The following is a 57065-nucleotide window of genomic DNA, read 5'->3' on the forward strand; positions in this document are numbered from 1 at the left end:
GATTCCGATGCATGTCAAGTCGCATGTAAAATCACCTCATGGCCACCGAACCGAACGATCCCGCCGAAGCCATCGCGCAGGCGCTGTCCCGTCTGCGCGGACGGCGTCCCGGTGAGCGCGGCCCGGGGGGAAGAGGCGGTCGCGGTCACGGCAGCCCCCACGCGTGGCAGGACGGCCCGCACGGCGGCCCCGGCGAGGGGCACGGTGGCGACGATCCGCACGACCACTTCGCGCATCACCGGGGTCATCCCGGGATGCCGCCCTGGATGTCCGACCCTTCGGGGCGTCTCGGCGGCCCCGCCCGCATGCGTATGTTGGAGGCGCTCGCCTCCGCCTCCACCCCGCTCAGCGTCAGTGACCTCGGCGCGGCGATCGGTGTCGACCAGCCCCGCGCGTCACGGCTGGTTCAGCAGGGAGTCGAACGCGGATTCGTGCGCCGCGAGGCCGACCCCGACGACGCACGGCGCACCCGCATCGCGCTGACCGACGAAGGACGCCGCCTCGCCCGCGGCATGCGCGGCGAGCGTCGCGAGATGCTGACGACCGCGCTGACCTCGTTCACCGAGGAGGAACGCGTCGAGCTCGCCAGACTGCTCAACAAGCTCGCCGACAACTGGCAGCGCTGAGGGGAGCCTCGAAGCGGCGGAGTTAGCGGCTGAGTTAGCGGCTGAGCTAGCGGCGGAGGCCCGCGACGTCGGCGGCGACGTCGATGACGGAATCCACCGGGATCGCCGTGTCGGCTGATGCCGAGAGCAGCATGCCGGTGGCCACGATCGTCACCGTGCCGCGAGGGGAGAGCAGCTGAACCGAACCCACCTCGCCGAGAGTTTCGCCGTCGCCCAGCAGCAGCACCCGTCCATCGAGAGCTGCAGCGCGCGGATCGTCGATCGCCCCCTGGAGCGTGCTCAGCTCGTCCGTGCTCCAGGTCGTCTCATCGATGCCTACCGCGAGGGAGGCGTAGTCCTCGAGAGCGGTGGACGCGGAGGCCACCGCGTCGTTGATCCAGACACAGGTGGTGCCGGAGGCGTCTTCCGAGGAGTCGTCGGGCGAGAAAGCGAAGCCCGCGGTGATCGGCGCTGCGAGCGGCTCGATATCCGCGCAGGTGATGACGGGGTCCGCCGAGTCCGCAGGTGCCGCCGTCGGCGCGCCGGCATCGTCGGCCGGTGCGGAGCTCTGGTCGGCGGGGGCGGAGGAGCAGCCGGCGAGCAGCAGCGTGGCGGTCACGGCGATAAGGCTCAGGAGCGGGGGAGTCGTCGGGCGCACAGCCCCGATCCTGCCACACCTCGCTTCGCCGGTTCTCGCGGTCGCACGGCCGGCGCAGGCTCAGGCCGACGCGAATCCCACCGACGGCTCGTCGTCTACCGATAGGGACAGCACAGCGGTCTCGACCGCGTCGTGCTGCTCGATCCGCTGCTCCAGGTCTCGCAGCTGCCGCGCCACGTCGTGCTCGCGCGCATCGCCGGCGAGGTCGACCTCCGCCACGATGAAGAGTCGATTCGGACCGACGTACTCGATGTGCAGGTAGGTCACCCGCTCGACCTGCGGCAGGCCCAGCAGGGCGCTCCCCACCCGCGCGCGCAGTTCCGGTGCGGCGGTCGCGCCCACGAGGAAGGCGATGTTCCGCCGGATCAGGATGATCGCCACCACCCCGAGCAGGACGCCGACGAGGATCGAGCCGATGGCATCCCAGGCGGCGACGCCCGTGATCTGGTGGAGGAGGATCGCGCCGCCGGCGAGCACGAGTCCGATGAGTGCGGCGGAGTCCTCGAAGAACACGGCGCGCAGTGTGGTGTCGCTCGTCTCCAGCACGAAGTCCCAGGTCGACGAGCCGCGCTCCTTCGCGAGGCGGTGGGATTTCACCATCGCCTGCGTGAACGATGCGCCCTCGAGCACGAACGAGACACCCAGCACGATGTACGCCACGGTCGGGCTCTCGACAGGGCCGGTGTCGGACAGTTCCTGAATGCCGTGCATGATCGACACGATCGAACCGGCGGTGAAGATCCCGAATGCAGCGATCAGCGACCACACGAAGGCGTTGCGACCGTAGCCGAGCGGATGCCGCGCATCCTTGGCCTTCGCCCCGCGGCGGTCGGCGATGAGGAGGAACACCTCGTTCCCCGCGTCCGCCCACGAGTGCGCCGCCTCGGCCACCATCGACGCCGACGAGGTGATGATCGCGGCGACGGTCTTCGCGATCGCGACGAGGATGTTGGCCAGGAAGGCGAGGATCACAGTCACGCGGTCAGGCTACTCCCGCCCCGTGGCTCACAGTCTCCGCAGGACTCTCTCAGCGTGGAGCCTTGACGGGGAGCAGGAGCAGGAAGCCGGCGATCAGCACGACCACGATGCCCAGGATTCCGTAGGCGGTCTGGCTCGTCAGCACGATCAGCACGGTCCAGGCGCCTGACGCCATCCAGCTCGCCGCGCGCCCGGTCGTGGCGTAGAGACCAAAGATCTCGCCCTCGCGTCCGGCCGGCGTCACTCTGGCGAGGAAGGATCGGGCGGCAGCCTGGGCGGGGCCCACGAAGGCGCACAGGATCAGACCGCCGACCCAGAACACCATCACGCCGGCGTCACGGAGGAAGAACACGGCGAGACCCGCGACGATCATCGACCCGATCGAGGCGAGGATGATCCGCTTCGGTCCGAGCCGGTCGTCCAGCCGGCCGGCGGCGATGGTCGAGATGCCGGCGATCAGGTTCGCGGCGATGCCGAAGATGATGATGTCCTGCGCGCCGAACTTGAACACCGCGGTGCCGATGATGGCGCCGAACGCGAAGACGCCTCCCAGCCCGTCACGGAAGACCGCGCTCGCCAGCAGATACCAGAAGGTGGGCCGCGTCTCCTCGTTGCGGTAGAGACCTGCGACGTCCTTCACCAGCAGCGGATACGAGGCGAAGAAGCCGACCTTGCGCTCCGGACGGCCGAGTGACGGCTCCGGCACGTTCAGGAAGATCGGGATGCTGAAGATGATCGCCCAGACGGCGCATCCGACGGCGATCAGCCGGTAGGCCAGCCCGTTGTCGGTCGACATGCCGAACCAGTCGAAGGTGTCGAGCACGACCACGATCACGAGCGCGATGATGCCGCCGAGGTAGCCGAAGCCCCAGCCGAGGCCGGAGATGCGACCGACGTTCTTCGGGTTCGCGATGCCGATGAGCATCGCATTGGAGTTCACCGCCGCGATCTCCTGGAACACCGTCGCGGCCGAGATCAGGGCGACGCCCAGCCAGAACAGGCTCGGCATCGGCTCGACGAACCAGAGGCCGAGCATGCACAGGATCAGCGCGCCGGTGCCGATCCCGAGCCAGAGCTTCTGACGCCCCGCCGCATCCGCGCGTTGGCCGAGGACGGGCGCGAGCAGCAGGATGCCGAAGGCCGCGATCGTCGAGCCCAGACCGAGACCGGACGCGAGGTCTGCCTCCGCGGCGAGCCGGACCGGATCGTCCACGTCGAGCGACGCGACCTCGGGCGGGAGGAAGCCCTCGCCCACGAGATAGAGCGCCGTGAACACGAACGTGAGGATGACGGTGTTGAACGGCTGCGTCGCCCAGTCCCACAGCGCCCACGAGTAGACCTGCTTCTTCGGGGCGGGCGTCTCGCCGCGCAGGTCCAGGCCGACGACGGCCACGGCGCCGCTGTTCGCAGTCGCCACGGGCTCGGGCACGGCGCTGTGCCCCTCGGTTTCGCTCATTCTCGAAGTCTGGCGGTGCCGGGTGAACGCCTGGTGACGGCGCGCCGCGCGGTGCGGCGCGGAAACGTGGTGGTGGGGCTCGTCAGAGGGCCGGCCCGCGGCGGATGCGGACCGGACCACGGGCCTCGTCGATCCGGACGGCCTCCCCCTTCTGCGTCACGACGATCTCTCCGCTCTCCGCCAGGGCCGCGGCCACGCGTCGGACGTCGGGCATCCGTGAACGCCAGGACTCCCCGCCGATGGCGCGGGCCACGTCGCTCGGACAGATCGATGACTCCGAGCGCTTGCGGGTGAGGGTTCGGATGGTGGCGGCGATCCGATCGTCCGCGGCTTCCGGCTCTGGGTCCTCCCACCATGGGGCTCCGCGCTCGCCGAGTGCGGTCTTGGCGTCGTGCACCCGGCGACGGGCATCGTCGTCCGAGGTCTTCACCGCTCGCCGCGCGGCCATGAGCTCATCCACCAGTTCCTGTCGCAGCGTGTCGGGGATCGACGGATCGCTCGCACGCCAGCGTCGCCCGTTCACGACGATGTGGTGCCCGTCCGCTGTGCGCTCGGGACCGGACTCCGTCGCGGAAGACTCCTCGCTGCTCATGCGGGCAGCCTGCCCCTGTCGGGCCGCGTCCTCCATCCCCTTGACGCAGGGGCCGCGCCTCAGTCCGTCCGCAGTGGACGCAGCGTGCGGGCGTAGTCCTCCTTCAGCACGGCGAGGTGCAGCCAGGCCTCGATGCGCGTCACTCCGGGCAGCGCACGCAGGCGTTCCAGGCTGGCGTAGAGCGCGCCGGCCGAAGGCTCGACCAGAGTGGCGACCGCGTCGAAGCGGCCGAGCGTGCGCGCGGCGAAGTCCACCCCACGGCCGCGACGCAGCTCGTCGATCACGGCGTCGTCGTCGTCTCCGAGGGTCATGCCCACCCCCATCGACAACTGCCGGTGCGCGAGTCCGCGCGCCTCGACCGCGCTGATCTTGATCACGCCGGCATCGATCAGCCGCTGCACCCTGGTCGCGACGGCCGAGGGGGAGAGGCGCACCTCTTCGCCGAGCGCGCGGAAGCTCTTGCGCCCGTCGGCCTGCAGCTGCTCGATCAGCGCCTCGTCGATCGCGTCGAGGGTGACGCCGCCGTGATACTCCGACACGAAGAAGCCCTTGATCACGGTCGAATAGATGATCGTGCTGATGTCGAGCACCCCGTCGATCGCTCGGATCAGGGCCAGCAGGTCGTGCAGCTCCGACATCGACCCCACGCGCACTTCGGTGACCACGTCGTGCGCGCCGCCGACCGCCGACACCAGCACGGTCTCGCTCATGTCGCGCAGGTGCTCCGCCACGAGCTCGACCGATCCATCGGTGCGGATCGAGACGTGGGCGAGGACGTGCTGGCCGAGGAACACGGGGTCGACGGCGGCGACGACACGCACGGTGCGGTCGGCGAGCATCGTGCGCAGTCGCGCGGCGACAGCGGCTCTGGACTGCCCGAGCCGCTCGGCGAGGGAGAGGATGCTCGCCCGGCCGTCTTCCTGCAGCGCGCGGATGAGTTCGGCGTCGAAATCCATGGTTCCGCCCATTTCGTCAGTTTCCTGCGATCGCACGCTTCGCCGTGCGTAAGTTCAGTGTAGGAGAGGTGATCGCCGTCGGGAAGGCGCGCATTGCACAGATGCGCGATCATATATCCAGTGAATCCCCGTTATCGCTGGAGTTCTGCCCTTGCTGACGGGCCCGCACCTCCGTAGCATCCTTCGCTATCCGACATCTTCCGCAAAGGAGCGGGCACCCCCATGACCACTACCCCCACCAGCGGCACCCACAGCCGGGCGCGCCGCGCCGGCATCGCCGCCTTCGTCGGTACCACCATCGAGTGGTACGACTTCTACGTCTACGCCACCGCCGCGGCGCTCGTCTTCGGTCCACTGTTCTTCCCGAGCGGAGACCGGCTGGCCGAGACCGCAGCCGCCTTCGCGACCTTCGCGGTCGCCTTCCTCGTCCGGCCCCTCGGTGGCATCATCTTCGGTCACATCGGCGACAAGCTCGGCCGACGCACGTCGCTTGTCATCACGCTGCTGATGATGGGCGCGGCCACGGTGCTCGTGGGCTGCCTGCCCACCTACGAGAACATCGGCATCCTCGCCCCGATCCTCCTGATCCTGCTCCGTGCGGTGCAGGGCCTCGCGGTCGGCGGCGAGTGGGGTGGCGCGGTGCTCATGAGCGTCGAGCACGCCCCCGAGAAGTCGAAGACCTTCTACGGCGGCTTCACGCAGCTCGGCAACCCGGCCGGCGCGCTGCTGGCATCGGGCATCTTCGCGATCATGACCCGGATGGGCGACGACTTCATCATCAACGGTGGCTGGCGCATCCCGTTCCTGCTGTCGATCGTGCTGGTCGGCGTCGGCTTCTGGGTCCGTTATCGCGTCGAGGAGACCCCGGTCTTCGAGGCGAAGGTCGAGGGCCGCAAGCAGTCGATGCCGCTGGCCTTCGCGCTGCGCACCAACTGGCGCCCGATCCTGCTCGGCATCGGCATCCTGCCCATCTCGACCGGCGGTTACTACCTGGCCACCACCTTCGCCACGGCCTATGCCACCGGCGACACGGTCGCGATCAGCGAGCAGGTCATCCTCGATGCCATGACGATCGCCTCCTTCGTGGAGTTCGTCGTGACCCTCCCTGTCGCCTGGCTGGGCGACAAGTGGGGGCGGAAGAACGTCATGTACATCGGTCTGATCACCTCGGTGCTCACCTTCGTGCCGTTCCTGCTGATCCTGCCCGGACGCATCGAACCGCTCATCTTCCTGTTCGCCTCGCTGGTGCGCATCGCGATGAGCGCCACCTACGCACCGATCGCCGCCCTGCTCTCGCAGATGTTCCGCCCGCAGGCCCGCTACACCTCGATCGCCCTCTCCTACGGTGTCGGCGCAGCGGTCTGGGCCGGATTCTCGCCGTGGTTCGCGACGCAGCTGATCGCCTGGACGGGCAGCATCTGGTCGGTGATCGCGATGTTCATCGGCATGGCCCTCATCGCCGGAATCTGCACCCGCCTCGCGCCGCAGCACTCCGACGAGGCTCCCGTCACCGCCTCCTTCACCGCGCGTACGGACACCACGGCGAACCGGCTGCCCTGACCGGCGCCGCCACCTCCGCCTCCCGTACGCCACGACCGCGAACAGGTTCCCCATGAGAAAGCTCACCCCCTTCGACCGCTCGGCTCAGACGGCTCCCCTCCTCCTGACCGCGCACGCCATCCATACCGCGGATGACGACGCCACCACGGCGACGGCGATGTTGACCGATCGCGGGCGCATCCTCGCGATCGGTACCCCCGCCGAGTGCGAGGCGGCGGCGGAGGGGGTGGGCCTCTCGCCCGAGCGCATCGATCTCGGCGACGCCGTGATCGTCCCCGGCTTCGTCGACGCGCACGCGCATCCGCTCATGTTCGGGCAGATGATGAGCTGGGTCGACTGCGGCCCCGAGAAGGCGGGCAGCATCCCCGAGATCGCGGCGCTGCTGAAGGCGGCGGCCGCCGAGCTTCCCGAGGGGCGCCCGGTGCGCGGCTACGGCTACGAGCAGCGCAACCTCGCCGAGAAGCGCCACCCCACCCGGTTCGAGCTCGACGAGGTCGCCGCCGACCGCGAGGTCTACCTCATGAACGCCTCGGGTCACGGCGGTGTGGTGAACTCGTACACGCTCGCCATCAACGATGTCGACAGGGACACCCCGAACCCCGACGGCGGAGAGTTCTTCCGCGACGCGGACGGCGAGCTCACCGGGGAGCTGTCGGATGCGGCCTGCAACATCCTCACCGGCGTCCACGGGGTGAAGATCGGCCACCACGGTCCGAACTTCCACCTGGCGGACGAGCCGGAGGAGCACCTGCGCCAACTCGACGCGGCGACGCAGCGGTTCCTGGCCGGGGGAGTGACCTCGATCGGCGACGCCCAGGTCACCCGTCGCGAGTTCGACATGTACCTGCGCCTCGCCGAGGCCGGGCGCCTGGAACTGCGCGTGTCGATGTACCTGCTGTCGCACCTGCTCGACGAGGCGCTCGAGATGGGTCTCGTCGGACAGTTCGGCAACGCGCACCTCAGCTTCGCCGGCATCAAGTTCTACGCCGACGGCACGCTGGGCGGCTGGACCGCATACTTCCCTGACGGCTACGTGGGCGATCCCTGCCGCACTGGCCAGCTGTACCACGAGCCCGCCGAGTACGAGGGGCTCATCCGCAAAGCGCACGCCGCGGGGTTGCAGACCGCGACACACGCGCAGTCGCCCACCGCGATCGAGATGGTCGTGTCCGCGATCGAGGCCGCGCTCGCCGAGCACCCCGATCCCGACGCCCGTCACCGCATCGAGCACTGCGGCCTGCCGACTCCCGAGCAGATCGACCGGATGGCCGCCTCCGGCATCCGTCCGGTCAACCAGACCCAGCACTACTTCAACTGGGGCGAAGGTGTGGAGGAGGCCATCGGCACTCCGGGCGAGCGCTTCAACCCGCTGGGCGAGTTCGAGCGCGCGGGCGTGCCGTTCACGATCTCGTCCGATGCCCCGGTCGCCGAGCCCATCCCGCTCGAAGCCATCCAGACGGCCGTGACCCGAGTCACGCGCCGGGGGCACAAGCTCGGGCCGGACGACCTGCGCGTCTCGGCGCTCGCAGCTCTGCGCGCACACACGATCGAAGGTGCCGTGTCGATCGGCCGCGAAGACGATCTGGGGTCGCTCGAAGTCGGCAAGTACGCCGACTTCGCGGTGCTCTCCGGCGATCCGCTGGCCGTTCCCGCCGAGGAGATCTCGGCGATCACGGTGCGCGAGACGTGGGTCGACGGCGTCCGTCGTCACCGAGTGTGAGGATGATCCGATGAGCAGCGACACCACAGCGGCAGAGCAGTACGCCGACACCGCCGGGCGGGCCGTGCTGGAGACGATCCGCGCGTACGGGGTCACCGCGATCTTCGGCATCCCCGGCACCCACAACCTCGAGCTCTACCGCCCGCTCGCCGACCTCGGCATCCGCGCGGTGACGAACCGTCACGAGCAGGGCTCCGGCTACGGTGCCGACGGGTGGGCCCAGCAGACCGGCCTCCCCGGAGTGGTCATCACGACTTCAGGCCCCGGTCTGCAGAACGCCATGAGCGCGATCGGCACGGCGTTCTGCGAGTCCCGTCCGCTCATCGTCCTCTCGCCGGGGGTGCCCCTCGGGGCGGAGTTCGCCGACGTGGGCACCCTGCACGAGACGAAGGATGCCACGGCCATGGTCGGCGCGATCGCAGAGTGGTCGCGCCGCGTGACGAGCGCCGCCGAAGCGGTCGAGGCCGTGCACGACGCGTTCACCCTGTTCCGCACCGGGCGTCCTCGTCCGGTGCACATCGAGATCCCGCTCGATGTGCTGGAGGCTCCGGCCGACGTCCCCGCCGAGGCGCGGCGGCCGCGTCCGGTCCCTGCGCGGGTCTCGGGTGAGTCGGCTGCGCTCGCCGAAGCGGCCCGGCTGTTGGCGGAGGCGAAGACCCCGGTGATCGTCGCCGGTGGGGGAGCCGTGGATGCCGCGCACGAGGTCACCCTCCTGGCCGAGCGTCTCGGAGCCCCGGTGCTGACCACGCTGAACGGCAAGGGCGTGGTCGACGAGCGGCATCCGCTCTCGCTCGGGTCGAACCTGCGACTCGCCGCCGCCCGTGCTGTCGCGGAGGCCGCCGACGTGCTGCTCGTGGTCGGCTCGAAGCTCGGTGAGGCCGAGCTGTGGGCGCCGCGGCTCGAAGCCCGCGGGGCCGTGATCCGCATCGACATCTCGCTCGCGCAGCGCGACAAGAACCTCGCCGCGACGGTCGGGATCACGGGGGATGCAGCTGCCGTTCTGGACGCGCTGTCGACTGCCCTCCCCGCCGGTGTGCGCCCGGCGCGTGACCTCACCGCCGAGCGCACCGCGATCGCCGCCGAGATGCGCGCGACCGCCCCCGACACGGTGGCACTGGCCGAGATCATCGTCGAGGCCCTGCCCGCCGATGCCATCGTCGCGGGCGACTCGTCGCAGATCGTCTACATGGCGCTCGGCAGCGTGCTGTCGTCGGCGCATCCGCACTCCCTGCTCTACACCCCGACCTACGCCACCCTCGGCTACGGTCTTCCGGCAGCGATCGGTGCCGGAGTCGCGCAGACCGAGCACCCGGTCGTGGCCGTGATCGGCGACGGCGCCCTGATGTTCTGCGTGAACGAGCTGGTGACGGCGGTCGAACAGCGCCTCGACATCACGATCGTGTGCGTCGACAACGGCGGGTATGCCGAGATCCGTCAGAACGAGGTCGACCGCGGCATGGAGCCGATCGGCGTCGACCTGGTACAGCCCGACTGGGCAGCGCTCGCCTCGGCCTTCGGCGCGACCGGGCGGCGGGTGGAACGCCGTGACGACATCGCATCGAGCATCCGCGCCGCGATCACCGACGGGGGAGTGCAGCTGGTGCACATCCCGCAGAGTGCGCTCTGAATCCCTCGACATCCCCGACGAACAGGAACGAGCAATGACCGACAACAGCGGCCCCATCGACGCCTCCGTGAACCCGCGGTACTCCGGCATCGCGACCTTCGCCCGGCTGCCGCGTATCGAAGACGTGCCGCGTGCGGACATCGCCGTCGTCGGCATCCCCTTCGACTCCGGTGTGAGCTACCGACCGGGCACGCGCTTCGGCCCGTCGCACGTGCGGGAGTCCTCGCGGCTGCTGCGCCCCTACAACCCCGCCCAGGACGTGTCGCCGTTCGCGATCGCGCAGGTGGTGGACGCCGGTGACATCCCGGTCAACCCGTTCGACCTCACCGAGGCCGTGGCCGAGGTCGAGCGCGCGGCGCTGGCGCTCGGCGAGCAGGTGCAGCGCATCGTCACGATCGGCGGCGACCACACGGTCGCTCTGCCACTGCTGCGTGCGGTGGCGGCGAAGCACGGGCCCGTGGCTGTGCTGCACTTCGATGCGCACCTCGACACCTGGGACACCTACTTCGGGGCCCCCATCACGCACGGCACTCCCTTCCGACGCGCGAGCGAGGAGGGACTGATCGACCTCACCGCGAGCTGCCATGTCGGCACCCGTGGCCCCCTGTACTCCAAGCAGGACCTGGAGGACGACGAGCGCCTCGGCTTCTCGATCGTGTCGAGCGAATACATCGAGGAGCACGGGGTCGAGGCCGCCATCGCCCGCATCCTGCAGCGCATCGGCGACAAGCCGCTGTACGTGTCGATCGACATCGACGTGCTCGACCCCGCCCACGCGCCCGGCACCGGCACCCCCGAGGCCGGCGGGCTGACGAGCCGCGAGCTGCTGCGGATCTTGCGGGCCCTGGCCTCGCAGAACATCGTCGGGGCGGATGTGGTCGAGGTGTCGCCCGCCTACGACCACGCGCAGATGACCGGCATCGCCGCGAGCCACGTGGTCTACGAGCTCGTGACCCTGCTGGCCGCCCGCCTCGCTGCCTGAGCCCCCCCGGACCCCCGACCTCCCCGGCCCGCCGCCGGGCCGCCCCCGCCTCCTGAGTCGCCCCGCCTCTCGATTCAGCCCCCGGAACAGGGCGGGCGGGGGGCGTGTCAGGTGTACGAGGCGGCGAGCAGCTCGGCGAACAGCTCCTCGGGGTCGCAGTCGACGCGTCGCCGGGTGAACCACTCGCAGATGTTCATGCAGTCGCGGTGCAGCAGGTCGAGGCCCTGTGGGTTGGCGATGATGTCGACGATCTGCGGCAGGTCGATCACGCGCACCCGCCCTTCGTGCACGAGCAGGTTGTATGCCGACAGGTCGCCGTGCGCGAAGCCGGCTGCGGCGAAGGTCCGCATCAGGTCGACCGTCTGCGCGTAGAAGTCCTGCAGCTCGGCGCGATCGCTGCGCACCTGGGCGAGGCGGGGCGCGGCCGTGCCGTCGGAGGTGCCGAGGAACTCCATCAGTACCTCGGTTCCGTTCACCTGCACCGGGTACGGCACGGGTGCGCCGAGCTCCCACATCCGGCAGAGCGCCTCGAACTCGGCGAACGACCACTGCGCTGCGGCCACCTCCCGGCCGTGGACCGACTTCCGTGCGAGCGCGCGCGTATCGCGGGTGTTCCGGGTGCTGCGGCCCTCCGTGTAGATCGACGAGCGGTGGAAGCTGCTGTGCTCGGCGCTGCGGTATCGCTTGGCGGCGAGCAGGCTGTGCTGCGTCGGGTCGCCAGGCACCGCGCGTTCGAGCAGGAACACGTCGGCTTCCTTGCCGGTCTTGAGGATGCCTCGCTCCGTGTCGAGCGCCCCGGCCGAGGTCACGACCCATGCGGGCCGGGGTTCAGGACCTCGCTCGGAAGGGGTGACCGCCGGCCACGTGGTCCAGCGCTGCCCCTCGCCGGGAACGACGTCGGCGAAGGTTAGTTCGGTCTCGAGGGCGTCGAAGGAAGAGGCGTCGAAAGAAGAGGATGGTGCGTCGAAGGACGCGGCTTCCGAGGAAGCGAAGAGATCAGACACGATGTGGCTCCGGGAGCAGGAGGCCACACCAGGATCAGGAGCGGGTGGCCTCGAGGGGAAGGTGGTCGGCGGAGAGCGCGACAAAGACGGTGTTCATGTCTTCGGCTCCTTCCGCTCGGGCTTCCCGGGATCCTCCCGGTGCGTCGTCGAGCCTAGGGTGTCGACGACACCGTGTCCAGAGGCGCGTGTCTAGAGGCGCGTGTCCAGAGGGGGCCTGAGCCGGACGAGTACTCCATCGCCTTCGCCGCCGGTTGCGACCACCCAGGAGTCGCCCGCCCAGACGGCGGCATTCGCGCCACAGAGGAACGGCAGCGGATGCTCTCCGGAGGCGTTGCCCAGACGGAGGGCGTCACCGGAGCGGAGTGTGCCGTCGCTCGGGATGTCGGTGCACCTCATCCGACGCTCGATCGCCGCTCGCGCGTCGGATGAGCCGCCGACGATCACGCCCTGCGCGTCGCTCGGTTGCGGTCGTCCGCCCCACCACAGGGCTGTGCCGTCCGGTGCGACCGCGACGAGCGGACGATCGGCGACCTGCGCCTCCCTGCTCAGCTCCGTACCGTCGGCGGCGAGCACGATCCGCGCGGACGGAGTGGCGAGGTACATGTGTCCGGCGTCGTCGACATCAAGGCTGATCGGCGGGACGCCGGGGCGAGCGCCCGGTGCGTCGTCGAGGTCGATCGGACCGCCGTGCAGCAGCGTCCGAGCGCCGCTGTCGACGTCGACGCGCAGCACCTCGTAGTCGAGGTAACCGTCGGATGGGCGCGGCTGGTACCGCACGACCAAGGCGTCTCCCTCGTGCACGGCGACATCCCCGAACTCGAAGTCCCCGAAGTCGAAGTCGCCTTCGTCGCCGACGGCATCTCCCGGCAGATCACGCACCGCCATGGTGGTGGTATCGAGCACCGAGAGCATCGGCATCACATGCAGCCGGTCGCCCTGCAGTAGGACCAGTTCGGTGGGCGAGAGCGCGGCGATCGCCCCGACATGCGAGAGCGGGTCTTCGGGCTCGGTGTTGAACCGGGTGAGCGTCTGGCCATTGGCCCCGACGTGCAGCCATGATCCGGACGAGACGGTCCAGAAGCCGCCGGCCCCGTCGTCGGACAACACACGCATCCCGTAGGCCAGATCGATCGGCTCGCCGGCCGGTGTGGCCTCCGGGCCCGCGCCGACGGAGGAGCTCTGGAACGGGATCGCCTCGAGTGTCCAGTCCTCAGGCCCGACCGCCTGCTGCGGGGTGCATCCGGCGGTGAGCATGATCGCCGCGATGACCGAGGCGCCGTGCAGCATCCGCTGCCGTGCCCCTCCGCGCTCCTGCATATCGATACTCTGCACGCTCCGGCTGGGAACTCCCCGCCTCTCCGCTGGCCCGCCGGAACCGGACCGGACGAATGGTCGGATGCGGCGGACGCCTGATCGGGCGTCGGCCTCCGCGGACTGCGAGTGTGGAGAACATGACCACGACTGCCCCCGTCCCCACCCTGCCGCCGTCCGCGGCTGTCCGCATCCGCTACGGCGGACTGATCGTCCTGATGCTGATGGGGTTCCTGCTGGTCACGGCCGAGTTCCTTCCCAACGGCGTCCTCACCGAGATGGCCGACGGGCTCGGGGTCACCCCGGGGCAGGCAGGGCAGACCGTCACCGTCACCGCGCTGGTGGGGCTCGTGGTCGCTCCGACCGTCGGACTCATGTTCCCGCGGCTCGACCGGCGGTCGCTGCTCGTATGGATGGCGCTCGCGGCCGCCGTGTCGAACCTCATCGTCGCGATCGCCCCGAACCTGATCATCGTGCTGCTGGCGCGCTTCCTGCTGGGCGCGGCGATCAGCGCGTTCTGGGCGATGTCGATCACGGTCGCGGCACGGCTCGCGGGACCGGAGAATCTCGGTCGCGGTGTCATGTTCACCTCGGCGGGGGTGTCGCTGGCGACGGTGGCGGGTGTGCCGCTGGGTGTCATGCTGAGCGAGCTCGTCGACTGGAGGATGGTCTTCGCCATCGCCGGTGTGCTGATGGTCGTCCTCGCCGTCGTCCTGCGTTTCGCGCTGCCCTCGGTTCCGGCCGAGAGGGCGTCGAGCCTGCGTCTGCTCGTGGACACGCTGCGCCGCCCGGGGATCGGTCTCGGCATGGTGGGCCACGTCCTGGTCGTGCTCGGACACTTCCTCGCCTACACCTATGTGCGTCTCGCGTTGGAGCGCATCCCCGAGGTGGACGCCTCGACCATCGTGGTGCTGCTGGCGCTGTTCGGCGTCGGCGGGCTCCTCGGCAACATCACGATCGGGCTCGTCATCGACCGCACCTTCGCGTTCTTCGCGGTGTTCGCACCGCTGGTGATCGCCGTGTCCGTGATCTCGATGATCCTGTTCTCCGGGTCGATCATCGGCGTCGGCATCGTCGTGCTGGTGTGGGGCTTCTTCTTCTCGTCCTGGTTGATCGTCGCCAACACCTGGGTCGGTCACCGCATGCCGGATCGTCTCGAAGCGGGAGGCAGCCTGGTGGTCGTCGGGTTCCAGGGAGCGATCACGCTGGCGGCGGGCATCGGCGGTCTCCTCGTCGACACCCTGAACGTCGAGCTCGTCTACGTGATCGGCGCGATCGCGCTGCTCGCCGGTGCGGTGCTCTTCGGCGTCTCCAACCGGGTCAGCAGCAGGGACTGAGCCGCGCGCGGCCTCAGGCCGAGACGGGGAGGCGGTGGGCGAGCCGCCACGACGAGGGGGTCAAGCCGGTGCGGCGTCGGAACGCACGGCTGAACCCCTCGTCGGAGGCGTATCCCAGCTCGCGCGAGATGTCGGAGACACTGCGTCCTGCCTCGAGCATGCGCTTCGCCGCGTCGACACGCACCTCGGTCACATAGTCCGCCGGTGAGCGGCCGACCGCGCTGCGGAACCTCTCCGCGAAGGTCGACCGCGACATGGCGCCGATGCCGGCCAGGCGCTCGACCGTCCAGTCGCGTCCTGGCTCCTCGCGGATGGCGTCGACGACGCGGTCGAGGAATGGATCGTTCGACAACGAGGGCCATCCCGTCGGCGCGCAGCCGTTCGCCGCCCATGCCCTGATCAGGGACAGCAGCACGGTGGTCGCCATCATGCGGCAGATGATGGGGTCGCCCTGGCGTGCGGGTGTCACCGTGTGATCGATGACCCCCATGTTGAGGGCGAGGGCTGCGGCGGCGGGCTCCACGGCGTCGAAACCGGTGACCGTGAGGAACGGGGGCAGCAGGGCGGGGAGCGGGGATGCCGCATCCGCGAGCTCGATGTCGGCGATCATCAGACTCGTGTCGTCCTGTGCTTCGAGGACGAAGGGCGAACGACCGAGCGTCAGGAACGCGTCCCCCGCCACGAGCATGTCTCGGCGGGCCTTCGGGTCGAGGGCGAGGGAGTCGAGCGAGAAGCGCTTCGAGTCGGTGTCGACGTCGAGTCGGCAGCCGTCGCCGAGCGGCGGGTGCCCGTTCACGCCTCCTGCGGCGACGTAGACCAGGGTGATGCTGTCGGCCGGGATGGGCAGCAGCGATCCCGCGGGCAGCGAGGCGCGTCGACCGATGCCGACACGGAGGTCGACGGAGCCGAGCACGTTCGAGAGCGCATCCGCATCCACTGTCACCATGCCTTCGGCAACGCCGTCGGGCCGTTCGCTATTCCGTCGCGCCGTCTGTGGTGGCCTTGCGATGATGCGCTGTGCGGTGTCGGCGCTCCGCTGACCGACCTCAACCATTCGGTTGATTCGGAGCCCTGAGCGTGCGGATACGGTGGAGGGACACCACCCGAGGAGTACCGTGTTCCGCACCCCCGACCGCCTGTTCCGAGTTCTCGCGATCGCCGAGGCGATCACCTGGACGATCCTGATCTCCGCGATCATCGCGCGCGCCGTCGGCGCTCCAGGAGTCGTGGTGACCGTGGGCGGTGGCATCCACGGGTTCGTGTTCCTGTCGTACGCGGCGACGGCGATCCTGGTCGCGCTGAACCAGCGCTGGCATCCCGGCGTCGGCGTGCTCGCGGTGGCCAGCGCCATCGTCCCCTATGCGACGATCCCCATGGAGATCTGGCTGCATCGCACCGGCCGACTCACCGGAGACTGGCGCCTCGAGGCGACGGACGATCCGCGCGATCGGCGCTGGTACGACCGGCTGATGCGGTGGTTCCTGCAGCGGCCGTGGGTGCTCGCGCTGCTGCTGGTCGTGGGCATCGTCGCGCTGTACGTCATCCTGCTGCTGATCGGCCCTCCCGGCGGGAAGTGAGCCGACGCGGGCCGTCCTCCGCCGTTCAGGGCGTGACCACGACCGCGTTCTCCTCGTTGATCTTCGCCATGGTCGCTTCGGCGTCCCCGGCGGTGCAGTCCACGATCACGGAGAGTCCCACCCCGGTCTGGGTGAAGGCGCGTGCGGCCATCAGCCAGGTGCGGCTGCCGTCCACTCCGACGACCTGACGCGTCTCGACGCCGCCGTTCCCTCCCGCCATGTAGCTGAACTCACCGGTGGTGGCGAGCGGCGTGATGTCTGCCGTCGGCATCTGCAGCAGCACGCCGAGGATCGCGTCGGACGACGCGCTGTCGTCACCGGGGACCACGGCCACGTCGGTCGTGTGACCCTGCCAGAACCGTGCCGTGCAGGTGCCGTCGACCGTGCCGTAGGTCCACCCGCCGTTGCCGTCGTCCGGCGCGACGATCTTCCACCCGTCGTCGACGACGAGACCGTCGCCCCACTCGATGTAGGTGTCGCTCGTGAGATCGAGCCCTTCCGCGAAGGTCAGGGTCGAACCGGAGGGGCCGTCGGCCGGTGCGTCGGTTTCCGTGCCCGCGGAGGGAGCGTCGGAGGGCGAGCCCGTCGGGATCTGCGCGTACAGACATCCGCTGAGGGACAGGACGGCCAGGGTGGCGACGGCCGCGGCGGTCAGGCGCAGGGAGATCGAGAAGGCGCGCGTCATGCCGGTCAGCCTAGTCCGGTCCCGTTGCGCTCTCACGCCGATGATCGTTCAGTGCGCGGTGGCCACGCCGATCGAGTCGTGCACCATGACCGCCGCGACCCGAGCGCCCGCACCTGCTGCGACGATCAGCTGCTGCGGTCCGGGAGCCGCCGCGTCGCCTGCAGCGTAAAGTCCGGGTACGTCCGTGCGCCCTGAGCGGTCGATGCGCAGATGCCCGGCGTCGTCCGTCGCCGGTGCGATCCCTTCGAGGAACGACAGCGTGCTGTGCCATTCGGGGCGTACGAATCCGCCGTCGATGGCGACCGTCGTGCCGTCAGCCAGGCGGATGCTCTCGATCTGACCTCGGTCGCCGACGAGCTCGACGATGGGTTCCCGGCGTAGCGCGATCCCGGCGGCGGCGAGTTCGACCTCCTCCTCCGCCGTGACCACATCCGCGCCGTGGGTGAACACCGTGAGGTTCTCGGTCAGGCGACCGATGAGGCGGGCACGTTCGGCGATGTCCGGTGCCTCACCGATGAGGGCGAGGCGACGACTCCGGAGCTCCCAGGCATCGCAGGCGGCGCAACTGAACAGACTCATGCCGTAGTAGCCACGGAGGTTCGGCACCTCGGGGAGCGTCTCGCGCAGGCCGGTGGCGAGCAGCACGGCGCGTGCCGTCACCGTCGTCTCCGCCTCGCGGCGCCCGATCTCGGCCGCGAACCCGCCGTCGCTCGGGCGAAGCGAGGTGACGCGGGTGCGCCGTCGCACCTCGACGTCCGGATATGCCGAGAGCTCCTCCCTCGCGAGCCGGCGCAGCTCCTGCGGCGGGATGCCGTCGCGGGTGAGGAAGCCGTGCGACCGCAGGGTCGCAGCATTGCGTGGACGATCGGCGTCGATCACCAGCACGCGCATGAGTGCGCGGCCGAGGTTGAGGGCGGCGGACAGACCGGCCGGCCCGCCGCCGACGATGAGCACGTCGTAATCGGTGCTCTCGCTCCCACCCATCGCCGCAGATCTCATCCGCACGGTCCTTCCGAGAAAGGGACGGATCCATGCCGCGGCGTCTGCCGGGCGACACCGCCGGGGCGGCCGGTAAGGCTCGCCTTACTCTCATCCTGCCACGGTTCGACGCCCGCGGCGCCGTGTGCCTCAGCCCCGCCGCACGGGCTGCTGCAGTTCCGTGACCCAGTCCGACTGGTCGTCGGAGACGGCGCGCACGTAGAGCTCGCGGCAGGGGCCGTCGTGCGTGAGGCCGCGGGCCACGATCTCGGTGTGGATCGCGTGCCAGCTCTCGGCGATGTGCTCCATCGAGCCGAGGTGGATGCCGCACACGGCCTCGTCGGCCGGAGGCAGCTCGATGATCTCGAGACCTTCCCGTGCGGGCCCGGCATAGGTGTATCCGGCGATGACCTGCAGGGCGTCGTCGAGGGTCTCGTACTGGGCGATCGGGGTCGCCAGGGAGTGGTCGTCGCCGATGATGTCCGCCACAGTGTCGAACGCGGGACCGACGACACCTGCGACGGCGGGCTGGTCGGCCACGATGGTGCGGATCGCGGCCAGGCGGACGGCGGGGAGCGGCTTGTCGATGATCTCGATCTGGGACATGTGATTCTCTCTCTCGATGAGGTGGAGGCGCCTTTCCACGTCGACGAGTCTCTCTGCGGCGACGCGGTGCTCCTGCTCGACCTCGGTGCGACGGATCCGCAGCAGAGCGGCGATGCGCTCGGCATCGACGCCACGGTCGAGGATCGCGGAGATGTCATCGAGCCCGAACCCCAGCTGGCGCAGGGCGACGATCCGGTGCAGCCGTTCCAGCTGTGACGGATCGTAGGAGCGATAGCCGCTGAACTCGTCCACGTGGGCGGGCATGAGCAGGCCGGCGGCGTCCCAATGCCGGAGCATCCGGTGGGTCACCTGGCCGATCTGCGCGAACGCTCCGATGGACAACATGCCTCAGTTCTCCCGTCTGCCACTGTGTGAGGGTCAAATGAGTGTGAGGGTCAAATGGCTCTCGGGGTCAAGTATCGCGGTGGGACGGCGGGGGCATCGGCGCGCTAACGTCGACGCGTGGACGAAGAGGTGCTGGCCGGGGGGAACGCGAGCGGGGCCGTGGTGCGCATCGGCGACACGGTGCGCAAGGCGTGGACGGCGGCCACTCCGAGCGTCGATCATTTCGTCGCGGCGATGCGGGTGGCGGGGGTCGATGCGCCGGAACCGCGTGGCCGCGACGGAAGGGGCCGGCACGTCGTGGAGTTCGTGCCGGGAACCCTGGCCATGGACGGTGAGCGGCTGACGGTGGCCGAGCTGAGGCGCGTCGGCTCGATGATCCGCGGGATCCACGACGCCAGTGCCCGCTACACGCCGCGGGCGGACGCGGTCTGGGAGACGGCGATCGTCGCGCCCGGTGCCGAGCTCATCTGCCACAACGATCTGGCGCCATGGAACCTCGTCGTCGGCGACCGCTGGGTGTTCATCGACTGGGATGCCGCCGCTCCGAGCACCCGGCTCTGGGACCTCGCCTACGCGGCACAGGCGTTCGCCCTGTCGGATGTCGGACGAGACCCGGTGGATGCGTCTCGGGATCTCGCTGCGCTGGTCGATGGATACCGGGCGGACGATGTCATGCGCCGTGATCTGCCTCGCGGCATGGAGGACCGGACGGCGGCGATGCTCGCGCTGCTCGAACGGTCTCACGCCGTCGGCGACGAGCCGTGGGCCTCGATGTACGTGGACGGGCACGGCGACCACTGGGCGGACGCGCTGCGGTACGTACGGGAGCATCGAGCGGTGTGGGCCGGAGCCCTCGGCGGGGGCTGAGCGGCTTTCCGGAGTGCTCTCGGGTGCAGCGACGACCACATTCCGGCATATCGTTTTTCTGCTGTGATCTGGGGCTTCGAATGTCGGTGGCCCCTGATTCACTGCAGGTATGACGGCACCGGCTGACGCGACGCTCGAGCAGGTGGGCGCGCTCGCCGCGCTCACCGAGATGCTCGTCGAGGTCGAGCGCACGATCAGCAGTCTGCAGGCCGCGCGCGACGGCATCCTGGCGTTGGGGTCACGGATCGCTCTCGAGGTCGCCGACCAGGCGGAGCATCCCGATCACGGCGACATGTCGGCGCGCACGGTGGCTGCCGAGTTCGCCGCCGCCCTGCGGGTGAGTGATCGGACGGTGCAGCGCCGGATGGCAGACGCGGCATGGATCGTGGAGCGCTTCCCACTGGTCTGGGAGGCGCAGGGCGCCGGTCGCATCAGTGCGGCGCACGCCCGGGTCATCTGCGAAGCCGGGGAACACCTCGATGAGGGGGCGACTCTTGATGCCTATGCGACGCAGGTGATCGCCTTCGCCGAGTCGGAGTCTCCGGGGCGAGTGGGCCGCATGGCTCGGCGGGTGGCTGAACGATTCCAGGCACGGTCGATCGAGGACCGGCACCTCGACGCACGGGAGAAGAGATCCGTGTGGGTGAAAGACGTCGGCGACGGGATGTCGCAGTTGGGCCTGCTCGGGCCGTCGACGCTCGTCCACGGCGTCTTCGACCGGCTGACGCAGATGGCCAAGATCGTGCAGGGAGCGGATGAACCTTCGGGTCCGGAATCGGCCGTTGCCACCACCGATCCGCCCACCACCGATCCGTGCACCTCTGATCCGTGCACCTCTGATCCGTGCACCTCTGATCCGCGCACCGTCGCTCAGCTCCGTGCCGACCTCGCCCTCGACCTGCTCCTCGCGGGTGCTCCGATCGGGCACGACGCTCCCGAGGGGCTCCTCTCGGGTGTCCGTGGAGCGGTGTCGATCACCGTTCCCGTCACCACCCTGATCAGAGGCGGCGGGGCGTCGGCCGAGTTGAACGGTTGCACTCCCATCGACCTCGAGACCGCTCGCGCGCTCGCCGGAGCGGCCTCCGGATGGGATCGAGTGCTGACCCACCCGATCACCGGCGCGCTTCTCGCAGTCGACCGCTATCGTCCGGGGTCTGATCTGAAGCGACATCTGAGAGCGAGGGATCAGCGCTGCCGATTCCCCGCCTGCGGATATGCCTCCACTGATTGCGACATTGATCATCATCACGACGCCGCTCTCGGGGGAGCCACTCGCGAATCGAACCTCGGCCACCTCTGTCGGCGCCATCACATGCTCAAACACCACTCTCCGTGGATGGTCGAAGCTCTGGGTGCCGGTGTCTACGCCTGGACGAGTCCGACCGGCAGGGTCTACGTCGACCGGCCGCCCCTGCAGAACACCGTCACCTTCACCGAAGACCTCGCGGTGGCCCCGTTCTGAGCCCTTCCTCAAAGTTGAGCCAGTTCATATCAAGTTCATTTGACTCCTCGTCGACGCCGAAGTACACTTGAGTCATCGCGACTCAGGTTTTCCTGATCGCCGCAGATTTCTGAGACACAGAGAACTTCCCACGAAGAGAACTTCCAACAAAGGAGAGAACACATGACACGTGCTGTCGGTATCGACCTCGGAACCACCAACTCCGTCGTCAGCGTCCTCGAGGGTGGCGAGCCCAAGGTCATCGCCAACGCAGAGGGCTTCCGCACGACCCCTTCGGTCGTGGCCTTCACCAAGGACGGGGAGGTGCTCGTCGGTGAGACCGCGAAGCGCCAGGCCGTCACCAACGTCGACCGGACGATCGCTTCCGTCAAGCGCCACATGGGCACCGACTGGACCTTCGACGTCGACGGCAAGAAGTGGACGCCGCAGGAGATCTCCGCGCGCATCCTGATGAAGCTGAAGCGCGACGCCGAGGCGTACCTGGGCGACACGGTGACCGACGCGGTCATCACGGTCCCCGCGTACTTCAACGACGCCGAGCGTCAGGCCACCAAGGAAGCCGGCGAGATCGCGGGCCTCAACGTCCTGCGCATCATCAACGAGCCGACCGCTGCCGCTCTGGCGTACGGCCTCGACAAGGGCAAGGAAGACGAGCTCATCCTGGTCTTCGACCTGGGTGGTGGAACGTTCGACGTCTCGCTGCTCGAGGTGGGCAAGGACGACGACTTCTCCACGATCCAGGTGCGCGCCACCGCCGGTGACAACCGCCTCGGTGGAGACGACTGGGACCAGCGCCTGGTCGACTACCTGATCAAGCAGTTCAAGGAGACCACGGGCGTCGACGTCTCGGGTGACAAGATCGCCCTGCAGCGTCTCAAGGAAGCTGCGGAGCAGGCGAAGAAGGAGCTGTCCTCCTCGACGTCGACCAGCATCAACCTGCCGTACCTGTCGCTGACCGACTCCGGCCCCGTGTCGCTGTCCGAGACCATCACCCGCGCGAAGTTCGAGGACCTCACGAAGGACCTGCTCGACCGCACCAAGAAGCCGTTCGAGGACGTCATCCGCGAAGCCGGCATCAAGGTGTCCGAGATCGACCACATCGTGCTCGTCGGTGGATCGACGCGTATGCCCGCGGTCGCCGAGCTCGTCAAGCGCGAGACCGGCAAGGACGCCAACAAGGGTGTCAACCCGGACGAGGTCGTCGCCGTCGGTGCCGCCCTCCAGGCCGGTGTCCTCAAGGGCGAGCGCAAGGACGTCCTGCTCATCGATGTCACCCCGCTGAGCCTCGGTATCGAGACCAAGGGCGGCATGATGACCAAGCTCATCGAGCGCAACACGGCCATCCCGACCAAGCGCAGCGAGACCTTCACCACGGCAGACGACAACCAGCCGTCCGTCGCGATCCAGGTCTTCCAGGGCGAGCGTGACTTCACGCGTGACAACAAGCCGCTCGGCACGTTCGAGCTGACGGGTATCGCCCCGGCTCCCCGTGGCATCCCGCAGATCGAGGTCACCTTCGACATCGACGCCAACGGCATCGTGCACGTGTCCGCCAAGGACAAGGGCACCGGCACCGAGAAGTCGATCGTCATCTCCGGCGGCTCGTCGCTGTCGAAGGAAGACATCGAGCGCATGGTGCGCGAGGCCGAGGAGCACGCGGCCGAGGACAAGGCGCGTCGCGAGGCCGCCGAGGTCCGCAACCAGGCCGAGACGCTCGCGTACTCGATCGACAAGCTGATCACCGAGAACGAGGACAAGCTGCCCGAAGACGTGAAGACCGAGGTCAAGGCCGACGTCGACGCGCTCAAGACGGCTCTGGCCGGTGAGGATGACGACGCTGTGAAGACCGCGTTCGACAAGCTCAACCAGTCGCAGTCCAAGCTCGGCGAGGCCATCTACGCCTCCTCGCAGGCGGATGCTGCTGCCGGCGCTTCGGCTGACGGCGAGGCCCCGGCCGGTGACGCTCCCTCCTCCGACGAGGACGTCATCGACGCCGAGGTCGTCGACGACGAGGACGAGAAGAAGTAACCATGACTGACAAGAACTTCGACGAGAACCAGAATCCTGAGTCCGCCGAAGGTCGCAGCGAGGGGTCGGATGCTCAGGCATCCGGCCCCGCGCCGCACCACCAGGACTCCCGCGATGCGCAGGCCGCCGAGGGCTCGGACGAGACCCCGGCAGACGGCGCTCCCGACGACCTGACGGTCGACGACATCCTCGGCGCGACCCAGACCGGCGAGGCCGCGGCGGAAGACGCCGTGCTCGCCGACCTCGAGTCCACTCTGCTGAACGACCTCAAGCGTCTGCAGGCCGAGTACGCCAATTACCGTCGCCGCACCGAAGAGCAGCGGCAGGTCGAGATCGAGCGGGCGAAGGGCGAGGCAGCCAAGGGCCTGGTCCCCGTGCTCGACGACCTCGATCGCGCGGCCCAGCACGGTGATCTGGTCGAGGGCACGCCCTTCGCCGTGATCGCCGAGAAGGTGCGCACGGTCGTGGAGCGTCTCGGAGTGGTCGCGTACGGCGAGAAGGGCGAGGAATTCGACCCGCAGCGTCACGAGGCGATCTTCCAGCAGCCGACGCCCGGCGCCGAGAAGACCACGATCCTCGAGGTCGTCGAGGTGGGCTACCGTCTCGGTGATGTCGAGCTGCGCCCTGCGAAGGTCGTCGTCGCTGTCCCGGAAGGGTAGGTGATCGATGGCCAGCCAGGATTGGTTCGACAAGGACTTCTACAAGACCCTCGGGGTGTCCAAGGACGTCAGCGATGCAGAACTGAAGAAGACGTACCGCAAGCTCGCGCGCAAGTATCACCCGGACTCCAATCAGGGTGATGCCAAGGCCGAGGCGAAGTTCAAGGAGATCAGCGAGGCCTACTCGGTGCTCTCCGATGCGGAACAGCGCAAGGAGTACGACGAGATCCGCGCCATGGGCTCCGGTGCCCGCTTCACGGCGGGCGGCCAGGGCACAGGCGGCTTCGAAGACGTGTTCAGCCGTTTCGGCCAGCAGGGCCGAGGGCAGACGGCGGACTTCGAGGACATCTTCGCGATGTTCAACCAGGGCCAGGGTGCGAGCTTCGGCGGCGGACGCTTCGGCCAGCCGAGCGGCGGCTACCGCGGCTTCGGCGGGCCGCAGCGCGGTGCTGACGTGACCGCGCGCACCACGCTCGACTTCGTCACCGCCGTGCAGGGCGAGACCATCTCGCTGCAGGGCGAAGACGGCAAGCCGTTCAAGGTGAAGATCCCCGCCGGTGTCGCCGACGGTCAGAAGATCCGTCTGCGCGGCCGCGGCCGGCCCTCGCCCGATGGTGGGGAGAGCGGTGACATCGTGGTGCAGATCACGGTGCGCCCGCACCCTGTCTTCACGCGCGACGGTCTCAACCTGCGCGTCGTCGTGCCCGTGACCTTCACGGAGGCGACCCTGGGGGCGACCATCGAAGTCCCGACCCTCGGCGGCGACGTGGTCAAGCTCCGCGTCGCACCGGGCACCCCCTCAGGGCGGGTGCTGCGGGTCAAGGGTCGCGGAGTCGCGACGTCGAAGGGCACGGGCGATCTGCTCGCCGAGCTCCAGGTCGCGGTGCCGACGCACCTCGACGAGGCCGCACGCGCGGCGCTGGAGAAGTTCCAGGAGCTCGAGCCCGACGAGAACCCGCGAGCCGAGTTGATGGCGAAGGCCCGGCGATGAGCAGTCGTCGGGATCACATCGCCGGGACAGGCGTTCGCGCCGGATCAGGCCGTTCTGTGAAGAACGCGCCTGTTCCGGCGCCTCTGCCTGAGTCCGCGCGTACGACAAGAGACACGGGTAGGAGAGGAGAGGGGAATCGATGATGAACGCCGACACCCCGGTGTTCGCGATCGCGGCCGCCGCCGAGCTCTCCGGCCTTCACCCTCAGACGCTGCGGCAGTACGACCGCATCGGCCTCGTCGTCCCCGGCCGCACCTCGGGCGGCTCGCGCCGCTATTCGTCTCGCAACATCGAGCAGCTGCGCGAGGTCGCACAGCTCTCCTCCGAAGGGGCGAGCCTTCCCGCGATCGCTCGTCTGCTCGACCTCGAAGACGAGAACAGGGCGCTGCGCAACCGGATCGCCGTGCTCGAAGCCGCCCTGCGCACCGAGCGGGAGAATCGCCCCGGCGTGCGCGTGTTCGCCGCAGGTTCCGCAGGTGTCGTGCCCATGCCGACCGGTCGCCGCCTGCGCCGCTCGACCGAGGTCGTGCTCTGGGACCCGCGAGGCAGCGCCTAGAGGCAGCGCCTGGAGGCAGCGCCTCGATCAGAGCGGCTCCACGGAGAACCGGAACGCCGCACCATTGCGGAACGGTTCGACGATCTCGAAGTTCTCGTACGCGGGACCCCCGGGGATCGGCGAAGAACTCGCCCAATAGGACCAGCGGGCGTTGACCACTGCCTCGAGCGCCGGGTGCGGGTCATCCACGCGCCAGGTCTGCACGGCTCGACGACCGAGGAAGCGCCAGTGTTCCGCGGTATCAGCGGAGTACTCGACGGACCATGGCTCCTCCTCGTCGCCGGTGGCGCTCACCATCGCCGATTCCCCGTCGCGGGTCAGGTCGGCGAGCGGAAAGCGGCCGTGAGCGGTGAACGCGGTGCCCGAGAACTCCGGCCACAGCTCGGCAGGCGACACCACGCGGTCCGCCAGGTGCAGCAGCCGCAGTCGTGCCCAATTGCCCATCGTCGCGGTGAGGATCAGGTGTGAGAGCGGCACAGATGTCGCCCTCGTGAACCCCGCGACCTCCACCTCGTGCGGCCGGTCGGCGAAGAACCGTACCCTCACACTCACATCCGCACCGTTGGCGAAGCGTTCGACGCCGATCCAGACGGTGAGCGTCTCCACGCCCTCGACGGTACCGATCCGTCCACGGGCCGGGGCCGTCGACGGCATGGAGTTCGCACCTGCAGAATCGTCCGCCGACCAAAACCTCTTGCCCTGCTTGCCGGGATCCAGCGTGCTCGGCTCCATCTCTGAGAATCCCCGTTCTGTCGCGCCCTCCGGGACCGGCTCCACGGCGATGAAGTTCACCAGCCGCTCGTGGGGGTGGTCGAGGTAGGGGGTGAAGACGCGCAGGAGCCCGCGCGGCCCCGGTGTCGGCGGGATTCCGACCTGGAGCCCGCCGACAGGTCCCCACCGGGGCTCGGATGCGCCGTCACCAGAGGGCCGAAGCCAGTGGGGTGTCGCGAAGTCGAGCATGTCGATGACCCTAGTGTGTTGAAATCGATTTCGCTAGATTCGAGGAATCACGTCGATCGAGGAGGATCATGTCCAGCCCTGTCGCCTTCCTTCCTGTCGCCTTCCGCCGCGTGGCCGTGGCGGTATCCCTCGTTCTGGCCGTCGCTGTTGTCGGGTGCAGTGGAGAGGGCGGTGTGATCGTCGATCCCGATCCTGACAAACCGTTCGTGCTCGATGGGGTGTCCGGCCTCACCGAGATCGCGCAGCTCACGGGGCCTGGCGCCACGAACGACACGGAGTCGGTCTCGGTCGCGGGCACCGACCTCGGATCGATGGTGAACGTCGGTGACAAGACCTTCTTCTTCTTCGGCGACACGTTCGGCGAACGCGAGCCCGGGTCGATCGGTGGGCAGGGCGGGTTCTGGCGCTCGAACGTGGCTGCGTGGACGACCGACGACGACCCGTCGGACGGCATCGAGTTCGAGGGGTGGCTGGAGGATGAGGTCGGCCTCGCCGCGCCCCTCATCGAAGGCGATCACGACGCGAACGGCGCCGGTGGCGAGGTCACGAAGATTCCGACCTACGGCTTCGCTGTCGGAGACGCGATCTACGTCTCGTACATGTCGGTGCGTTTCTGGGGCAGCCCTGGAGCCTGGGATTCCAACTACTCCGCCCTCGTCGTCTCGCGGGATCTCGGATCTACATGGCGCCCTGTCGAAGGCGTGGAGTGGCCGGGTGACTCGAACTTCGTGCAGTTCGCGACGGCCGAGGTGAGGGACGGCGACGCGGACTGGATCTATTTCTGGTCGATTCCGTCCGGCCGATTCGGTGGTGTTCAGCTGATGCGCGTCCCGGCCACCGAGGACGCCGTCGAAGACCAGTCGGAGTACTCGTACTTCGCAGGTCTCGAAGGAGGGACGCCGCAGTGGAGCGACGACCTGCGCGACGCCGAGACGATTCTGGAAGGCACGGTCGGAGAGCTCTCGGTGATGTGGTCGACGTATCTGGACCGCTGGATCATGACCTATTCGGATGCCGGTTCGGCATACATCCGTGAGGGTGTCACGCCGTGGGGCCCGTGGGGCGAGGCGATCGAACTCGTTCCCCGCGAGGACCATCCCGGGTTGTACTCGCCGTACCTGAATCCGCGATACGTGAGCGACGGCGGACGTCGGATCTACTTCACGCTGTCGCTCTGGGATCCGTACAACGTCTTCTGGTTCTCCGCAGACCTGGAGCGCGCAGAGTGATCGACGCACGGATCATGCCTTGCGTATGAAATCGATTTCGCCTACTCTGGCGCATACCCGATCACCGACGATCCAGGGATGCGACCAGGGCCCGTCGGCGGCAGCCGAGATCACCGCAGCGACTCGATGAGGAGTCCGTTCCTGAGGAGGAACCCATGAGAATCACAACTCGTACGCGCAGGGCCGCGATCGCCGCTCTGGGCGCGCTCACGGTCGGCGTCATGCTGGCCGCGTGCGGTTCCGGCACGCCGGGGGAGTCTGCCGGCGACGGAGGCGGAGAGGACGGCGTCACCACGGTGCAGTTCTGGCACCGGACGTTCACGCCTGTGGAGAACGAGTGGTACGCCGACATCGTGAAGAAGTTCAACGCCTCGCAGGACAAGATCAAGGTCGTCGATACCGAGGTGCCCGCCGACGCGTGGGACCAGAAGATGAAGGCGGCCCAGGCCGCAGGCAAGGCCCCGGACGTCTACACCAGCTCCGCCAACCTCTACGACCTCGTGAACGCCGGATCGGTGCACGAACTCGACTCCATCGTCCCGAAGGACGCCCTCGACGAGATCCTCGACAACGCGAAATCGATCTCCGAGATCGACGGCACGCACTATGCCTATCCACTGCTGCTCGAGCCTCAGACCGTGCTGTTCTGGAACAAGGACATGTTGGACGCTGCCGGTGTCGATTCAGGGAGCGCCCCGGCGACATGGGACGATCTCCTCGCCGCCTGCGCGAAAATCCAGCCGACGCTCTCCGACGGGCAGTACTGCATCTCGCCGGCGCAGGATGCGGTGACAATGGCGTGGTCGACCGTCGGACAGCAGTACAACTTCGCCGGACACCTGGCGCTCACCGACGACTGGACCGCCCCTGACATCGACAACGAGGGCTACCGGAGCCTGATGGAGCAGTACCAGCAGCTGTGGGACAAGGGATACATGCCCAAGCAGCCTCTCGCGGCATACGTCGCAGGCGAGGACTTCGGTCAGCAGAAGGTCGCCTTCAAGGTGTCCGGTTCGTGGATGATGTCCGAGATCGGCTCGGACTACACCGACCTGCTCAGCAAGACCGGCGTCGGTGCCTTCCCGAGTTCGTCGGATGCGGACGGCCGCACAGCCACCACGATGGGCAACTTCACCTGGGTTGTCGACGCGAAGAGCAAGGCCCCCGAAGCCGCCGGCGAATTCCTCGCCTGGGCGATCGGCGGCGAGCCGCAGAACCTCGTCCCATTCTTCGTCGACACACAGTTCACCAAGGTGCCGGTGCGTCAGTCCGTGCAGGATGCCGTCGCGGCGAGCGAAGAGGCCGCTGACGCTCCGTGGTCGAGCATCATCGTCGACGACATCGCGCCGGACGCCATCCCCGGTTCCACCTACCCCTGGGATGTCAATCTCGCCGTCGGCACGGCGATGGAATCCGTGATGAAGGGCTCCGCCTCGGTGGATGACGCGATCAAGACCGCGAATGCGGCGATCCAGACCGTCATCGACCGCGACGGGCTGTCCGACAAGGCACCAAAGAACTGACGTCGCTCACTGTTCGGGGGTCGGCCCCGGCCCCCGAACAGTGAAGGACACGAGATCACGACGAGGTGGATATGGCCAATCAGGCTGTGCAGGAACGCCGGGCGATCCGGCAGCGGCAGAACCGTTACCGCTATCGCGACAACAGGACCGCATACTGGTTCCTGCTGCCGCTGGTGGTGCTGCTGGGGATCTTCGTGATCTGGCCGGCCATCTACGCCGGATACCTGTCATTCCAGGACTGGAGCTTCTATAAGGACCCGGAGTTCGTCGGCATCCGCAACTACGCCAACGTGCTCAAGGATCCGCTGTTCCTCGCGACCATCGGTCGCGGCTTCGCCTTCGTGCTCCTCACCGTGCCGATCATGCTCGTGCTGGCGTTCCTCTTCGCAAGCCTCGTCGTGACCGTGTCTCGACGGGCGGCCAGCCTCCTGAAGGTCAGCATCTACATCCCGACGATCATCTCCGCCGTGATCGCGTCGATCATCTTCGTGCTGATCTACAACTACTCCGGCGGACTTCTCAACGCTTTCCTCGGTACCTTCGGCATCGAGCCGATCGCCTGGATAGGTGATCCCAAGTGGGCGCTCCTCGCCATCGCGGTCCCGGCGATCTGGCTGGGCATGGGACTGACCTCGCTGATCATGGTCGCCGCGATGGTCGACATCCCGGCGGAGTACTACGAGGCGGCGGCGATGGAGGGGGCCAACTGGGGCCAGAAGACCGCGTACATCACCATCCCGCAGATGAAGAACGTGGTGCTGTACCTGCTCATCACCGGTTTCGTCGCCGCGATCCAGCAGTTCGAACTGCCCCTCGTCATGACCCAGGGCGGTCCGCTGGATTCCACGACCCTGCCGAACCTGTTCATCTTCAACCACTTCCGCAACGATGTGAACGTCGGCTACTCGATCGCCGCAGCGCTGTTGCTGTTCGTGGTGCTGGGTACGATCTCTGCCCTCGTCTTCAAGTTCGTCAACTCCGAGAGGCTGGTGGACTGATGGCCGTCATGCAGGAGACCACGCGCATCGTGCTCGCCGGCAGAGAACCTCGCTCGACCAGGCCGCCGCGCAGCGCCGGAGGCTGGCTCGTCGTCATCGGCAAGGTGATCCTGGGTGCGCTGTTCGTCATCGCGTCGCTGTTTCCGCTCGCCTGGATGGTGATCGCCGGCTTCAAGTCGAAGACCGAGGTCGTGGAGACCCCCTTCCAGTTCTTCCCCGAGGTGTGGCTCTGGCAGAACTACGCGCAGATCCTGGCCGATCCGACGTTCCTGCGCACTCTGTTGTGGACGTTCTTCGGTGCCGTGCTGTTCACCGTGGGCAGTCTCGCCGTGAACTCGCTCGCCGCCTACGCCTTCGCACGCCTCGACTTCCGGTTCAAGAAGACGATCTGGGCGATCGTGATCACGACGATGTTCATTCCCGGCATGACGATCCTGCTCACGAGCTTCATCGTGGTCACCCGCCTCTCCATGCTCGACACGCTGGCCGTGCTGGTGATCCCCGGGCTTGCGAGCGCCGGCATGGTGTTCTTCATCCGGCAGTTCTACCTGAACATCCCCAAGAGCTTGGAAGAGGCCGCGATGCTCGACGGCTGCGGTCGTTTCGGCATCTTCGTACGCATCTTCCTGCCGTTGTCGAAGCCGCCGTTCGTCGTGATGGGGATCACCGCGTTCCTCGCGTACTGGAATTCGTACGTCTGGCCGATCCTGACGATCACCTCGCCGGAGCGGTTCGTGCTCCAGCAGTACCTCGCAACCTTCCGGTCCGAGCGCAGCACCGAGCTCGGCCTCTTGATGGCCGGGTCCGTGCTCGCCGCAGCGCCGGTGATCATCCTGTTCCTCATCTTCCAGCGTCAGATCATCGGCAACATCAAGATGGCAGGCCTGAAATAGCAGCACTCTGCAGCACCACCGGCACCCGCCACCCGGCGGCAGCGAGAGGAGAGATCGATGGAGATCGAACAGAACCAGGAGTCATGGCTCAGCCGCAGGGGCGTCCTGCAGGGAGCGGTGGTAGCGGGAGCGGCGTTCCTGGCTGCGACCGGCCGGCCCGCTCCCGCGGCCGCCGCCGGACTGTCCGTGACGAGGGTCAAGGTGCTCGCCGGCACGCAGAGCCCCGTGCAGTACGGCATCGGGGCCACGGATCTCGGGATCCCCGCTCGCACACCGGATGGTCGGATGCTCTTCATGTTCGGCGACACGTGGGCCGATGGTGTCGGCGGCGCGAACTGGCGTTCCCCCGTCGCTCTCTACTCCTCGACGACGAACCTCGCCGCGGGAGTCGCGTTCAACGGGAGCGCGGGTGCCGGAGCGAACACGCAGGGCGTCGCTCCGCAGCTCTGGTATTACCCGCACGACGCCTACTTCACGACAGTGATCCCCTCCGATGTGATCACCGTCGGATCGCGAATGTATCTGCACGCGATCGTCAATGGCCCTCAGTTCGGAGCCGTGCGCTGGACGGAACTCTGGAAGTCGGACGACAACGGCGCGTCCTGGCAGCACACGGGGCTGCAGTTCCCCGCGGATATGGCGGGCGGCAAGTTCCAGTGCATCACGTGGGGCGAGGGCAACGACGGCTACGTGTACATCTACGGCACGGGCTTCCAGCGCGACAAGGGCATCGTGCTGTACCGGGTGCCGTCGAACAACATGACGACGCTCTCGGCCTATCAACCGTGGGGCTTCGCGAACGGTTCATGGGGGTGGGGCAAGCCCGTCACCGAGGTGCTCGGCGGCAAGTTCGGTGAGATGTGCCTGCGACCGCTCGGCGGGAAGTGGATTCTCACCTGGTTCAACTCCGGCGCGTATCGGATCGACGCGATGGTCCTGAACACGCCGACCGACAACCTCTACACGGCCACGAAGACCACTCTCCTCACCGGCACCGAGTGGAACACGGAAGATGCCTCGCACGTCGCGCAGCTCTACGGCGGCTACATCATCCCCGGGTCGACCCTGTCGGACCTGCACCTCAGCGTGAGCCAATGGAACACGGGCAACAACAGCGTGTACCACTCGGAGCAGTTCCGCGTGCAGGGGCTGGTGTAGGCGGGCGCGTCCAGGAGACCGAAAGCAACGCTTCCTAGCTTGGGGAGCAGGGAACGACCCTGCTCCGCGCCTGGCGCGCGGGTGTCCTGCCACGAAGGAAGAACTCCTCATGACGAACACCAAAGCCCCCTCTGCCGCCGCCTCGACCGGCCTCCTGGTCCTCCGGGTCGTCGTCGGCGCGATCTTCGCCGCCCACGGCGCGCAGAAGATCTTCGAGTTCACGCTGCCCGGGACCATCGGCAGCTTCGCCGGCATGGGAGTGCCGTTCGCCGAGATCGCCGCCCCGCTGGTGGCGTTCCTCGAGCTCGTCGGCGGCATTCTTCTGATCATCGGATTCCTCACGAGGCCGGTCGGCATCCTGCTCACCATCGACATGGCGGTGGCGCTTCTCCTCGTGCACCTCCCCGCCGGGCTGTGGGTCGGGGACGGGGGCTACGAGTTCGTCGCGGTCCTCGGTGTCGCCGCGCTCGCGCTGGCGCTCACGGGAGCCGGCCGTTTCTCCATCGACGGCGCCCTGCTTCGCGGTCGTGCCCCTGCCTGGCTCGCCTGAGAGTCGCCGCGCTCAGTCCTGAGGCTCGCGGGGCGGAGTGGCGCCGATGTCCGGCACCGGGGCTGTGCCTAGGTGCACCTCCAGGTCGTCGGCCGTCGGCGTCTTCGGGCGCCGCGCGGTCGGGCGGTCGAGGTAGAACAGTGCTGTGGAGGCGATGTCGTCGCGCAGCGGTAGGTACCGCCAGCCGCTGCGCCATCCGAGCGCCTGGATGTCGACCTTCGGGATACCGGTCGCGAAATGGATCGGGTCGAGCAGGTGCCAGCGGTACATGCCGAAGCGCTGCTGCGACACATACAGCCCGTCGGGACGGATCACCTGGGGCATGCCCAGATAGGGAGTCGAGAACTCCGTGTAGCCCTGGCCGGGGATGTCGAAGTTCCAGGCACCGCCGAAGTAGTCCTCTGTCCCCGTGCCGCAGATCGTCGGATAGTCGGTGTCGTCGTCGAGGTAGAACTTGATCTCGCCTTCGCCCCACCATCCGTTGGAGTTCACGCCCCAGGCGATGTACGTGCCGACGTACTGACCCTGCCCTTCGACGCCCTCCAGAATCACGTGCGGGGTGAGATCGGCCAGCGGGTTCGATCGACGCCACTGCGCGTGGAAGTACGCGTCGTTCGAGTGGTCGCCTCCGACCTCGTAGGTCACCTGGTAGTAGACACGCACGTCGACGACGGAGGTGTTCTCGAGGGTCAGTCTGGCGCCGTCCTTGAACGGCATCGGCCAGTAGGAGTTGAATCCGCCGTGCGGGTTCGCAGCGATCGTCTGCGAGTTCACCTGCGCGAAGACTCCCCAGGCGTTGCAGAAGAAGTCGCCGTACGGCACCTCGACGGCGGGTTCGTCGGCGCCGTCCCAATATGCGCGCAGCAGCAGGGTGCGCCAGTTGTCGGTATGGGTCGTGATCCAGAGGTGGGTGATCTTGCCCGCACCGGTGATGTTCGCGAGCTCGAGCGTCTCGCCGGCCTTTATGTCCATGCTGGGCGAGATCTTCCAACCGGGACCGAGGTCACGAGCGTTCATCGCGCCCGTGCCCTCGGTCGCGCGGCCACCGCCCCCAGCGGATCCGTCGAAGTTCTCGGGGGAGATCGATCGGGTCTGCACCGGTCGCAGCGCTGCGAGGGATGCCAGATCAGAAGCAGAGGAAGTCATGGGCGCCAATGTAATCGATTTCAGATGAGAACGCCAGAGAATCGAGGTGTGCGCGATACTGTTGCTTTCACGTCCGGCGCGTCCGGGCAGGCAGTGAGGGTGCATGGCCACGATCTATGACGTCGCGGAACTCGCGGGTGTCTCCCCGGCGACCGTCTCGCGTGTGTTCAACGGCACGAGCGTGTCCGAGGAGAAGGTGGCCGCCGTGCGCGACGCCGCGGCCCGGCTGAACTTCACGCCGAATCGCACGGCTCGTACACTCCGACGCCAGAGCTCCGAGGTCATCGCGCTCGTGATCCCGGACATCGAGAACCCCTACTTCACGGAGATGGCGCGAGGGGTCGAAGACGTCGCCTCCGAGGCGGGCTACTCGGTCGTCCTGTGCAACTCCGACGCGCAGATGGAGAAGGAGGCGACATACCTCCGTATCGCGATCTCCGAGCACATGTCGGGGATCATCATCGCGACGGCCGACGAGCGGTCCAACCTCGAGGGCATCCTCGCGACGGGGCGTCCCGTCGTGGCGGTCGACCGCAGCACCACGTACGACATCGACGGTGTCGTGATGGCGAACCGTGCAGCGGGCACGTCCGCGACGCAGGATCTGATCGACGCGGGCTATCGTCGCATCGCCTATATCGGCGGGCCCGAGCACATCGATACCGCGGCGGAGCGAGCCGCAGGATGGCGCTCCGTGCTCGCTGCGGCTCAGCCAGACCTCGACCTCGACGAGCTCGCACGATTCGCGACGTTCCGCGTGGAGGGGGGCCGTGCCGCTATGGAGGAGCTCCTCGCGCTTCCCGAGCCGCCCGATGCCGTGGTCGCCGGGAACAACCTCATCGGCGTCGGCGCCATCCAGGTGCTCACCGAGCACGGGCTCACTCCGCCGCAGGTCGGTGTCGCCGTGATCGGGTCACTGCCCTTCACGACGCTGTCTCCCACCGCCGTCACCGTCGTTCGCCTGCCGGCGCGCCACATGGGTGTGACGGCGGCGCGGATGCTGCTCGAGCGCATCAAGGGCGACCGGCAGCCCTCGCGCACCGTGGTGCTGCGCAACGAGATCCAACCCGCCAGCCAGCGGGTCTAGCGGGAGCCCCAGAAGCGGGTCGCCAGGTGGGCGACCTCTTTGTCGAGCTCTTCGAGTCGTCGATCGACAGAGCCCAGTCGCGCGTCGAACGTCGCCTCGAGAGCGTCGAATCGGGTGTCGACCCTCGCGTCCATCGCCTCGAACTTCGTCTCCATCGCCTGGAGCTTCGTCTCCATCGTCTCGAACCGGTATCCCAGCTCGCGCCGGAGGGACGATGTCATCTTGTCGTTCTGGCGGATGAGGACGGTGAGCGCCCCCAGCATGAAGGCAGCGAACACGCCGATCAGAGTCCAGACCTGGGGTTCGTTCATCTGCATGGCTCCATCCTGCGGGGGAGTCCTCAGATTGTCACGGTATTCCAGTGCGGCTCGGGCTCGAGCCCGTGAAGAGTGGAGAGCGCGCGCTCCCCGCAGATCGTGCAGGAAAGGTCGGATCTTCTTGCGATGTGAAATCGATTTCGCATAAAGTGGCCACAGGTTTCAGATTCTGTGCCCGGTTTCAAGGAGGACACCATGCGCTGCACCCTCGGGGTGGACATCGGCACGTCCAGCAGCAAAGGCGTGCTGGTGGGGGTCGACGGCACGATCATCGCGTCGGCGAGCCGTGCGCACGAGGTCCGCCGCCCCCACACCGGCTGGGTCGAGATGGACGGCGACGTGTGGTGGGACGAGTTCGTCTCGATCTCTCGCGAGCTGCTTGAGACGGTGCCCGATGCCGAGGTGGTCGGAGTCGGTGTGAGCGGGATGGGGCCGTGCATCCTCCTCGCCGACGAGGATGACCGCCCGGTGCGTCCCGCCATCCTCTATGGCGTCGACACACGCTCGACGGCGCAGATCGATCGGATGACGGCCGACCTCGGCATCGAGGAGATCACGCGCGTCGGCGGATCGACGCTCACCTCGCAGGCGGGTGGCCCCAAGATCGCCTGGATCGGGGATGAGGAGCCGGAGGCCCTGGCGCGTGCGCGACGCCTCTTCATGCCGGCGTCGTGGCTGACCAGGAACCTCACCGGGGCGTATGTGCTCGACCACCAGTCCGCGAGTCAGGTCTCGCCGTTCTACGACATCGAGGCCGAGAGCTGGTACGGGCCGTGGTGGGAGCTGTACGCGGGCGGTATCGAGCAGCCCGCACTGCTCTGGGCGGGCGACTTGGCAGGAGAGGTCACCGCCGCCGCGGCAGCGGCAAGCGGCATCCCGGCGGGAACACCCGTGATCACGGGCAGCATCGACGCCTGGACGGAGGCGGTCAGCGTCGGCGCGCACGAGGTCGGCGACCTCATGCTCATGTACGGGACGACGATGTTCCTGGTCGCGACGGGGGCGGAGACTCTGCGCACCCCGTCGATGTGGACCACTGCGGGAGCGTTCGCCGGCACACGCAACCTCGCGGGCGGGCTCTCCACGTCCGGCGCGCTGACCGCCTGGTTGAAGGATCTGACCGGGGCGGATTACCCCGAGCTGCTGGCAGAGGCGGAGCTCTCTCCACCCGGTGCGAGGGGATTGCTCGTGCTGCCGTACTTCGCCGGGGAGCGTACCCCGATCCAAGACCCTGATGCCCGGGGCGTGATCGCCGGACTCACGCTCGAGCACACGCGAGGCGACCTCTATCGTGCCGCTCTCGAGGCCACGGCGCTCGGCGTGCGCCACAACGTGGAGACCATGCGCGCGGCGGGTGCCGACATTCGTCGGATCGTCGCGGTGGGCGGGGGCACCCAGGGGCGGCTCTGGCTGCAGGTGGTCTCCGACGTGACAGGTCTCGTGCAGGAGGTGCCGCAGACGACGATCGGCGCGAGTTACGGTGCGGCCTTCCTCGCCGCGACCGCGATCGCCGCGCCTGACGAGACGCCGGTGATCACGGACTGGAACCCCGTCGCGGAGACGATCCGGCCTGATGAGGCGCTGCGCCCGGCCTACGACGACCTGTTCGACAGATACGTGCGCCTCTACGCGGATTCGAAGGACGTCGTGCACGAACTCGCAGACACGCAGCGCGGAGCATCCGCATGACCCGCGAACGGCGCGCCCGCGGTATCCCGCACACGTCGCAGGCGACGGCGTTCCCGCTGGGAGGCATCGGGACGGGCAATGTGTCGATCGGTGCCAGGGGAGAGCTGCGCGACTGGGAGCTCGAGAACCTTCCGGACAAGGGGCGTCGCAACCCGCACTCCTTCTTCGCGATCCACGCGGCTCCGGAGGGCGGCGACGCGGTCACCCGAGTGCTCGAAGCGCGGCTCGGCGGGCGTCACGATGCAGACGCGGGCTACGCGTTCGACCAGCTCGCGGGCCTCCCGCGACTCGATGCCGCGACGCTGCACGGCGAATACCCGGTGGTCGACGTCGACTTCAGCGACGCCGTCCTACCGGTCGACGTCTCGCTGCACGCCTTCACACCCCTGGTGCCTCTCGACGCGGACGAGTCCGGCATCCCGGCAGCGGTGCTGCGTTACCGCGTGACGAACCCTGGGTCGGTCCCGGTGGCGGTCACGGTCGTGGGCAGCATCTCGCACACGGCGGGGCGTGGCACCCCGGGGCCGGATGCGCCATGGGGGATGCGTGCGACGCAGACGGTGCGCTGGCGCGACGACGGCGAGGTGCGCGGACTCGACTTCGGGGTGGAACTGCCCGAGGATGACTTCGGCTACGGGACGCTGAGCCTCACCACGACGGATGCGGCCACGACCGCCAAGCCGCAGTGGGTCACCAGCTACTGGCCCGACGGTGCACGGCTGTTCTGGAACGATCTGACTGACGACGGGCTGCTCGCGGCGGAGCCGAGGCTCACGCTGGAGGATCGGCCCAGAGGGCTCTTCGCCGAACCCGATGCCGACCCGGACGCCGCGCCGCTGACCGAAGCGGAGATGCTGGCGAAGCTTCCCCGTCTGCGCACCGGCTCGCTCGGCATCGTGCACGTCCTCGCTCCCGGTGAGAGCCGCGACTTCGAGTTCGTGCTGTCGTGGAGCTTCCCGAATCGTCGTCGTGGGTGGAACGGGCATATCGTGTTCGCCGACCCGAACCTCGACGAGATCGTGCGGAACCACTACGCGACGCTGTGGCCGGATGCCTGGGCCGCCGCTGCCCACGTGCACGCGCACCTCGCAGAGCTCGAGGAGACGACGGATGCGTTCGTCGAGGCGCTGTACGGCGGGAGTCTCGATCCGGTGCTGATCGATGCGATCGGAGCGAACATCGCGGCCGCCCGTTCCACGACCGGCTTCGTCATCGAATCCCCGAACTCCGAGCTGGGCGATGGACCGGTGTTCGCGGCGTGGGAGGGATCTTTCGATCACGGCGGCTCGTGCGAGGGCACCTGTACCCACGTGTGGTCGTATGCGCAGACCCTCGCCTGGCTCTTCCCCTCGCTCGAAAGAAGTGCTCGGCGGGTGGAGTATCTGCTCGAGACGGACGAGTCCGGGGCGCAGAAGTTCCGCGGCAACCGCGTCTTCGGAGGTCCCTCCTGGTTCATGGGTCCGGCCGTCGACGGACAGCTCGGCACTCTGCTCCGCCTGCACCGGGAATGGCGCTTCAGCGGAGACGACGACTTCCTGCGTGAACTGTGGCCCGCAGCGGCTCGCACCCTGGACTTCGCGATCAGGGTCTGGGATCGCGACGGAGACGGGCTCCTCGACGGGGAGATGCACAACACCTACGACATCGAGTTCCACGGGGCAGAGCCCCTCGCGAACGGCGTGTACCTCGCGGCGCTCCGGGCGGGTACGCGCATGGCTGCCCATCTCGGTGAGGACCGGCGGGCGGAGGCATGGTCGGCTCGAGCGGACCATGTCGCCGCGGCGATGGACGAGACGCTGTGGAACGGTGAGTACTACCGCCAGGTGATCGGCGATGCCGACGCGCACCGGTACCAGTACGGCGATGGCGTGCTGTCGGATCAGCTCCTCGGGCAGTTCCACGCATTCGTGAACGGCCTCGGGCACATTCTTCCCCCGGAACGAGTCGATTCGGCGCTTGCCGCGATCGTGGCGCACAATCACCGTGACGACCTGTCTGCGCACGAGAGCACGCAGCGCGTCTACGCCCTGAACGACGAAGGTGGGCTCCTGCTCGCATCCTGGCCGCACGGTGGACGCCCGGCGATCCCCTTCGTCTACTCCGACGAGGTGTGGACGGGAGTCGAGCATCAGGTCGCGGCCTCGCTTCTCTATGCCGGCCGCGTCGATGACGCGATCCTCGTCGAGCGTTCGTTGCGCGGGCGGTATGACGGGCGTCACCGCAGTCCGTGGAACGAGATCGAATGCGGCAACCACTACGCACGATCGCTCGCGTCGTGGGCGCTTCTGCTCGGAGCGAGCGGTGTGCAGTGGGATGCCCCAAGCGGCGAGCTCTCCTTCGCTCCGGCGACCGGCGGTGATCTCCGCAGCCTGTTCACCACGGGAACCGGCTGGGGGCGTGTCGAGATCGACGAGCATGAGCTGGCCATCCATCTCGACGGCGGCACGCTCGATGTCGCAGACCTGCGGCTGCGCGGCCGGACCGTCGGCCGCGACATCCGACTCCGAGCCGGGGATACGCATCGTTCCCGGCTCACCCCGACCCCAACCCCGGAGGCATCATGACCACCTACACCCTGCCGACCACGGCATCCCGCCCGACGACCGCTCCGAAGACCGCGTATCTCATCACGTCCGGAGACCTTCGTGAGTCGGCGAACGTGGCGGGGTGGCCCACCCAGGTCGAGCTGGAGACCGGCGTCACCGGGGTGCTGAACGCCCTCGGGTGGGAGGTCATCCGGCCCTTCGGCGTCGACCCCGAGACCGGGCACGGATTCATCTCGAGCCAGCGCATGGGCCTCGAGGTGTTCACGCGCATCCCCGTCGACGCGCCGCTCATCGTCGCGATCGCCAACTGGCAGTACTCGCACCATGTGCTCGCCGGACTGCGATCCCACGAGGGGCCGATTCTCACGGTCGCGAACTTCGCCGGCGATTGGCCGGGCCTCGTCGGCCTTCTCGGGCTGAACGCGGGTCTGACCAAGATGGGCAAGCCCTACGCGACCACCTGGTCCGTCGACTTCGCCGATGAGTGGTTCACCGACGGCATCAAGGAATGGACGGAGTCCGGCGCCATCACGCACGACAGCTCGCACGTCCGACCGCTGCCCGCGCTGCCGGACAGCCCGGAGAAGCAGCTCGGCGAGGCGCTCGCGGCACAGCTGCTCTCCGAGAAGGCGATCATCGGCGTGTTCGATGAAGGCTGCATGGGCATGTACAACGCGATCTTCGACGACGAGCTGCTCAACCCGACCGGCATCTACAAGGAGCGCCTCTCGCAGTCGGCGTTGTACGCCGAGATGCTCGACGTCACGGACGATGAAGCCGACGCCGCGTACGACTGGTTGATCGATGCGGGGATGACGTTCCGCTACGGCGAAGACGGCGTCACCGAGCTCACCCGCGACCAGGTGCAGTGGCAGCTGAAGATGTACATCGCCGCGCTCCGCATCGCCGACGACTTCGGGCTCGACGCGGTCGGCATCCAGTACCAACAGGGCCTGAAGGACCTGGTGCCCGCCTCAGACCTGGCCGAGGGCATTCTGAACTCGACCGAGCGGCCGCCGGTGACCTCGCGCGACGGCTCTCGCGTTCTGCACGAGGGACGGGCCTTCCCGCACTTCAACGAGGCCGACGAGGGTGTCGCCGTGGACGCGCTCGTGACCGACCGGGTGTGGCGCGCGATGGGGCTCGTGCCCGACAACACGCTGCACGACGTCCGCTGGGGCGAGGACTACGACGGACAGTTCGTCTGGGTCTACGAGATCTCGGGGTCGGTGCCGGCATCGCACCTCGGAGGCTGGCAGCACGCGGAGGGATGGCGGCAGGGTCATGTGTTCTTCCCCGCGGGCGGCGCCACGATCAACGGCGTCTCGAAGCCCGGCGAGGTCGTGCTCTCCCGAGTGTTCATCGCCGAGGGCATCCTGCAGGCCGACATCTTCCGGGCGTCGGTGGTCGAGCTGCCGGCGGAGGAGACCCAGCGGCGTAAGGACGCCACGAACCCCGAGTGGCCGATCGCCCACGTGGTGCTGCACGGCGTCTCGCGCGACCAGTTCATGGCACGGCACAAGGCGAACCACGCGCAGCTCGTCTACGCGCCCGACGCCGAGACCGCGGACAAGGCCCTGATCGCGAAGGCCGCGATGTTCGACGGCATGGGGATCAAGGTCAACCTGGTGGGAGACGTGACGATCTGATCGGTCGCTGCACATCACTGCGAGCGCCAGAAGCGGGTCGCGAGGTTCGTGAGTTCCCTGTCGAGGTCGTCGACCTTGATCTCGATGCGGTCGAGCCGGGCATGGAGCCCATCGATCCGGGCCGAGAGCGTGCCTTCGACGCGGTCGATCTTCGCCGAGAGCGTGCCTTCGACGCGATCGATCTTCGCCGAGAGCGTGCCTTCGACGCGGTCGACCTCGGCGCGGATCACCCGGCTGAGCTGGGTCGTCATCAGCGTCATGCCGCCCAGCATCACTGCTGCGAAAACGCCGATCAGAGTCCATACCTGCGGATCGTTCAAGCGCATGCCTCCAGTCTGATTCCGGAGGGCAAGGTTGTCACGGTATTCCGGTCGTGACGTGCTGTCATCCCGGTGGCTGTGGAGCGAATGGCGTGTAGAAGCACCGTGCAGAAGAGGTCAGGAATCGGTTGCAGCCGGAGACTCGGTGACCAAGGGCAACCTGCTCGACGGGCGAGAGCCGTGAACATGCACGCGATGCGTCAGGCCATGGGCCGCGGTGGCGACGGCTTCGAGCATGGAAGGCATGACACTTCATGAAGAGGAAGGGGCCCCGGTCGTCGTACTCGGAGCCACCGGAACGACGGGCTCGCAGGTGGCGGATCTGCTGGAGGCCGCGGATGTGCGGGTGCGACGCGCCTCCCGCCGCTCGCCGTGGCGGTTCGACTGGGACGACGCGAGCACCTGGCCGTCGCTGTTCGACGGTGCCGGGGCGGTGTACGTGGTCCTCCCCGAGGATCCGATGGACCTCACCCCCTTCGCACGGGTGCTCGCCGACGCCGGCGTCGAGCGCGCCGTGGTGCTCACCGCACGAAACCCGGGGGTCAGCGGTGACGGCATCGCGTCCGGAGCGGAGGAGGTGTTCGGTGCCGCCGCGCCCGCTTCGACCTTCCTGCGCCCCTCATGGTTCGCGCAGGGCTTCACCACAGGTCTCTTCGCCGCTCAGCTGGATGCCACCGGCGAGCTGCGGCTGCCGGTGGGAGATGGGAGGGAGCCGTTCATCGATGCACGCGACATCTCCAGAGTCGCAGCGACGCTCCTGCGATCGCAGACGCCGGGCCCGTCGCACGTCGAGCTCTCCGGCCCGCAGTCGCTCTCGTTCGCCGAAGCCGTCGAGATCGTCGGGCGGCGCACCGGGCGTGCCCTGACCTTCGCCGACATCGGGGTCGACGAGTGGCGGGGATCCGTCGCGCCCTACCTGAAGCCGCGGATGGTGGATGCCCTCGCCAACCTGTTCGACGCGATCCGCGCCGGGCGCGATGATCATCTCTCCGACGGCGTCCACGATGTGCTCGGCGAACAGCCGCACTCGCTGGAGGCCGTGGTCGCCCGAGAAAGCGCGGTGGCGCGGTGACCGGCGAAGTGGCCACCGGGCCGATCCCCCGAGGGGTCAACAGGCGGATGGTGCTGGGCGCGGCACTGGGGGTGACCGCCGCGGTCGCTGCGGGAGCGGGCGGGGCGATCGTCCCGTCCGGCAGTGCTTCCGCCTCCCGTTCCCGCGCCGACCTCGTGCTCATCCACGGCGGATCGCACGGCGGCTGGGCCTGGCGGCGCGTCGTCGACGAACTCGATCCTCGCCGGGGACGGATCCTCACGCCCACCCTGCCGGGAGTCGGCGATCGTGCGCACCGTCTCTCGCCCGACATCCGCTTCCAGGACGGCGTGGACGACATCGTGGCGACGATCGATGCCGAGGAACTGCGTGACGTGGTGCTCGTCGGACACAGCATCGGTGGTGCCTATGTCTCCGCCGTCGCCGAGCGGATCTCCGATCGCCTCCGCGGCGCGGTGTACCTCGACGCGGTCGTCGTCGATCCCGGGGAGCGGATCCTCGACGTGCTCACCCCCGCGAGTCGGGCCGCGCTGCCGACCGTGGTCGCGCAGGCGGGTCAGGGGTACTACGTCCCCAAGCCGCAGGATCCGACGATGTTCGGGGTGACGCGTCGGAACGACGTCGAATGGCTCGACCGCAGGCTCACCGGGCACCCGTGGAGCAGTTGGAGCGACGTCGTACCGATCACCGGCCCGATACCCGATGTGCCCCTGCTCTACATCGACTGCACGGCCCCGCCGTTCGCCGATGTCGGCCCGTCGAAGGACCGTGTGCGTGCGCGGCCGGAGCGATGGTCCGTCACGAAGCTCGCGGCGGGACATGACGCCCTCGTCACGGCCCCTGCCGACGTCGCGCGTCTGATCCGGCGCTTCAGCGCGGGGGTCTAGCCCCGGACGCGGCTCGGCGCGGGATCCACGTAGTTGCGCGGACTCGCGCCGAAGCGGCGTTTGAACGCGGTGCTGAGCGCGAACTCGTCCGAATAGCCGAGCCGATCCGCGACGTCTTTCAACGGCATGTCGGGAGAGGCCTCGAGGAGTTCGAGCGCGTGCGCCATGCGCCACCGGGCGAGGTGCGACGACGGCGTCGAGCCGACGACCTCTCGGAAGAGCTTGGCGAACGCGGAGCGGGACATGTGGGCGTGCGCAGCCATGTCGGAGACCGTCCAGACCGTTCCGAGCTCGCTGTGCACCGCCTCGAGTGTGGCCCCGATCCTCGGATGCGCGACGCCGCCGATCCAGCCCGGTGGTGTCGGCGCCGTGTCGATCCAGGCGGCGACCGCCGCGCACACCGCGACTTCGGTGAGCTTGCAGAGCAGGCTGTCGACGACGGGATCGCGCCTGCCCTCGGCGTGCAGCAATGCGACCACGGAGGCCAGCAGCGGTGTGCTGTCGACCACGATCGTCCGGGGGAGCTCCTGCTCGAGGAGCGTGTAGACGTGTCCGCGACTCTTGAACGTGATCGCTTCGACACCGAAGACAGACCGCATCTCGGAGCTGCTCTCGGCCTGGATCTCGCGGGTCAGAGCGATGGTGTCTCCCTCGGCCGGGCACACCACGGCGAGCTGGTCCGAGCGGACGAGGTGGCGTCGTCCTCCGATATCGACGTGAAGGTCGTCGTGCTCCGGAATGACGAGGAGCTGCGGGGGTGCGCCATCGCTGGGGACCGGCGGTCGATGGGCGTCGCAGCGCCGCGACGAGATCACTCTGATGCTCGAGAGGGCGCGATCCACCGAACTCACTCGACCCCCTCGCTGCGCGGCGGACGCCCCGTCACTCCATTCTCTCCCCGTGCCGGGGCGACGGCTCCGGGGTCGATGCCGGGCGCAGCCCGCTGGGTGGTCCGCTGAGCGCCCGCAGGGCGTAGAGGATGGTCGCGAGGTCGACGAGTTCCTGGACGAGCGCACCGACGACCGCCGGGATGACGCCGGTCATCGCGACGATCATGAGCCCGACGCTCAACCCGATGCCGATCCAGATCGCGGTCAGCGCGACCCGGAGCGTGTGGCGGCCGATCGAGACGGCGTCGACGACCTTCGCGAGCGAATCGACGAGGATCACGACGTCTGCGGCATCGCCGGCGGCAGTGGCTCCCTTCGCCCCCATCGCGATACCGATGTCTGCGGCTGCCAGCACGGGCGCGTCATTGACGCCGTCGCCCACCATGAGCACCGGGCGCGGCTGCATCTCGGCGGCGAGCCGCACCTTCTCGGGCGGCAGCAGCTCCGCGTGGATCTCATCGATGCCGAGCCGGCGTCCCACCGATTCCGCCGTCGAATCCACGTCGCCGGTGAGCATCGCGACGCGATCGACGTCGTGCAGCCGCAGCCACGAGATGACGGCGGACGCTTCGGGGCGGGCGGCGTCGGCGAGCACGAGCACGCCGGCGAAGCGCCCGTCCACCGCCACGTAGGCCGCGGCTTCGCCGGGTTCGAGCTGCGCCCGGACGGTGTCGGGTGCGAGCGAGGCGACGTAGGCGGGCTTTCCGACCACGACGGTGCGCCCGGCGATCGTTGCGGCGACCCCGTTCGTGGCGGTCTCGCTGGCTTCCCGAGCCGCGTGCAGGACGAGCCCCCGCGCATCGGCGGCGCGCCGGATGCCGTCGGCCAGCACGTGCGAGGAGTACTGCTCCGCGGATGCGGCCAGCTGCAGGATCTCGTCGGCGTCGAAGCCCGCAGCGGGGCGGACCTCCACGAGCTCGGGGCGGCCCTGCGTGAGCGTCCCGGTCTTGTCGAACGCGGCGGAGCGCACCCGGGCGATCTGTTCGATCACGGCCCCGCTCTTCATGATCACCCCGGATTTCGCCGCCCGTGAGAGGCCGCCGAGGAATGCCACGGGCGCCGCGATGAGGAGGGGGCACGGCGTCGCCAGCACGAGCACCTCGGCAAAGCGCGTGGAGTCGCCGGAGATCGCCCATGCGGTGCCGGCGAGCACGAGCGACACGGCGGTGAACGGGATGGCGAAGCGGTCGGCGAGGCGGACGATCGGCGCGTGCGACGACTCGGCGGAGTGCACCAGCGCGACGATCTGCTGGTACTGGCTGTCGGCACCGGTGCGCAGTGCTCTGATGCGGACGGCGCGGCTTCCGTTGATCGCCCCGGACAGCACCTCCCCGCCCGCCTCGCGCGTGACCGGCATGCTCTCGCCCGTCAGCGAGGACTCGTCGAACGTCCCCGTGTCGGTCAGGAGCGTCGCATCCACCGGCACGATCTCGGAGGGGCGCACCAGCAGCACGTCGCCGACCGCGACATCGTCGATCGGCACGTCGCGAGCTTCGTCGGAATCGGGCGAGTCCGGGTGTACCAGAACATGGGCGATGCGAGGCGAGCGGTCCAGCAGCGCCGACAGATCCCGCTTGGCCCTGCGTCCGGCGAAGTCCTCGAGCGCCTCACCGCCGGAGAGCATCAGCACGATGATGAGCGCAGCGATGTACTCGCCGACCGCCAGCGTGGCGACCATCGCGACGACGGCCAGGATGTCGAGCCCGACGTGTCCGTGCAGCACGTCGCGTACCATGCCGACCAGTGTCCAGACCACGATGGCCGACACGTACACCGTGGCGAGCCAGCGGCCGATCCCCGCTTCGTCCACCGCGTGCAGCACCCCCACCGCAGCGAAGACCAACACGGTGAGCGTGATCACGGGGTACCGCCACAGCGGTCGAAGCGCGCGCATGCGTCCAGCATCCCGGGAAAGCGGTATCGGCGCCAGTGCCCGTGCGAGGCACTGTTCATGACAGTGGCCGGCACTCTTTCGACCACATCGCTTAAGCGATATAGTCGGCCGCGAGACGCACCGATGCGGCTCGATCTGGACACGACGACGAAGGAGACGAACTGTCATGAGTCAGCCGAAAGCCAGTAACCACCGGTTCCGTAGAGCACTTGCAGCCGCTGCGGCCCTCGCGCTCGCGGGGATGGGGGCGGTCGCCGGATCGACCGCGGCCGCTGCGGACGACACGGCCGCCGAGCCGAAGCTCGCTGTCTACGTGGAAGTCAACTCGAACGATTTAGCGAATGTCGCCGACTACACGCTCGCCGATTCGGGTCGGCCGGCCGTCGACCTGGCGATGATCTTCGCCGCCAACATCAACTACGACGGCGAGAAGGCCTACCTGCACTTCAACGAGCGCGTCACCGAGACGCTTCAGGATGCGCAGAACCAGATCCGACCGCTGCAGGCCCGCGGCACGAAGGTGCTGTTGTCCGTGCTGGGGAATCATCAGGGTGCCGGGTTCGCGAACTTCACGTCGTTCGCGGCCGCGGACGCCTTCGCCGCCCAGCTCGCCGACGCGGTCACGACCTACGGCCTCGACGGCATCGACTTCGACGACGAGTGGACGAACTACGGCGCGAACGGCACGCCGCAGCCCAACGCGCAGTCCTTCGGGTGGCTCGTCTCGGCGCTGCGTGATCGCCTCGGCCCTGACAAGATCATCACCCTGTACGCGATCGGCGAGACCTACACCGTGACGGACTTCACCCGGTTCGATGCCGCAGCGGTGATCGACCACGCCTGGAACCCCTACTACCCGTCCTACAACGCCCCCACGGTGCCGGGTCTCGAGGACAGGGCACGCCTCGGCGCGGCCGCGATCGACCTGTCGAACGTGAGCTCCGCGACAGCCGCGGACTACGCCCAGCGCACGGTCTCCGACGGCTACGGCGTCTATGTGGCGTACAACCTGACCGCGACCGACCAGTCGGGGCTGCTCTCCGGGATCACGCAGGCGCTCAAGGGAGAGGCGACCGAGTACCGAGCGGCTCCGTGAGCGGCACGAGACCCGATCAGTCGAGATCGAAGAGCTCGATCTGACGGAGCGTGACCTCGGCTTCCGCCCGGACGCGGATCGCCGAGGTCACGACTCGTTCCGTGAACGTGAAGGGCGTCGTACGGTCGGCCGGGAGCTCGCAGACATGGGTCGTCGCGACGGTCTCCCACTCACCCGCAGTCGTCAGGCGCTCCCACAGCAGGGCGGAGGAGGAGGCCTCTGAGGTCGTGGTCACCGTGACGTCGCTGACACTCTGCGGCGAGGGGAACCGCCATCCGATCCAGTCCCCGGTGTGCAGGGTGCTCTCCTGCCGACCTTCGAGGGCGAGGCCCGCGCCATCGTCGAAGAGGTGCTCGGGGTTCGTGACCCCTGACGAGGCGAGGGGGTATCCGTCGCGCGACGTCAGATCCTGATGCCAGGGCACCGAGTGCTGCTGCGGATCCGCGACTTCCAGCGCCAGGAGGGGGTCGGTACCGAACCGCAGCTCGAGAACGGAGTCTCCGACCAGCGCATCGATCGGCAGGTCTGCCGACGTCAGGGTCACGCCGTCGAGTCGCGCCTCCTGCAGCACATGGGCGGACGGAGCGGAGCGTCGTGACCGGATCCGCAGCGTCGAGCCGTCGCCGCGAGCCACGCGGATGTCGTCGAACAGCGGGGACCCGATCCGGAGTCGTCCCGAGGCGAGCTCCAGGGGATAGAGCCCGAGTGCGGCCCAGAGCCACCACGCGCTCATCTCGCCGTTGTCCTCGTCGCCCGGGTACCCCTGGCCGATGTGGGCGCCGGCGAACAGGCGCCCGGCGAGGTCGTGCACGACGGACGCGGTCTGCCACGGGCGGTCGGAGAACGCGTACATGAAGGGGATGTGGTGAGCGGGTTGGTTGGAGATCGCGCACATCCCCGACCGCAGGGCGCGTGCCTCCCGCTGCTCGTGGATCACGGTGCCGTATGCACCGCCGAAACGCTCGTCCGCGGTCTCGGGTTCGGCGAAGAGCGCGTCGAGATGGCGGCCGAGACGTTCGGGGCCGCCGTGGAGGTCAGCCAGTCCTGCGCCGTCGTGCACGGCTCCGACCGACATGCCCCAGGCGTTCGTCTCGACGTTGTCTCCGCCCCAGGAGCGGGGGTCGAAGCCTCCTGCGAACTCGCCGAGGGAATCCCTGCCGCGGAAGAATCCGGTGTCCGGGTCGAACAGGGTGCGATACGACCGCGCGCGGTTCGCGAAGTAGCGGGCGAAGGATCGATAGCGGGCAGCATCCGATGCGGACTCGCACTCGGCGGCCAGCTGCGCGGCGAAGTGGCCGAGGGCGGCATCGCTCACCGCGTTCTCGATGCTCCAGCTCATGCCCTCGGGCACCTCCGAGGAGATGTACCCGGTGAACCGGCCGGTCGCGATCCCCTTGCGGCCATGGCGTGCGTCGGGCCCCGGCTCGCAGGCGTTCCGCCACCCGCTCTCGAAGGCGGCCGCGCGGTCGAACCCGACGCCCCAGCGGGCGGCATCTCCGAAGATCTGGTCGCTGGAGGTGCCGACCATGCTGTCGACGTACCCCGGGGCGCTCCACCTCGCCATCCAGCCTCCGCGGCGATACTGCTCCAACTGACCTTCGAGGAGGCGCCCCGTGAGCGCGGGGTCGAGCAGGGCGAGCGCCGGCCACTCGGTGCGATAGGTGTCCCAGTAGCCGTTGTTGACGACGAGCTCACCGTCGACGATCGGTGGGGTATCGCCCCAGGACGCACGCGCAGCGAACACGTCGGCGAACCGCCAGACGGGCGCCTCCGCCGTCCCGACGTTCTCCGCGGCGCTGTTGGGGTACAGGTGCATCCGGTGGAGGGCGGCGGCGATCCGGGAGCGGTGCTCTTCGTCGGCGAGCGAGCGATAGGGGAGGTCGGCGTCCGCCAGCGGGGGGATCGTCACGCGCGACAGCGGCCGATCCCACTGGGCAGCGGTCGCATCGCGCAGCTCCTCGTAGGCGATCGGCGCCGGCGCCTCGGTCTCCAGGGCACGTCGGGCCTGTCCCACGGAGAGGAAGGAGATGCCGATCCGCACCTCGAGTGAGCCCCGTCCGGAGACGTGGCCCGCGACCGCACCGCGTCCGTCATCATCGAGCGGACCGTGTGCGAAGGTTGGCCCGTCCCCACTGGCGTCCCGGTCGGGGTGCATCACCACTCCGGCGAAGAAGCAGCGGGGAGCGTTGCCCCACTCCTCGGAGCCTTCAGGGATCCAGCCCTCGAACCCCCCGGCGTCCGTCCAGGCGAGGCATCCTTCGTCGCTGAGCTGGTCGATGACGAAGCCGATGCGGGCGTCGGCGTCGGAGCTGCACACGCGGAACGCGCCGGTGTGGGCGGTCGCCGTCAGCTGGACGCGCAGGCCATCGCCGAGCTCTGCCGCGTATTCGTGCGGCCGCGCCCGTTCGGTGCCCGGTGTGATCCAGCGCCGTCGCCCTGCACGGCTCGATGTCGGGTCTCCGAGGAAGGGCATCAGCTGCAGCACGGAACGATCGCCGATCCAGGGGCTGGGCTGATGCGAGAACTGCAGGGCCTCGAGTCGTCGCCCCTGCGGGTCGTCGTGCACGAACGGGCGATACGGCCAGCGGGAATCCTCCGCATCGGTCGCCGGCGTGACGAACGTGAACCCGTGGGGCACGGCGACCGCCGGGATGGTGTTACCGCGGGAGAATCGTGCACCCGAGTGCGAGCCGCGGCGGGTGTCGACGCGTTCCGCGGGTGCGAGGTCGGCCGGCGCCGGCACCCTCTCCTCGACCATGAGCTGCACGAAGCCCGTGCAGCGCGAGGGGAGGTCCGCGGCATCGGCACGGGAAGCATCGGCAGGGGAAGCATCGGCAGGGGAAGTATCGGCAGGCAGAGCCGCGGTGCCGAACACGACCTCGACCACCCCCGCGTGACCGGCGAAGGGAGCGAGGGCGACGGTGTCGGCGTTCCATTGCTCCGGCAGGCTCCACCGGGCGTCGAACTGCGCCTGCGCGGTGACCGGGAAGTCGTAGCGGTCCCGCACGGCCGCGTCGTCGCTCAGCCGCGAGCCGTCGGCGAAGCGCACATCGACCGTCACAGCGAGTGAGGCGTGCGGTGCCAGCGTCGCCGCCGGCCCGTCCGCGTAGAACGCCCAGTGCAGCACGGTGTCCTGGGTGATCTCGACAGCGGGGAGATCCGGAACGTCGAGCCGCTGCTCGCCGGCGGACGGATCGAACGAGAAGGCGAAGACCGGAGCCCGGAGCACGCCGCTGCGGGGGCGGGAAGACGGGGGATCGGCCGGGCCGTCCGCCGGGATGAGGTGCACGCTGCTCACCCCTTGATCGCGCCTTCCTGCACGCCCTTGAAGAAGAACCGCTGCGTGAACGAGAACATGATCACGATGGGGACGAGGGCGATCATGGTGCCGGCCGCGATCAGACGCGGGTCGACCGAGAAGCTGCTGTTGAGGTAGGCCATGCCGACCGTCAGCGTGTACTTCGCGGGATCGGAGAGCACGATCAACGGCCAGAGGTAGTCGTCCCAGGCGCCGATGAAGGCGAAGATCGCCACCACCGAGACCATGCCGCGGATGTTCGGCCACACGATGTGGCGGATGCGCTGCCACGTGGTCGCGCCGTCGACGGTGGCCGCGTCGAGCACGTCCTTCGGGATCATGCGGCACGCGGTGGCGACCAGCAGCACGTTCATGGCGCTGATCGCTCCGGGCAGGAACACTCCCCACAGGGTGTCGGCGAGGCCGAGCGCACGGATCGTGAGGAAATTGCTCGTCACGGTCACCTCGCCGGGGAACAGCAGGGTCGACAGCAGGATGCCCATCACGATCCACTTGCCGCGGAACTTCATGCAGGCGAGCGCATAGCCGGCGAATGTGGCCAGGATCACGTTGCTGATCACGGTGCCGACGGAGACGAGCAGCGAGTGCCACGCATACAGGTACACGGGCACGACGTCGGCGACCCTGGTGTAGTTCTGCAGGGTCGGCTCGCGCGGGATCAGCTCCGGGGGGAAGGAGTAGATGTTCTCGGTCGCGCCCTTGAACGAGGTCGACAGCTGCCACACGAACGGTCCGATGACCAGGAAGAGCACGAGCACCAGCAAGGCGTATCGGCCGATCAGCCCGCCGAGAGTCGGCTTGCTGAAGTCGCCGGAGCCGCGGTGCCGGAAGATGCGCTCGCGCGCGGGAGCGGGAGCGTCCTGCGGCTTCTCATCGCGTTCGGGCGCGGTGATCGTCTGAGCGGTCATGCGGGAGCCTTCGCCTTCTTCTCGCGGTTCATGAACGCGATCGCCGCGAGCGGTATGAGCGTCAGGAGGAACAGGGCGACGCTGATCGCAGAGGCGTAGCCGATGTTGCCGTTCAGGCCGGAGCCGACCTGGCGGATGAGCATCACGAGCGACATGTCGTAGCCGCCGGGGCCGCCCGTGCTCTTGGACAGCACGTCGAGCTCGGCGAACACGCGCATGGCCGAGACGGCGATCAGCACCGCGATGAGGAGCATCGCGCCGCGGACCGACGGGATCGTCACCGAGAGGAAGCGGCGGAACGACCCGGCGCCGTCGAGCATCGCGGCCTCGTGCAGTTCCTTGCCGACGTTCCCGAGGGCAGCGAGGTACACGACCATGTAGTAGCCGAGTCCCTTCCACACCGTGAGCAGGATGGCGCACCCGAGCAGCAGCCAGCGGTCGACGAGGAAGGGCATCGGCTTGTCGATCAGGCCGAGGAAGTCGAGCGTCTGGTTGATGATGCCGCGGCTGTCGAACAGCCAGGTCCAGATGAGGGCGACCACCACGACCGAGGCGATCACGGGGAAGTAGAACGTGGTGCGGAAGAACGAGATGCCCGGCAGCTTCTTCTGCACGAGGAGGGCGAGCAGCAGCGGCAGGATCGTGAGCAGGGGCACGCACACCACCACGTAGATGAGACACGTGGTGAGGGCGTTCCAGAACATCTCGTCGCCGAACATGCGCTCGTAGTTGGCTCCACCGACGAAGCCGGGCGTGCGCAACGGCCTGGCGTCGGTGAAGCTGAGGAAGACCGTGTTCAGGAAGGGCCAGAGCGCGAACACCAGCACCCAGATCACGGCGGGGGCGATGAGCAGCCACGGTGTGTACCACTTGTGGGATCTCATCGTCTTCCTCCGGCTCCTGGTGCCGGTGTCCGCGCGCATGCTCACTGGTCCACGCGGTTGGCGTTGGCGTACTCGACGATCTTGTCGAGCTGGGCCTTCGGGTCCGCTTCGCCGTTGACGGCGAGGGCGATCTGCTGGGTCATGTAGGTGGCCATGTCGGACGTCCACTGGAACGGCAGGGCCTTGGCATCCTTCATCGCACCGAACACGGTGTCGATCGCGGCGAGCTGCTTCTCGTCGGTGACGGTCGAGGCGATGCTGTCGACGACCTGGTCTCCACCTTCGGCCGTGCCCGGCGCGGTGCCGACGGCCAGCGACGAGAACGCGACCTGGTTCTCCTGGTTCGTCGCGAACTCCGCGAACGCGAGCGCGGCTTCCTTGTTGTCGGAGTCGGCCGAGACGTTCAGTCCCTGCACGTACAGGGGTGCGACCCCGAGGCGGGGCGTTGCGACCGTGTTCTCGAGCAGTGCCGGGGCGTCCTTCTGCAGGTCGGTCGTGAACCCGGTGCCGCCGGTCGTGAAGGCGACCTTCTCCTGGATGTACGCCTCGGCGTTCCCGCCGTAGTCGCCCGTGAGGGCCTCGGCGGGCATGGCGCCCGCGGCGTAGGCGTCGGCGTACTTCTGGATGATCGCCGCCGCCTCGTCGGTGTTGAAGTCGAACTCGCCCTTGTCGTCGATGACCTCCATGCCGGCGGCCGTGAACGTGTCGAGGGCCGGGATGGAGGAGAGCAGCTGCACCTTGCCGCCAGACTCCGTCGCCACGTCTTCCGCGAGGGTGAGGAGCTCGTCGACCGTGGTCGGCAGGTTCTGCTCGGTCACCCCGAACGGCGCGAGCTGCGCGAGGTTCCACCACGAGGCGTCGCTGGAGAGGTACCAGGGGAGGCCGTAGGTTCCCTCGACACCGGGGTAGGCGCTGTACGCCTCCCATGCGCCGGTGTTGTAGGTCGACTTCAGATCGGGGTCCGCGGTCTCCAGGTCCACGAGCTTGCCTGCCGCGACGAGCGGGTAGGCGATGTCCGGCGGCAGGTTCAGCACATCGGGCAGGGTGTCGGCGTTCGCCTGGCTCAGGATCTTCTCCTGGTAGCCGTCGCCCGGCTGGTCGAGCCACTCCACCGTGACGTCGGGGTGCTCCTTCTCGAACGCGGCGATGAGGTCTTCGAAGTACGGGGTGAACTTCTCGTTCTTGAGCGACCAGGTCTGGAACTGGATCTTCCCGCTCAGCTCGCCCGATGTGTCGATGGGGCCGGAAGCACCGGAGGATGCGCCGCCTCCCGTGCAACTCGTCAGCGCCAGAACGCCGATGGTGAATGCTGCCAGAGCGACAATGCGTGTGGGAACTTTCATCGTGCTTCTTCCTCGAGGCGGGCGAATCCGCGCGGCAGTCCGATCGGGGACTACAACGCTTTAGCAGATGAAACCATCCGATTCCGTCCCTGTCAAGACACCCGGCCGCGAGATCACTGTCTGCGCGCAGGACAGGGTGCATCGTCTGTTGCTCAAGCGTTATAGTGGTGCGAAATCCGCCCTCTCCGGAGGACACGTCCGAAAGGTCTGACACATGACGCAGCGCGGCGCCCTCGATGCTCCTCTGAGGTTCGGGGCGAACTACACGCCGTCGAAGAACTGGATGCACTCCTGGCTCGACTTCACCCCCGACGACGTGCGTCGCGACTTCGCCGCCCTCGCCGAGCTCGGGCTCGACCATGTGCGCGTCTTCCCCCTGTGGACCGTGCTGCAGCCGAACCGCACGCTGATCCGCGAGAAGGCGATCGACGACGTGCGCGCCGTCGTCGACATCGCCGGCGAGTTCGGCATGGATGCCAGCATCGATGTGGTCCAGGGGCATCTCTCGAGCTTCGACTTCGTGCCGTCGTGGTTGTACACCTGGCACGACAAGAACATGTTCACCGACCCCAGGGCGCTCGAGGGGCAGATCGCGCTCGTCGACCGCCTGGGGCGAGCGCTGAGCGAGGCGCCGAACTTCCTCGGGCTGACGCTCGGCAACGAGACGAACCAGTTCTCCGCGCACACGCATCCGTCGCCCTGGCCGGTCACGCAGGACGAGGCCGGGGGGTGGATCTCCGCGCTGCTGGCGGCGGCGGAGGCGGCAGCGCCAGGGCTCCCGCACGTCCACAGCGAGTACGACGCGGTCTGGTACATGGACGGGCACGGCTTCACCCCCGCCCATGCCTCCCGTCTCGGCGCGATGACCACGATCCACTCCTGGATCTTCAACGGCACCGCCCAGCGTTACGGCGGGCGTTCCGTCGCCTCCGACCGTCATGCCGAGTACCTGATCGAGCTCTCCCGCGCCTTCGCGACAGACCCCGACCGGGTGGTGTGGCTGCAGGAGGTGGGCGCCCCCTCGAACTGTCTCACCGACGACGAGATGCCCGGCTTCCTGGAAGCGACCGTGCGCTCGGCCGTGCGCACCGAGAACCTCTGGGGCATCACGTGGTGGTGCTCGCACGACGTGAGCCGTGACCTCGGAGACTTCCCCGAACTCGAGTACACCCTGGGGCTGATCGGTCAGGACGGCGCCGCGAAGCCCATCGGTCGGCGTCTCGCCGAACTCATCCCCGAGCTGCGCCAGCGCGTCGCCCCGCCCGCGCGGGACACCGCGATCGTGGTCGACGTCGACGAGCGTGAGGTTCCCGTGAGCCGCGCGGCACTGAGCCCAGGGGGTGCCGTGTTCCAGGCATGGGTGGACGCCTGCGCCGCCGGACTCGATCCGACACTGGTCACCTCGCACGACGCACTCGACCCTGTCGCGCTCGACGCGCGCGGTATCCGCCGCCTGATCCGCCCCGACCTCTCGGCGGATGCCGTCGACCCCTACGGCTCGGTGAACACGGTCGTTCCCGGCTGATCCGGGTCGGGCGTTCGTCTCAGCCCGTGCGAGTGCTCAGCCCGTGCGAGCGGGCGGAGCCGTGCTCTCGCGCGCCGTGAGCACGGGAGTCGGGCCCTCGACGCTCGGCAGATTCGCTCCCGCCTCGATCTGCTGCAGCAGCAGGGTGGCGGCACGCTCTCCGAGTTCGAAGGTGTCGCGGGTCATCGCCGTGATCGACGGATTGATGAGCCCGGCGATGACCGAGTCGTCGAAAGAGGCGAGGGAGACATCGCGAGGGACGGCGCGGCCCATCTCCTGGGCCACACGGAGACCTGCGACCGCCATCACGTCGTTGTCGTAGACGATGGCCGTCGGGCGCTGTCGCCCCGACAGCAGTGTCCGCGTCACCGCGGAGGCGCGTGCGGGTGAGAAGTCGGTGGTGATGACCTCGCCCTCGAGGCCGTCGGCGGTCATGCCCTCGAGCACCTGGGCCCGCAGTCGCGTGTGCTCGAGCTCGGCAGGCCCAGCGACGTAGGCGATGCGGGTGTGTCCGAGCGCGGACAGGTAGGAGAAGAGCGTCTCGGCCACGGTGTCGTCGCCGATCCAGACGCTGGGCACCGAACCCTCGGGGGAGGGCTCCGACCCGATCATCACGGCGCGGGCGTCGAGGGCTTCGATGCGCCCGACCCTGGGATCGTCTTCGCGGGGGTCGATGAAGATGAACCCGTCGACCTGATTGGAGGAGCGCCACTGCCGGTGCACCTCCATCTCCTCCGCGACATCGGCGACGAGTCGCAGCTGCAGGCTCACCTTGCTCTCCGACAGACGCGATTCGATGCCGGCGATGAGGTCGGTGAAGAAGGCCTCGGAGCCCAGGGAACGAGCGGGGCGGGCGAGGGCGAAGCCCACCGTGTTGGCGCGCGCGCCGACCAGTGCGCGCGCCGCGGAGCTCGGCTGCCAGCCGTTCTCCTCGACGATCGCGAGGATGCGGTGCCTGGTCTCCTCGCTCACGCCGGGGCGCCCGTTGAGGGCGAAGGAGACGGCACCGGGGGACACGCCAGCCATGCGCGCGATATCGGCGATCGTGACGCGTTTCGCCGGACTCATAGTCCCTCACCCTACTTGATCGGTTTAGCCTCGGGAAAGAAGCCGGATCGTGCCCTAGACTCGTGCACTAGATCGCTTTAGTACAACAGATAGCATTCAGTCACAGCGCATCACCGCAGACCCGAATCAGCCCTCACCGTCGAGCCCGGAGACCCACTCATGCATGACGACACCTCGCTCACCGTCGGCCGCGTCAAGCGCGTTCTCGAGGAGCGCATCCGCCCGGCGATCCACTCGGCCTCCGTGCCGCTCGGCGTCGAGATCCACGAGCTGCCCGGCGAGCCCATCGCCCCCGCCGAGGGGCTCGCCCTCGACTACGCGCCAGGCGTCGTCGGGGCGCCGTGGGGGCCCGCCTGGGGCACCACCTGGTTCAAGCTCACCGGACGCGTCCCGGCAGAGTGGGCGGGCCGCCGGGTCGAGGCGCTCATCGACCTCGGCTTCGACGTGAACATGACCGGCTTCCAGTGCGAGGCCCTGGCTTATCGTCCGGACGGCACGCCGATCAAGAGCATCAACCCGCGCAACCAGTGGGTGCCGATCGCCGAGACCGCCGCGGGTGACGAACCCATCGAGCTGTACCTCGAGGCGGCGTCCA

50 protein-coding genes (1 of these 50 running past the window's edge) are annotated in these 57065 nt (G+C 68.4%); 28 read left to right on the plus strand and 22 right to left on the minus strand.

What is annotated here, in order from left to right; all coding sequences use genetic code 11:
• The first annotated feature begins 38 nt into the window (after nucleotides 1–38).
• On the plus strand, nucleotides 39–626 hold the full coding sequence (locus tag HDC31_RS20085; RefSeq protein WP_230977786.1) for a MarR family winged helix-turn-helix transcriptional regulator: 588 nt from the start codon (nucleotides 39–41) through the stop codon (nucleotides 624–626).
• A gap of 46 nt (nucleotides 627–672) precedes the next feature.
• On the opposite strand, the gene HDC31_RS01050 is transcribed toward HDC31_RS20085, so the two are convergent.
• The 5 genes from HDC31_RS01050 to HDC31_RS01070 form a co-directional block, all read right to left on the minus strand.
• On the minus strand, nucleotides 673–1224 hold the full coding sequence (locus HDC31_RS01050) for a hypothetical protein (RefSeq protein ID WP_147251322.1): 552 nt from the start codon (nucleotides 1222–1224) through the stop codon (nucleotides 673–675).
• Nucleotides 1225–1323: 99 nt separating this feature from the next.
• On the minus strand, nucleotides 1324–2241 hold the full coding sequence (locus tag HDC31_RS01055; RefSeq protein WP_179515733.1) for a cation diffusion facilitator family transporter: 918 nt from the start codon (nucleotides 2239–2241) through the stop codon (nucleotides 1324–1326).
• 49 nt (nucleotides 2242–2290) lie between these two features.
• Complete coding sequence (locus tag HDC31_RS01060) at nucleotides 2291–3697, minus strand: MFS transporter (RefSeq protein WP_052748776.1); 1407 nt, start codon at nucleotides 3695–3697, stop codon at nucleotides 2291–2293.
• An 82-nt stretch (nucleotides 3698–3779) separates the two neighbouring features.
• The gene (locus HDC31_RS01065; RefSeq protein ID WP_058630811.1) at nucleotides 3780–4289 is read right to left on the minus strand and encodes a DUF3253 domain-containing protein; all 510 of its coding nucleotides are present in this window, start codon (nucleotides 4287–4289) and stop codon (nucleotides 3780–3782) included.
• Nucleotides 4290–4348: 59 nt separating this feature from the next.
• A complete protein-coding gene (locus HDC31_RS01070) occupies nucleotides 4349–5257 on the minus strand; it encodes an Lrp/AsnC family transcriptional regulator (RefSeq protein WP_227750885.1) in 909 nt (302 codons plus the stop codon).
• A 210-nt stretch (nucleotides 5258–5467) separates the two neighbouring features.
• Here HDC31_RS01070 and HDC31_RS01075 point away from each other — a divergent pair, with 210 nt between their 5' ends.
• Genes HDC31_RS01075 through speB form a run of 4 tightly spaced genes read left to right on the plus strand, consistent with a single transcriptional unit; the run spans nucleotide 5468 to nucleotide 11134 of the window.
• Nucleotides 5468–6805, plus strand: a complete 1338-nt coding sequence (locus HDC31_RS01075) for an MFS transporter (RefSeq protein WP_113681436.1) — start codon at nucleotides 5468–5470, stop codon at nucleotides 6803–6805.
• 52 nt (nucleotides 6806–6857) lie between these two features.
• Entirely contained in the window at nucleotides 6858–8525 is a 1668-nt protein-coding gene (locus HDC31_RS01080) for an amidohydrolase (protein WP_113681437.1), read from the plus strand.
• A 10-nt stretch (nucleotides 8526–8535) separates the two neighbouring features.
• Entirely contained in the window at nucleotides 8536–10152 is a 1617-nt protein-coding gene (locus HDC31_RS01085; protein WP_179515734.1) for a thiamine pyrophosphate-binding protein, read from the plus strand.
• Between the two features lie 34 nt (nucleotides 10153–10186).
• Nucleotides 10187–11134 (plus strand): agmatinase, encoded by a 948-nt coding sequence (gene speB, locus HDC31_RS01090; RefSeq protein WP_113681039.1) that lies wholly within the window; start codon nucleotides 10187–10189, stop codon nucleotides 11132–11134.
• A gap of 107 nt (nucleotides 11135–11241) precedes the next feature.
• Here the strand turns inward: speB and HDC31_RS01095 are convergent, their stop codons facing one another.
• Both HDC31_RS01095 and HDC31_RS01100 read right to left on the minus strand, forming a co-directional pair.
• A complete protein-coding gene (locus HDC31_RS01095; protein WP_113681040.1) occupies nucleotides 11242–12138 on the minus strand; it encodes a serine protein kinase RIO in 897 nt (298 codons plus the stop codon).
• A gap of 189 nt (nucleotides 12139–12327) precedes the next feature.
• Nucleotides 12328–13455, minus strand: coding sequence for a hypothetical protein (locus tag HDC31_RS01100; protein ID WP_147251288.1), 1128 nt, complete (start codon nucleotides 13453–13455; stop codon nucleotides 12328–12330).
• Nucleotides 13456–13589: 134 nt separating this feature from the next.
• Between HDC31_RS01100 and HDC31_RS01105 the strand changes: the two genes are divergently transcribed.
• Complete coding sequence (locus tag HDC31_RS01105; protein ID WP_058632341.1) at nucleotides 13590–14786, plus strand: MFS transporter; 1197 nt, start codon at nucleotides 13590–13592, stop codon at nucleotides 14784–14786.
• A 13-nt stretch (nucleotides 14787–14799) separates the two neighbouring features.
• Here the strand turns inward: HDC31_RS01105 and HDC31_RS01110 are convergent, their stop codons facing one another.
• A complete protein-coding gene (locus HDC31_RS01110; protein ID WP_058632340.1) occupies nucleotides 14800–15732 on the minus strand; it encodes a helix-turn-helix domain-containing protein in 933 nt (310 codons plus the stop codon).
• 169 nt (nucleotides 15733–15901) lie between these two features.
• Here HDC31_RS01110 and HDC31_RS01115 point away from each other — a divergent pair, with 169 nt between their 5' ends.
• On the plus strand, nucleotides 15902–16363 hold the full coding sequence (locus HDC31_RS01115) for a DUF3817 domain-containing protein (RefSeq protein ID WP_061015245.1): 462 nt from the start codon (nucleotides 15902–15904) through the stop codon (nucleotides 16361–16363).
• Between the two features lie 25 nt (nucleotides 16364–16388).
• Here the strand turns inward: HDC31_RS01115 and HDC31_RS01120 are convergent, their stop codons facing one another.
• The 3 genes from HDC31_RS01120 to HDC31_RS01130 all read right to left on the minus strand — a co-directional run bounded on the left by HDC31_RS01120 (nucleotide 16389) and on the right by HDC31_RS01130 (nucleotide 18977).
• The gene (locus HDC31_RS01120) at nucleotides 16389–17048 is read right to left on the minus strand and encodes a hypothetical protein (protein ID WP_058632338.1); all 660 of its coding nucleotides are present in this window, start codon (nucleotides 17046–17048) and stop codon (nucleotides 16389–16391) included.
• A 48-nt stretch (nucleotides 17049–17096) separates the two neighbouring features.
• On the minus strand, nucleotides 17097–18047 hold the full coding sequence (locus HDC31_RS01125) for an NAD(P)/FAD-dependent oxidoreductase (protein WP_058632337.1): 951 nt from the start codon (nucleotides 18045–18047) through the stop codon (nucleotides 17097–17099).
• Between the two features lie 129 nt (nucleotides 18048–18176).
• Nucleotides 18177–18977, minus strand: a complete 801-nt coding sequence (locus HDC31_RS01130) for a MerR family transcriptional regulator (RefSeq protein WP_113681042.1) — start codon at nucleotides 18975–18977, stop codon at nucleotides 18177–18179.
• A 117-nt stretch (nucleotides 18978–19094) separates the two neighbouring features.
• Between HDC31_RS01130 and HDC31_RS01135 the strand changes: the two genes are divergently transcribed.
• The 6 genes from HDC31_RS01135 (at nucleotide 19095) to HDC31_RS01160 (ending at nucleotide 25540) form a co-directional block, all read left to right on the plus strand.
• Complete coding sequence (locus tag HDC31_RS01135) at nucleotides 19095–19844, plus strand: phosphotransferase (RefSeq protein ID WP_113681043.1); 750 nt, start codon at nucleotides 19095–19097, stop codon at nucleotides 19842–19844.
• A 109-nt stretch (nucleotides 19845–19953) separates the two neighbouring features.
• Complete coding sequence (locus HDC31_RS01140) at nucleotides 19954–21306, plus strand: HNH endonuclease signature motif containing protein (protein WP_113681044.1); 1353 nt, start codon at nucleotides 19954–19956, stop codon at nucleotides 21304–21306.
• Between the two features lie 162 nt (nucleotides 21307–21468).
• Nucleotides 21469–23334 (plus strand): molecular chaperone DnaK, encoded by a 1866-nt coding sequence (gene dnaK, locus HDC31_RS01145; protein WP_113681045.1) that lies wholly within the window; start codon nucleotides 21469–21471, stop codon nucleotides 23332–23334.
• A 2-nt stretch (nucleotides 23335–23336) separates the two neighbouring features.
• Nucleotides 23337–23993, plus strand: coding sequence for a nucleotide exchange factor GrpE (locus HDC31_RS01150; RefSeq protein WP_046748698.1), 657 nt, complete (start codon nucleotides 23337–23339; stop codon nucleotides 23991–23993).
• 7 nt (nucleotides 23994–24000) lie between these two features.
• Nucleotides 24001–24984, plus strand: coding sequence for a DnaJ C-terminal domain-containing protein (locus HDC31_RS01155; protein ID WP_058632332.1), 984 nt, complete (start codon nucleotides 24001–24003; stop codon nucleotides 24982–24984).
• 142 nt (nucleotides 24985–25126) lie between these two features.
• Nucleotides 25127–25540: a heat shock protein transcriptional repressor HspR gene (locus tag HDC31_RS01160; protein WP_058632345.1), complete on the plus strand. Its 414-nt coding sequence runs from the start codon at nucleotides 25127–25129 to the stop codon at nucleotides 25538–25540.
• Between the two features lie 27 nt (nucleotides 25541–25567).
• Here HDC31_RS01160 and HDC31_RS01165 read toward each other — a convergent pair whose 3' ends face one another.
• Nucleotides 25568–26500, minus strand: coding sequence for a hypothetical protein (locus HDC31_RS01165; protein ID WP_233437342.1), 933 nt, complete (start codon nucleotides 26498–26500; stop codon nucleotides 25568–25570).
• A gap of 68 nt (nucleotides 26501–26568) precedes the next feature.
• Here HDC31_RS01165 and HDC31_RS01170 point away from each other — a divergent pair, with 68 nt between their 5' ends.
• The 6 genes from HDC31_RS01170 (at nucleotide 26569) to HDC31_RS01195 (ending at nucleotide 32851) form a co-directional block, all read left to right on the plus strand.
• On the plus strand, nucleotides 26569–27729 hold the full coding sequence (locus tag HDC31_RS01170; protein ID WP_113681046.1) for a DUF4185 domain-containing protein: 1161 nt from the start codon (nucleotides 26569–26571) through the stop codon (nucleotides 27727–27729).
• A 155-nt stretch (nucleotides 27730–27884) separates the two neighbouring features.
• Entirely contained in the window at nucleotides 27885–29252 is a 1368-nt protein-coding gene (locus HDC31_RS01175; RefSeq protein WP_046748702.1) for an ABC transporter substrate-binding protein, read from the plus strand.
• A gap of 71 nt (nucleotides 29253–29323) precedes the next feature.
• The gene (locus tag HDC31_RS01180) at nucleotides 29324–30250 is read left to right on the plus strand and encodes a carbohydrate ABC transporter permease (RefSeq protein ID WP_046748703.1); all 927 of its coding nucleotides are present in this window, start codon (nucleotides 29324–29326) and stop codon (nucleotides 30248–30250) included.
• Nucleotides 30250–31143: a carbohydrate ABC transporter permease gene (locus tag HDC31_RS01185; RefSeq protein WP_046748704.1), complete on the plus strand. Its 894-nt coding sequence runs from the start codon at nucleotides 30250–30252 to the stop codon at nucleotides 31141–31143. The genes HDC31_RS01180 and HDC31_RS01185 overlap by 1 nt, the downstream gene beginning before the upstream one ends.
• A 57-nt stretch (nucleotides 31144–31200) precedes the next feature.
• Nucleotides 31201–32301, plus strand: a complete 1101-nt coding sequence (locus tag HDC31_RS01190) for a DUF4185 domain-containing protein (RefSeq protein WP_058632329.1) — start codon at nucleotides 31201–31203, stop codon at nucleotides 32299–32301.
• Between the two features lie 109 nt (nucleotides 32302–32410).
• Nucleotides 32411–32851, plus strand: a complete 441-nt coding sequence (locus tag HDC31_RS01195) for a DoxX family protein (RefSeq protein WP_058632328.1) — start codon at nucleotides 32411–32413, stop codon at nucleotides 32849–32851.
• 12 nt (nucleotides 32852–32863) lie between these two features.
• On the opposite strand, the gene HDC31_RS01200 is transcribed toward HDC31_RS01195, so the two are convergent.
• Nucleotides 32864–33997: a glycoside hydrolase family 172 protein gene (locus HDC31_RS01200; protein WP_046748706.1), complete on the minus strand. Its 1134-nt coding sequence runs from the start codon at nucleotides 33995–33997 to the stop codon at nucleotides 32864–32866.
• A gap of 103 nt (nucleotides 33998–34100) precedes the next feature.
• On the opposite strand from HDC31_RS01200, the gene HDC31_RS01205 reads away from it, so the two are divergent.
• Nucleotides 34101–35084: a LacI family DNA-binding transcriptional regulator gene (locus HDC31_RS01205; protein ID WP_046748707.1), complete on the plus strand. Its 984-nt coding sequence runs from the start codon at nucleotides 34101–34103 to the stop codon at nucleotides 35082–35084.
• Here HDC31_RS01205 and HDC31_RS01210 read toward each other — a convergent pair.
• Nucleotides 35081–35401 carry a hypothetical protein gene (locus HDC31_RS01210; RefSeq protein ID WP_046748708.1) on the minus strand — a complete coding sequence of 107 codons (321 nt, stop codon included), beginning with the start codon at nucleotides 35399–35401 and terminating at the stop codon, nucleotides 35081–35083. The two genes, HDC31_RS01205 and HDC31_RS01210, sit on opposite strands and share 4 nt — an antisense overlap.
• A 195-nt stretch (nucleotides 35402–35596) precedes the next feature.
• Here HDC31_RS01210 and HDC31_RS01215 point away from each other — a divergent pair, with 195 nt between their 5' ends.
• Genes HDC31_RS01215 through HDC31_RS01225 form a run of 3 tightly spaced genes read left to right on the plus strand, consistent with a single transcriptional unit; the run spans nucleotide 35597 to nucleotide 41285 of the window.
• Complete coding sequence (locus tag HDC31_RS01215; protein WP_113681054.1) at nucleotides 35597–37090, plus strand: FGGY-family carbohydrate kinase; 1494 nt, start codon at nucleotides 35597–35599, stop codon at nucleotides 37088–37090.
• The gene (locus HDC31_RS01220) at nucleotides 37087–39654 is read left to right on the plus strand and encodes a GH116 family glycosyl-hydrolase (RefSeq protein WP_113681048.1); all 2568 of its coding nucleotides are present in this window, start codon (nucleotides 37087–37089) and stop codon (nucleotides 39652–39654) included. Before HDC31_RS01215 ends, HDC31_RS01220 begins: the two co-directional genes overlap by 4 nt.
• Nucleotides 39651–41285 (plus strand): fucose isomerase, encoded by a 1635-nt coding sequence (locus tag HDC31_RS01225; protein ID WP_061015236.1) that lies wholly within the window; start codon nucleotides 39651–39653, stop codon nucleotides 41283–41285. The genes HDC31_RS01220 and HDC31_RS01225 overlap by 4 nt, the downstream gene beginning before the upstream one ends.
• 14 nt (nucleotides 41286–41299) lie before the next feature.
• Here the strand turns inward: HDC31_RS01225 and HDC31_RS01230 are convergent, their stop codons facing one another.
• Nucleotides 41300–41611, minus strand: a complete 312-nt coding sequence (locus HDC31_RS01230) for a hypothetical protein (RefSeq protein ID WP_113681049.1) — start codon at nucleotides 41609–41611, stop codon at nucleotides 41300–41302.
• A 238-nt stretch (nucleotides 41612–41849) separates the two neighbouring features.
• Here HDC31_RS01230 and HDC31_RS01235 point away from each other — a divergent pair, with 238 nt between their 5' ends.
• Nucleotides 41850–42677: a hypothetical protein gene (locus tag HDC31_RS01235; protein WP_218867275.1), complete on the plus strand. Its 828-nt coding sequence runs from the start codon at nucleotides 41850–41852 to the stop codon at nucleotides 42675–42677.
• Entirely contained in the window at nucleotides 42674–43543 is an 870-nt protein-coding gene (locus tag HDC31_RS01240) for an alpha/beta fold hydrolase (protein ID WP_147251290.1), read from the plus strand. The genes HDC31_RS01235 and HDC31_RS01240 overlap by 4 nt, the downstream gene beginning before the upstream one ends.
• On the opposite strand, the gene HDC31_RS01245 is transcribed toward HDC31_RS01240, so the two are convergent.
• Together HDC31_RS01245 and HDC31_RS01250 are read right to left on the minus strand one after the other, a co-directional pair.
• Nucleotides 43540–44394: a helix-turn-helix transcriptional regulator gene (locus HDC31_RS01245; protein WP_179515735.1), complete on the minus strand. Its 855-nt coding sequence runs from the start codon at nucleotides 44392–44394 to the stop codon at nucleotides 43540–43542. The genes HDC31_RS01240 and HDC31_RS01245 overlap by 4 nt on opposite strands.
• A gap of 31 nt (nucleotides 44395–44425) precedes the next feature.
• Nucleotides 44426–46327: a heavy metal translocating P-type ATPase gene (locus tag HDC31_RS01250; protein ID WP_179515736.1), complete on the minus strand. Its 1902-nt coding sequence runs from the start codon at nucleotides 46325–46327 to the stop codon at nucleotides 44426–44428.
• A 166-nt stretch (nucleotides 46328–46493) separates the two neighbouring features.
• Here HDC31_RS01250 and HDC31_RS01255 point away from each other — a divergent pair, with 166 nt between their 5' ends.
• Nucleotides 46494–47423: an endo-beta-N-acetylglucosaminidase H gene (locus HDC31_RS01255; RefSeq protein ID WP_257021911.1), complete on the plus strand. Its 930-nt coding sequence runs from the start codon at nucleotides 46494–46496 to the stop codon at nucleotides 47421–47423.
• Between the two features lie 16 nt (nucleotides 47424–47439).
• Here HDC31_RS01255 and HDC31_RS01260 read toward each other — a convergent pair whose 3' ends face one another.
• The 4 genes from HDC31_RS01260 to HDC31_RS01275 are packed head-to-tail and all read right to left on the minus strand — an operon-like array spanning nucleotide 47440 to nucleotide 53877.
• Nucleotides 47440–50721, minus strand: a complete 3282-nt coding sequence (locus HDC31_RS01260; RefSeq protein WP_113680769.1) for a glycoside hydrolase domain-containing protein — start codon at nucleotides 50719–50721, stop codon at nucleotides 47440–47442.
• Nucleotides 50718–51650: a carbohydrate ABC transporter permease gene (locus HDC31_RS01265; RefSeq protein ID WP_113680770.1), complete on the minus strand. Its 933-nt coding sequence runs from the start codon at nucleotides 51648–51650 to the stop codon at nucleotides 50718–50720. The genes HDC31_RS01260 and HDC31_RS01265 overlap by 4 nt, the downstream gene beginning before the upstream one ends.
• Nucleotides 51647–52534 carry a carbohydrate ABC transporter permease gene (locus HDC31_RS01270; RefSeq protein WP_058632343.1) on the minus strand — a complete coding sequence of 296 codons (888 nt, stop codon included), beginning with the start codon at nucleotides 52532–52534 and terminating at the stop codon, nucleotides 51647–51649. Before HDC31_RS01270 ends, HDC31_RS01265 begins: the two co-directional genes overlap by 4 nt.
• Nucleotides 52535–52575: 41 nt before the next feature.
• Nucleotides 52576–53877: an ABC transporter substrate-binding protein gene (locus tag HDC31_RS01275; RefSeq protein WP_061018009.1), complete on the minus strand. Its 1302-nt coding sequence runs from the start codon at nucleotides 53875–53877 to the stop codon at nucleotides 52576–52578.
• A 214-nt stretch (nucleotides 53878–54091) separates the two neighbouring features.
• Between HDC31_RS01275 and HDC31_RS01280 the strand changes: the two genes are divergently transcribed.
• Nucleotides 54092–55402 carry a glycosyl hydrolase gene (locus tag HDC31_RS01280; RefSeq protein ID WP_179515737.1) on the plus strand — a complete coding sequence of 437 codons (1311 nt, stop codon included), beginning with the start codon at nucleotides 54092–54094 and terminating at the stop codon, nucleotides 55400–55402.
• Nucleotides 55403–55438: 36 nt separating this feature from the next.
• Here HDC31_RS01280 and HDC31_RS01285 read toward each other — a convergent pair whose 3' ends face one another.
• On the minus strand, nucleotides 55439–56470 hold the full coding sequence (locus HDC31_RS01285) for a LacI family DNA-binding transcriptional regulator (RefSeq protein WP_113680771.1): 1032 nt from the start codon (nucleotides 56468–56470) through the stop codon (nucleotides 55439–55441).
• Between the two features lie 159 nt (nucleotides 56471–56629).
• Here HDC31_RS01285 and HDC31_RS01290 point away from each other — a divergent pair, with 159 nt between their 5' ends.
• On the plus strand, nucleotides 56630–57065 hold the beginning of the coding sequence (locus HDC31_RS01290; protein ID WP_179515738.1) for a glycoside hydrolase family 38 C-terminal domain-containing protein. It continues 2558 nt past the right edge of the window; the window shows 436 of its 2994 coding nt (coding positions 1–436); the start codon lies at nucleotides 56630–56632; its stop codon lies beyond the right edge, outside the window.

It is taken from the genome of Microbacterium sp. JAI119 (assembly GCF_013410135.1).
Lineage (GTDB): Bacteria > Actinomycetota > Actinomycetes > Actinomycetales > Microbacteriaceae > Microbacterium > Microbacterium oxydans.

Coding starts and splice junctions, on each gene's coding strand:
- HDC31_RS01195 (WP_058632328.1), top strand. CDS start 32,411: ATGACGAACACCAAAGCCCCCTCTGCCGCCGCCTCGACCGGCCTCCTG.
- HDC31_RS01125 (WP_058632337.1), bottom strand. CDS start 18,047: ATGAGATCTGCGGCGATGGGTGGGAGCGAGAGCACCGATTACGACGTG.
- HDC31_RS01060 (WP_052748776.1), bottom strand. CDS start 3,697: ATGAGCGAAACCGAGGGGCACAGCGCCGTGCCCGAGCCCGTGGCGACT.
- HDC31_RS01215 (WP_113681054.1), top strand. CDS start 35,597: ATGCGCTGCACCCTCGGGGTGGACATCGGCACGTCCAGCAGCAAAGGC.
- HDC31_RS01270 (WP_058632343.1), bottom strand. CDS start 52,534: ATGAGATCCCACAAGTGGTACACACCGTGGCTGCTCATCGCCCCCGCC.
- HDC31_RS01140 (WP_113681044.1), top strand. CDS start 19,954: ATGACGGCACCGGCTGACGCGACGCTCGAGCAGGTGGGCGCGCTCGCC.
- HDC31_RS01190 (WP_058632329.1), top strand. CDS start 31,201: ATGGAGATCGAACAGAACCAGGAGTCATGGCTCAGCCGCAGGGGCGTC.
- HDC31_RS01120 (WP_058632338.1), bottom strand. CDS start 17,048: ATGACGCGCGCCTTCTCGATCTCCCTGCGCCTGACCGCCGCGGCCGTC.
- HDC31_RS01165 (WP_233437342.1), bottom strand. CDS start 26,500: ATGCTCGACTTCGCGACACCCCACTGGCTTCGGCCCTCTGGTGACGGC.
- HDC31_RS01225 (WP_061015236.1), top strand. CDS start 39,651: ATGACCACCTACACCCTGCCGACCACGGCATCCCGCCCGACGACCGCT.
- HDC31_RS01085 (WP_179515734.1), top strand. CDS start 8,536: ATGAGCAGCGACACCACAGCGGCAGAGCAGTACGCCGACACCGCCGGG.
- HDC31_RS01220 (WP_113681048.1), top strand. CDS start 37,087: ATGACCCGCGAACGGCGCGCCCGCGGTATCCCGCACACGTCGCAGGCG.
- HDC31_RS01230 (WP_113681049.1), bottom strand. CDS start 41,611: ATGCGCTTGAACGATCCGCAGGTATGGACTCTGATCGGCGTTTTCGCA.
- HDC31_RS01210 (WP_046748708.1), bottom strand. CDS start 35,401: ATGCAGATGAACGAACCCCAGGTCTGGACTCTGATCGGCGTGTTCGCT.
- HDC31_RS01150 (WP_046748698.1), top strand. CDS start 23,337: ATGACTGACAAGAACTTCGACGAGAACCAGAATCCTGAGTCCGCCGAA.
- HDC31_RS01075 (WP_113681436.1), top strand. CDS start 5,468: ATGACCACTACCCCCACCAGCGGCACCCACAGCCGGGCGCGCCGCGCC.
- speB (WP_113681039.1), top strand. CDS start 10,187: ATGACCGACAACAGCGGCCCCATCGACGCCTCCGTGAACCCGCGGTAC.
- HDC31_RS01205 (WP_046748707.1), top strand. CDS start 34,101: ATGGCCACGATCTATGACGTCGCGGAACTCGCGGGTGTCTCCCCGGCG.
- HDC31_RS01155 (WP_058632332.1), top strand. CDS start 24,001: ATGGCCAGCCAGGATTGGTTCGACAAGGACTTCTACAAGACCCTCGGG.
- HDC31_RS01275 (WP_061018009.1), bottom strand. CDS start 53,877: ATGAAAGTTCCCACACGCATTGTCGCTCTGGCAGCATTCACCATCGGC.
- HDC31_RS01285 (WP_113680771.1), bottom strand. CDS start 56,470: ATGAGTCCGGCGAAACGCGTCACGATCGCCGATATCGCGCGCATGGCT.
- HDC31_RS01250 (WP_179515736.1), bottom strand. CDS start 46,327: ATGCGCGCGCTTCGACCGCTGTGGCGGTACCCCGTGATCACGCTCACC.
- HDC31_RS01180 (WP_046748703.1), top strand. CDS start 29,324: ATGGCCAATCAGGCTGTGCAGGAACGCCGGGCGATCCGGCAGCGGCAG.
- dnaK (WP_113681045.1), top strand. CDS start 21,469: ATGACACGTGCTGTCGGTATCGACCTCGGAACCACCAACTCCGTCGTC.
- HDC31_RS01185 (WP_046748704.1), top strand. CDS start 30,250: ATGGCCGTCATGCAGGAGACCACGCGCATCGTGCTCGCCGGCAGAGAA.
- HDC31_RS01175 (WP_046748702.1), top strand. CDS start 27,885: ATGAGAATCACAACTCGTACGCGCAGGGCCGCGATCGCCGCTCTGGGC.
- HDC31_RS01170 (WP_113681046.1), top strand. CDS start 26,569: ATGTCCAGCCCTGTCGCCTTCCTTCCTGTCGCCTTCCGCCGCGTGGCC.
- HDC31_RS01100 (WP_147251288.1), bottom strand. CDS start 13,455: ATGCAGGAGCGCGGAGGGGCACGGCAGCGGATGCTGCACGGCGCCTCG.
- HDC31_RS01280 (WP_179515737.1), top strand. CDS start 54,092: ATGACGCAGCGCGGCGCCCTCGATGCTCCTCTGAGGTTCGGGGCGAAC.
- HDC31_RS20085 (WP_230977786.1), top strand. CDS start 39: ATGGCCACCGAACCGAACGATCCCGCCGAAGCCATCGCGCAGGCGCTG.
- HDC31_RS01065 (WP_058630811.1), bottom strand. CDS start 4,289: ATGAGCAGCGAGGAGTCTTCCGCGACGGAGTCCGGTCCCGAGCGCACA.
- HDC31_RS01160 (WP_058632345.1), top strand. CDS start 25,127: ATGAACGCCGACACCCCGGTGTTCGCGATCGCGGCCGCCGCCGAGCTC.
- HDC31_RS01235 (WP_218867275.1), top strand. CDS start 41,850: ATGACACTTCATGAAGAGGAAGGGGCCCCGGTCGTCGTACTCGGAGCC.
- HDC31_RS01130 (WP_113681042.1), bottom strand. CDS start 18,977: ATGTTGTCCATCGGAGCGTTCGCGCAGATCGGCCAGGTGACCCACCGG.
- HDC31_RS01110 (WP_058632340.1), bottom strand. CDS start 15,732: ATGGTGACAGTGGATGCGGATGCGCTCTCGAACGTGCTCGGCTCCGTC.
- HDC31_RS01080 (WP_113681437.1), top strand. CDS start 6,858: ATGAGAAAGCTCACCCCCTTCGACCGCTCGGCTCAGACGGCTCCCCTC.
- HDC31_RS01070 (WP_227750885.1), bottom strand. CDS start 5,257: ATGGGCGGAACCATGGATTTCGACGCCGAACTCATCCGCGCGCTGCAG.
- HDC31_RS01265 (WP_113680770.1), bottom strand. CDS start 51,650: ATGACCGCTCAGACGATCACCGCGCCCGAACGCGATGAGAAGCCGCAG.
- HDC31_RS01255 (WP_257021911.1), top strand. CDS start 46,494: ATGAGTCAGCCGAAAGCCAGTAACCACCGGTTCCGTAGAGCACTTGCA.
- HDC31_RS01200 (WP_046748706.1), bottom strand. CDS start 33,997: ATGACTTCCTCTGCTTCTGATCTGGCATCCCTCGCAGCGCTGCGACCG.
- HDC31_RS01105 (WP_058632341.1), top strand. CDS start 13,590: ATGACCACGACTGCCCCCGTCCCCACCCTGCCGCCGTCCGCGGCTGTC.